This window comes from Streptomyces sp. NRRL WC-3618 (genome assembly GCF_001280005.1).
GTDB lineage: Bacteria > Actinomycetota > Actinomycetes > Streptomycetales > Streptomycetaceae > Streptomyces.
Genome location: NZ_LGDW01000028.1, coordinates 1 through 56,033, shown reverse-complemented (window position 1 = coordinate 56,033; position 56,033 = coordinate 1). Strand labels below are relative to the sequence as shown.

Genomic DNA, 56,033 nt, shown 5'->3' with positions numbered 1-56,033 from the left:
TCGTCCAGTCGGTCCTCGATCTCCTTCTGCGACAGCGGTTCGACGGGCATGACCACGCTCCTTCCCTGTGGTGGGGTGCCCTTCCAGCGTGCCACAGGCGGAGCGTTCCGGCCCAGGTCATGGGGGTTCCCGATGACCATTTCGAAGCCCGGCCGGCGCACGCGTCCGCACCCGTCGCGCCCCGCTCCTCGGCTACCGTCGTCGTATGACCACGCTCCCCATCGGCCGCGCCGCCCGCCCCACCGCCTCCTCGGACAGGACGCACGACGGAATCGGCCCGCTGCTGCGGGCCTGGCGGGAGCGGCGGCGGGTCACCCAGCTCGAACTGGCGCTGCGGGCCGACTCGTCCGCCCGCCACATCAGCTTCGTCGAGACGGGCCGCTCCCGCCCCAGCGAGGAACTGCTCCTGCGGCTGGCGGAGCATCTCGACATCCCGGTCCGGGAGCGCAACGCCCTTCTGCTGTCCGCCGGTTACGCGCCCCGCTACCGCGAGACGCCGCTCGACGACCCGGCACTGGAGTCCCTGCGTGAAGGCGTCGAGCGGCTGATCCAGGGGTACGAGCCCTACCCGGCGTTCGTCGTCGACGCCACGTACGACGTCCTGGCCGCCAACCGCGGCATCCTCATGCTCGTCGAGGGTCTCCCCGAGTCCGTGCTGGCGCCCCCGCTGAACGCGATGCGCCTGACCCTGCACCCGGAGGGCCTCGCCCCACGCATCCGGAACCTCCCCGAGTGGCGCGGGCACCTGCTCGCCCAGATGGAACGCCAGATCGCCCTGCACCGCTCGGCCCCGCTGCGCGCGCTGTACGAGGAGGTCGCCGCGTACCCGGTTCCGGAGGCGAAGGGCGGCCAGGCGGACCCGGCGCCCGACTCCGCGTCCACGTTCGCGCTGCCGATGCGGATCGAGCACGACGGGCAACTGCTCTCCTTCGTCTCGTCGATCTCCACCTTCAACACCCCGATGGACATCACGGTCGCCGAGCTGGCCATCGAGACGCTCCTCCCGGCCGACCCGGCGACGGTCAAGTACCTTCACTCGACGATGAGTTGCTGATCGGTCGGTGGTGAGCTGAGGCGAGTTGACGGCTCGTCAGCGATGGGCCCGCAGTGACACATACTGCAGCGCGGCGAATCCGGCCACGACCGCGGCCTGCAACAACGCCCAGACCGCTCCGGCCGTGCTCGGGGTGATCCACAGCACCACCGCGACGCAGCTGAGGACTGCCCAGACGACGTTGATCTCGATCACGGCTCGCACCGCCAGTACGGCCGGTCGTGCACGCGAGGCCAGCCAGCCGACGGCGCCGGCGAACACGGCGAGGAAGAGGCCGATTTCGAGCAGCAACGCCGAGCCGACGCCGAAGAGGCGGGCGAGCGGTCCGGCCGCCACCAGGTACGCGACCGCGTTCACCCCGGTGACCAGCGCGTCCAGCGCCAGGAAGCGGCGCAGCATCACCGGCGGTTCGGTGGTCCGGGAGGCGAACGTGGCGAACTGGGTTCCGGACATGGCGAATCCCCTCCGTCGAGGTCGTGGTGGTGGTGGTGGTTGTAGTGGTAGTCGTCGAGGTCCAGGTCGAGGTCGTATGCGTAGTCGCACTCGCACTCGCCGTCTCCATCTCAGTCTCAGTCTCAGTCTCAGCGGGACCTGCGACCTGAACCCGGGTTCCGGACCGGAGTGCGCCGCCCCGGAACCCGTTGACACCACTCTTGCTCGCGGCCTCTCCGGGGTCGATTACCTCCCGGGTAATCCACCGTGGCTCGAACCTGTCAAGACGACAGCGGAACATGACACACTGCTCGCGATACTGGCGCGTAGGGGAGGCGTGGCGTGAGTGAGCGGCGGGCTGCGCCCACCGTGGGCCAAGTGGTGCTCGGGAGGCGGCTCCAGGAACTGCGCGAGGCGGCGGGGCTGAAGCGGGAAGAGGCCGCGCGGGTTCTGCGGGTGGCTTCGGCGACCGTACGGCGGATGGAAATGGCCGAGGTCTCCCTCAAGATCCCGTATGTGCACGTGCTGTTGACGGCGTACGGCGTGCCCGAGGACGAAGTGGCCATGTTCGTGGAGCTGGCCGAGGAGGCGAACGAGCCCGGCTGGTGGCAGCGCTTCTCCGACGTCCTGCCCGACTGGTTCAGCCTGCATGTGAGCCTGGAGGGCTCCGCCCGGCTGATCCGGTCCTACGAACCGCACTTCGTGCCTGGCCTGTTGCAGACCCCCGAGTACGCGCGTGCCGTCATGGAGGCGGGGACGATCGGGCACACGGGTCCCGAGGCGGTCGAGCGGCACGTGTCGCTGCGCATGGCCCGGCAGAAGCTCCTCACCCGCGAACACCCGCCCCACCTCTGGGTCATCGTCGACGAGACGGTGCTGCGGCGGCCCGTGAGCATCGACGGCAAGGTCATGCGCGACCAGCTGGACCGGCTCCTCGACGCGTCGGAGAGCGGCCATGTCACCATCCAGGTCGCCGAGTTCAGGGACGGCCCGCATCCGGGTACATCGGCGCCCTTCGAGTTGTTCCGCTTCGCCGAGCCGGAACTGCCCGACATGGTCTACACCGAGTACCTGACGGGTGCGCTCTATCTGGACTCCCGCCGGGAGGTCGCCTCGCATCTGGAGGTGCTGGACCACATGACGGCGGGTGCCGCGTCGGCCCAGCGCACCAAGGAGATCATCGCCGAGTACCGCGACGGCTACTGATCCGCCGATCCACCGCGCCGAACGCACGGACTTGAAGCGCACGGCACTTGAAACGCACGGGACTTGAGGAGCACACACCGTATGACCGCACCCGAGGGCGCGCCCACCCGCGTGGACACCAGCAGACCCCACCCGGCCCGGGTCTACGACTGGTGGCTCGGCGGCAAGGACAACTACCCGGTGGACGAGGAGCTGGCCCGCCGGATCCTCGCCGTGGACGGCACGGTGCTGCGCGGCGCGCGCGCCAACCGCCGGTTCATGCAGCGGGCGACACGGACCGCCGCCGAGGCCGGCATCCGCCAGTTCCTGGACATCGGTACGGGCATCCCCACCGAGCCGAACCTGCACCAGATCGCCCAGAGCGTCGCCCCCGACGCCAAGGTGGTGTACGCGGACAACGACCCGATCGTCCTGCGGCACGCCCAGGCCCTGCTGCGCGGCACGCCCGAGGGCACGACCGAGTACGTGCACGCCGACGCCCGCGACCCGGAGACGATCCTGCGCCTGGCCGCGGAGTCCCTGGACTTCACCCGGCCTGTCGCGCTGTCGCTGGTCGCGCTGACCCACTACCTGGGCGACGAGACCGACGGCGACGATGTGCACGGCCTGCTGAAGACGTACGTCGACGCGCTCGCCCCGGGCAGCTACCTGGTCCTCTCGCAGGTCACCCCGGACCTCAGTCCCGAGGCCATCGCGAAGGCGGCCGAGCACTTCCGGCGCAGCGGCACCCCCTTCTTCCCGCGCCCGCTCGCCGAGTTCCACCGCTTCTTCGACGGTCTCGAACTGCTGGGCCCCGGCATCATCCCCGTCTACGGCTGGCGCCCGGAGCCGGAGGACGTGGCAGCCCAGGCGGAGGGCATCGTGCCGGTGTACGCGGGAGTGGCCCGCAAGCCCTGAAAAGAGCCCCCTGAGGTACCCCGGAAACGCCCCTGCCGCGCCCCTCGGATCGAGGGGCGCGGCAGGGGTGTGAGCGGCGTCAGGCGAGCTTCGCCGACAGGGTGATCGTCGTGCCGGTCAGGGCCTTGCTGACCGGGCAGTTCTCCTTGGCGTTCTCGGCGGCGGCGACGAAGGCGTCCTCGTCGATGCCGGGCACGGTGCCCTCCACGGTGAGGTGGATGCCGGTGATGCCCTCACCCGGCTGGAAGACGACGTCGGCCGAGGTCAGGAGCTTGGTGGCCGGGGTGCCGGCGCCGGCCAGGGCGTGCGAGAACGCCATGGAGAAGCAACTGGAGTGGGCGGCGGCGATCAGCTCCTCCGGGCTCGTCTTGCCGTTCGCGTCCTGGGCGCGGGAGGCCCACGTCACGGGCTGCTCGGCGATGGCGCCGGAGGAGTCGAAGGTGACAACGCCGCTGCCCTCCAGCAGGTTGCCTTCCCAGACGGTGTGTGCAGAGCGCGTGGTAGCCACGGTTCTTCCTTTCGCGTGTGGTCCCGATGCCGGGGTCCGTATCCCCCATCCGATCACACTCCGGCCCACTTCCGGCTCACTGCACGCGAAAGACCGGCCCACGTGCGGTGAACGGCAGCCGAGCGCCGTGCGGAATCAGATAGGCGTGCTCGCGCCGCACCCGCAGGACGTCGCACCAGCCGTCCGTGATCACCAGCATGGGCGCCCCCGGCGGAAAGTCGTCGGCCCGGTGCAACAGGTCGACGCCCGGCTGCAGCACGGTTCCGCCGCGCCCGCGCACCCGGACCCGTCCGGCGATCTCGGCGACGGGCAGATAGCCCGCGTCGTGCGCGGCGGAATCGCAGAACACGACGCGCGCCGCCGGTACGTCGCGTGCGCCGGCGTAGGAGGCGATCGCGCCCAGCGCCTTCCCGAGCAGTGTCCGGTCCATGGATCCGGAGGTGTCGAGTACGACCCCGAAGGTGCAGCGGGCGATCTCCTCGGGCGGGAAGTGCCGCCCCGCGCGCGGGATGTCGGGGGTGGACGACTGGCGGCGCGAGGGGCGAGCATACGACCGTACGGGCTCCGGGCGCGGCACGAACTCGTCGAACCAGCGGGCGAGTTGGGCGTCCCAGGGCAGCGGTGGATGGTTCAGCGCGCGGATCTCCTCCACCAACCCGCCCGGCAGGTACCCGCGTTCGTGCTGCTGGTGCAGGTTCAGTCCCTGGCCGAGGCCGCGCCGGTAGAACTCGTCGAGGTCGACGTAGTCGCGCGGCGAGCCGAGCGGAGCGCCCAGGACGTCACAGGCGCCCTTCCCGCGCAGCGTGGACAGCCGGCGCATCCGGCGCAGGTCCTTCGCGATCCGGTCGTACACCTCCTCCGCCGAGAGGCCCTTCAACTCGGGGTCGTGCAGCAGCCCTTCGGGCGCGTCGCCGACGTCCATCTCGGTCAGCCAGCCGTTGATGACGTAGTCGCAGGCGACGTTGAAGAGATACGGGTCCCGGGTGCCGCAGCGGTCGCCGTGGCGCAGGGCGGCGTGCAGCATCTCGTGGGCGAGGACGAACCGCCATTCCTCGGCCGTGAGTTGACGCAGCGGGTTGATGTAGATCTCGCCCGCCTCCGGGTTCACCGCGGCGACGGAGATCCCATGAGCCTGGGCCAGTTCGAGGTCGGCGACGAGCTTGATGCCGGACGCGATCCCACCGAGCAGCGGATAGGAGGTGACGAACCAGCTCAACGCCGCCTGCCAGGGCCGTCGTTGAGCCGGGTCGTCGGACATCGACTCGCGTCGGCCGCCGGCCACGTCCATGGCCGTCGCCATCGTGCGGGTCAGGGCGTGGGCGAAGGCGAGCTGCCAGTCGGGGACCGACGGGGCCCACTTGTCGTACGGTTCGAGCCACTGGTCGGGTTCGCTGCCCGCCGTACCGCAGCGCTCGAACGCTGCCGGGACGGAGCCCGCGCGTCGCCAGCGGGCGGCGAGCTGCTCCTCGTCGCCGTCGGGGTAGGCGTCCGGCAGGAGTTCGGGGGCGGAGCCGATGGAGAAGCCGAGCAGGAAACGGTTGACGACGACGCAGCGGGCGGTGACGTCGTAGCGGTCGGGCTGGACACGCTTGCCCTTCGCCGCCGGGACATGCCCGAAGCCGAGATGGATGAGGCCGTGCGCGACCGCCCACGCCCATTCCGCGGGTTCGGCCCGCCGGGTGGGGTGGACATGCAGGATCCCGTCGGAGTCCGTGCGCACCAGACCGTCGACGGGTGACCGGACGCATTTCTCGCTGCGGCAGGTGCGGAACTCCATCGAACCGAGTGCCGGGTTGGCGCGCACCAGGGCCAGCCCGGCCTCGAACGCCTCCCTGGCGAGGTCCTTCTTGCGCTTCTCCGGCCCCCGCGCCCGGCTCACCGCCGAGCCTCCACCAGCCGGGGCATGTCCCGCGCCGCTTCGACCAGGAACCAGGCGGGCAGCAGGGGGTTGCCGTCGGCGTCGGCGGCGATGACGCTCTGCGCGACCTCCACCGAGATCTCGGCGAGCTGCACGAGCAGCGACTTGGCGCGGTACGCGGCCTCCCGCCCGTTCGGCGACATGTGCCCCTTGCTGACGGGGAGTTCCTTGACCAGTCGGCCCCGGAACGACTCGGCGAGGTAGTAGAGCAGGTCGCGGTCCTCCACGCGGTGGGGCCAACTCGCGTCGCCCTTGATGATCGCGTCGATGCCGAAGCGGCTGCGCACGATCTTGACGTAGCCGCAGAACGCGGTGGCGTGCGTCGGCGTCAGCGTGCCGTGCGCGATCACCTTGAGGGTCTCCTCGTCGAGCGCGGGCCCGAAGGAGTGCAGGGCGTCGGAGAGCATGTGCCAGGAGCGGGGCGTGGAGAAGGGCTCCTCGGTCTTCGGCGGCTTGGACCAGAGGTGGTCGGGCCGGTCGGTGACGTGGTCCACGACCCATGGGTGGATGTCGTTGTTCGCGGCCCAGACCAGCCAGTCCTTCGGCGAGGCCTCCAGGTGGACGTGGGCGAGGCGGTTGATCAGGGCGGAGGCGATGGGCCGGGCGAGAGCGTTGTCGGTGGCGCGGTTGCCGGCGCCGATCACGATCGAGCCCTTCGGCAGCTCGTAGCTGCCGATGCGGCGTTCGAGGATCAGCGAGTAGAACGCCTTCTGGACGTCCGGTGTGGCCGCGTTCAGCTCGTCCAGGAACAGGCAGTACGGCTCGTCCCGGGCGATGGCCTCCGGCGGGCAGAACACGGACCGCCCGTCCCGGATCTGCGGTACGCCGATCAGGTCCTCCGGCGCCAGCTGGGTACCGAGCAGGCTCACGCAGTCCAGTCCCAGGGACTCGGCGAACTCCCTTACCAGGGAGGACTTTCCGATACCCGGAGCGCCCCAGAGGAACACGGGCCGCACGGTCGCGAGACCGAGCAGCAGCTCCGGAATCCGGGCGGGGGTGACAGTGACGGCAGCCTGCACGCAGGTACTCCAGGGGTTCGTGGACGACGGAGCGCGCGTAGGCGCGAGGTCCGGTACGAACAGTGTGGGTACGCGGACGGACGAGCGCAGCCGGTTTTCCGGCGGCCCCGCGAACGGCAGGGCCTAGGCGACCTGCTGGTCCGTGGGGTCCCTTGGGATCTCGATGGGCACCTGCGGGCCGTTGCACTCACGCAGCCAGCGTCGCAGTACGCGGTGGATGTGCTCGGCGCCGACGAGCTCCTCCCCCTCCGCGACCGCCGGTGACAGCGCGCGGGGCGCCAGCAGGAACGGTCTGCCCTGGGCACCGCCGAGTCCGCCGTGCGAGCCGATCTGTTCCTCGAAGGCGAGCACCTCGCCCTCTGCGGGGTCGTACCAGGAGTTGACCATGATGTCGGCGGTGTGCGGAAAGGAGTGCGTACGGCGCACCGCGCTCGCCGCGCCGGGCCCGAAGTCGGCCAGCGGACCGGGGGGTTCGTCGCCTTGTTCGTCCAGCGCGTCCACCGGGATCTCGGCGCCGTGCGCGCCCAGCACCAGCCCGCCGTGCTCCTCGCTGCCGACGAGGACGAAGCCGACGCCGGGATGGTTGGCGAGGGTGGTCAGCAGCGCGGGATGGCGGGCGTCGATCTCCTCCTTGGTCATCCGGTGGTGCACGTCCGGGAAGGAGATGAGCCCGAGGTTGCCCGAGGCGAGCACCAGCGGTTCGGAGTGGCGGCCCGGGGGTACGTGCCGCCCGCCGTCCTCCTCGACGGGCCGGCGCAGCGCCGCGCGCACGGCGGCCCGCGCCTCGGCCCCGCTGTGGGTGCGCCCCGCCCTGCGCGGCACGGGCAGACCGCAGCCGGCCCGGACCAGATCCCCGAGGCTGAGCCCGTACCGCCCCCGGAAGGTCTCGCCGGGGCTCTGCCCGTGGTCGGAGAGGAGGACGATCCGGTAGGGGCGTGGCGCGTGCTCGGCGACCTGTGCGATCAACGCGGCGCAACGGTCGAGGCGTTGGAGGACCTTCTCCGCGTCCCTGCTGTGCGGCCCGGAGTGGTGGGCGACCTCGTCGTAGGCGACCAGGTCGGCGTAGACGGCGGTGCGTCCGGCGAGCATGTCGCCCATCACGGCGGCGACGACCACGTCCCGCTCCACGACGGTCGCGAAGGCGCGGATGAAGGGGTAGAGACCACCGCGTGCCACGCGCGGACGCCGTTTGCGCACCCTGGCCACCGTCGACTGGCCGATCTCGCGGCCCACTTCGGCGACGAAGGACAAGGCGGTGCGGACGGCGTTGGCGGGGTCGGAGAAGTAGGCGAAGTAGCCCGCGCGGGAACGGTTCTCCCGGCCGCGCCGGCGGCCCGCGATGGACAGCACGAGGGCCTGCTCGTCGGCACCGCCGCTGAAGAGGTTGCCCCGGCTGGCCCCGTCGACGGTGAGCAGACCGCCGTCGCCGGTGTGTTCGACGGCCCGGCGCTGGAGTTCGGCGGCGCTGGTGGGCCGGTTGCAGACCACGACCTCGCCGGTGGTCTTCTCGTACCAGCGGAAGGCCGGGATGTCGTGGTTGGTGCCGTGCAGGATGCCGAGCTGGCTGGCGCCGGTCTGACTGGACCAGTCGGTGCGCCAGGGGGTGAGCCGGTGGCCTGCGCCGAGCCAGCCCGCGACGGTCGGCATCAGCCCCTTCTCCACGGCCCGCACCAGGACGTCGTGACCGACGCCGTCGAGTTGCAGGAACACCACGCCGGGCATCGTCGGACCCTCGAACGGCCGTGCGGTACCGCGTCGGTCGGCGAGCCGGTAGAGGCGCCTCCGGTAGGCGTCGTCGTCCCGTACGGCCAGGGCCGCGCCCGTCGCGGAGGCCACAGCAGACATCACCGCGGCGACCACCACCGCCGTCTCCGGGGCCGCCTCGGGGCGGTCGGCCGGGGTCAGCCGCAGGGCGACGAGCAGCAGGGCGCCGTTGAGGAAGAAGACCAGCAGGCCGAGGACGAGGGCGGGCACGAGCAGCAGCAGCCGGACCAGCACCGGCCAGACCAGGGCCGACAGCAGGCCGAACGCGCCGGCGCCGAAGGCCGCGGTGACGGCGATGCGGGTGGCGCTGTCGCCGTCACCGGAGCGGATCTGGAAGTCGGGCAGGAGGCCGGCGAGCACCAGCATGGTGAGCGTCGACACGGCCCACACCGCGACGCTCCGCCCGATCTGGCCGGCGATCCGCCGCCAGGGCCCCGCACCCACGTCCCGCACACCTCGCGTCCCGGCCCGTCCCCACGTCTGGCCTGCGCCCACCCTGTCACAGTCACAACGGAGGGACGGACTCCGGCGTGCCCTGTTCAGCGGCCGTCGTACCCGGCGGTCGGCATGGACAGGCGGCGGTGGACACGGGCCTTCATCTGGGCGTCGTACGCCGGCTCCGCGCGGCCCACCGTCTCCACCCGCACCCCGCGCCGCGCGCACTCGGCGGTGAACTCGTCGACCGAGGTCAGCGCCTGCTCCAGGACCCGCCGACTGGGCGCCACGAAAAGGTCCAGGCCCGGCTCGACGCCGTCCCAGAGGGCACAGTGGTCGGGGCGCAGACTCCGGACGAGCAGCTCCCGGGTGACGACATAGCCGCGCTCGGCGGCCCAGCGGGCGCACATCGCGTGCTGGCTGCGGGAGTCGACGAGGAACGGCTCCTCGTCGAGCTCCTCGAGCGGTGTCAGGCTGGCGATCGCGGTGACCCGCGGCAGCGGACCGGGCAGGCCGACGGCGGCGTACGCGTGTCCCATGGCGTCCCCCTAAGCTCCGGGCTTCCCCGCTCACCTCGGGGTTTCCCCACTCGCCCCGGGTTTCCCGCCGACCCTACTACTGCCCGTAGTCTTCGGGGAGTCGCACGAGGGAGGCAAAGGGGTGCCGGTGGAGATCACGTGGTGGGGGCACGCCACCTGTACGGTCGAGGACTCGGGCGTACGCGTGCTCACCGATCCCCTGTTCGTGCGCCGGCTCGCCCATCTGCGCCGTCGCCGGGGCGAGTTGCCCCCGCCCGGCGCATGGAGCGCGGACGTGGCGCTCGTCTCCCATCTGCACTCCGATCACCTCCATGTGCCCTCCCTCGCGCGCCTCGCGCCGGGCGTGCGCCTGCTCGTGCCCCGGGGCGCACCGAAGGCGGTGCCGGGTCTGGCGCGCCGGCTGGCGCATCTGCGGATCACGGAGATGGTCGCCGGGGACCGCACGGACGTCGGTGACCTGGTCGTACGGGCCGTGTCCGCCCTGCACGACGGGCGGCGGCTGAATGTCGGACCGCAGCGGGCTCCCGCGCTCGGCTATGTGATCGAGGGCGAGGCGCGGACGTATTTCGCCGGGGACACGGGCCTGTTCGCGTCGATGGCGCGGGAGGTCGGGCCGGTCGACGCGGCGCTGCTGCCGGTGGGCGGCTGGGGCCCGTATCTCGGCGCGGGGCATCTGAACGCGGAGCGGGCCGCCGAGGCGCTGGCCCTGCTGGCACCCGGCAGCGCGGTGCCGGTGCACTACGGCACGTACTGGCCGATCGGGATGGACGCCGTGCGCCCCCATGAGTTCCACGCGCCGGGTGAGGAGTTCGTGCGGCTCGCGGCGGAGCGCGCGCCAGAGGTCGACGTGTACCGGCTGGGACATGGGGAGAGCGTGCGTCTGAAGGTCGCGCGGTGATCGTTTCTCTGGCCGCCGCGGTGTCCTCGGGGCAGGGGTCGGCGGGGCAGGCGATCGGCTATCCGACGCTGTTCCTGCTGGTGATGATCGGGGCGCTGGTGCCGGTGGTGCCGACGGGGGCGCTGGTGAGTTCGGCGGCGGTGGTGGCCTTTCACCAGACCACGCCGCTCGCCATGGTCCTGGTGTTCGCGGTGGCCTCGCTGGCCGCGTTCCTCGGGGATGTGGCGCTGTACTGGCTGGGCGGGCGCGGGATGGGCTCGAAGAACGGCTCGCGCTGGCTGGCCGCGATACGGAACCGGGCGCCCGAGGACCGTCTCGCGCAGGCCCAGGGGAAGCTGAGCGAGCACGGAGTGGCGGTGCTGGTGCTGTCGCGGTTGGTGCCGGCCGGCCGTATCCCGGTGATGCTGGCCTGTCTGATGGCGAAGTGGCCGATACGCCGCTTCGCCCGCGGCGACGTCCCGGCCTGCCTCGCCTGGGCCGCGACGTACCAGTTGATCGGCGTCCTGGGCGGTTCGCTCTTCAACGAGCCCTGGCAGGGCGTGGTGGCGGCGGTCGCGCTGACCCTGACGATCAGCGTGGCGCCGAGTGCGTGGCGACGAATACGGGGGCTCGGCGGAGCGGGCTGAACGCCCGCGTCGGGCAGGGACCCCGCAGGGCGTTCAGGCCGCTCCGTCCGGTGTGTCAGGCCAGTACCCGGGAGCCGCCGACCGGCAGGTCCCACAGGTCCTGACGGGGCAGGCCGGCCTTCTCCCAGGCGGCCCGGACCCGGGTCAGCGGTTCGAGGACCGGCTCGGCGGACAGGACGAAGGTCGCCCAGTGCATGGGCGCCATCCTGCGCGCACCGAGGTCCATGGCGGCCTGGACCGCCTCCTCCGGGTCGCAGTGGACGTCGCTGAGCCACCAGCGCGGGTTGTAGGCGCCGATCGGCAGCAGCGCGAGGTCGATGCCCGGGTAGCGCTGCCCGATGCGCGTGAACCAGTGGCCGTATCCGGTGTCGCCCGCGAAGTAGACGCGCTGCCCGTCCAGGTCGGTGAGCACCCAGCCGCCCCACAGGGTGCGGCAGGTGTCGGTGAGGCCACGCTTGGACCAGTGGTGGGCCGGTACGAAGTCGAAGCGGACGCCGCCCAGTTCGGCCGTCTCCCACCAGTCGAGCTCGGTGACCTGGGTGAACCGGCGGCGCCTGAACCAGCGGCCGAGCCCCGCCGGCACGAACACCGGGGTGTCGCGCGGGAGTCGGCGCAGCGTCGGGGCGTCCAGGTGGTCGTAGTGGTTGTGGCTGATGACGACGGCGTCGACGCGCGGCAGCGCGCTCCAGGCGACGCCCACGGGGGTGATCCGGGCCGGCGTACCGAGGATGCGGCGGGACCAGACCGGGTCGGTGAGGACGGTGAGGCCGCCGATCCTGACCACCCAACTGGCGTGCCCCGCCCAGGAGACGGCGACCGTGCGGGTGTCCACGCGGGGAAGCGGGCTTGGAGCGAAGGGCAGCCGCGGGATGTCCGCGAGGCCTTCCGGGGCCGGTCGTACCGCGCCCTCCCGGGCGAATCGGGCCATGCCGCTGAGGCCGGGCAGCGGGGCGGTCAGCCGGTCGGCGAAGGACCGGGGCCACACCCGGTGCCCGTGCGGCGGCCGCAACACCTCGGTCGTCATGCTGAACCTGTCGCCGGCCCTGTCGCCGGCCCTGTCGCTGAGGCTGGTGCTCGTCGTGGTCGACTCGGACTGTTGCGTCATCGAGGAGGCTCCCGTCGCTGAGCGTCGTCACAGAGACCGTCGAAGATCGATCCCATCAGGGTCAACGCACGTCGCACGTGTGGCAGTTCCAGCGGTTCGGGTGAAATGAGCGACTGCGCGCGTTCCTCGGGCGTGTCGCCGAGCAGCGCCCCCGTGGCCAGCCGGACGCGCAGCGCCGCGAGGTCGTCTCCGAACCGGTGGCCGCCCGGCGCGGGCATCCCGAGCCGGGCGGTGAGGTAGTCCTCCAGTTCCTGGGCGTCACCGACACCGTGGGCGCCGAGCGCGGTCCGCAGGGGGCCGAGATCGACGTACAGATGACGTCCGGATCTCGGCGGCAGGGCCAGACAGCCCGCGGCGACGACCGCGTGGTGCGCGGCGGTCGCCACGCGCGCGTGCAGGCGTACGGAGGCGGTGAGCCGTTCGGTGACGGGCTCGCTCTCGCCGAGCGCGTAGCCGGCCGCGGCGGCGACCGGTTCGGCGATCCGGGCGCCGAGCGCGGTGAGTACGTCGAGCACGCGCGCGCGTAGGGCGTCGCCAGTGGCGTTCGCGGGGAAGCGGGCGAAGGCGGCGGGCCAGCCCGGCGGCAGCAGCGCGCCGCCCAGGTCGGTGACGACGGTGACCCGGTCGGGCAGCATCTCGGCCGGGCTGAGCAGCACGGTGTCCTGCGGCCGGTGCAGGGTGTCGCGCCAGGTCTCGTCGCTGACCAGGTGGAGTCCCTCCCCGGCGGCGGCCTCCACGGTCTCGTGCAGGAGTTCGGGCGGCGCGACGGTGGCCGTGGGGTCGTCCGCCACGGACAGCACGAGCAGCCGGGGATCACCGCCCTCGGCGCGCACCCTCCGTACGGTCTCCAGCAGGGCGTACGGGTCCGGCACGCCCCCGCACTCGGCCGGCGTGCCCACGTGGAACACGGACCCGCCCAGCGCCCGTACCTGGGGCGCCCACCAGGCCGCGCAGGGCCGGGGCACCAGGACGTCGCCGCCGATCGCGGCGGTCAGCGCGTGCAGCAGGGCCGGGGCGCCGGGCGCGGCGACCACCTGGTCGGGCTCGGCGGACAGCCCGCGCCGGGCCCAGTAGCCGCGGGCCGCGTCGCGGAGGGCGGGGCCGCCGCCGATCGGCTGGGCGTCGGGGCGGCCGGCCGCGGCGGCGAGCACGGCGGCGAGTTCGGGCAGGACGGGGAGCGCGTCGACGGGGAACGGCGGGCCGTAGCGGACGGGGCCGTGCCCCTGGGGATCCGTCCGCCGCATGCGTACCTCCGCGCGGTTGCTGGTGCGGTGCCTGTTGGTGGCTGTGCCGGCTTTGCTGGCCGTGGTGCCTGTGGTGTCGAGTACCCACGGTCACAGGGACCCATGGGGGCCGGCTCGGATCACTTTCCGCGGTATACGGGCAGCAGCAGGGTCAGCGGCGCGCGGACGTCCCCCTGCGGCGCACCCGGTGTACGGCTGCCCCGGCCGCGCCCGCGATCAGCACTCCCCCGGCGACCAGAGCGGGCACCGAGTCGGTGAAGGCCCCGCCCTGCCCGGCGTGCACCCCGCGCTGCACCGGGGCGGGCGTGGGCACGGGGGCGGGCGTGGGCTCCTGTGTGGGGGTGTGTGTGGGACAGGAGGACAGGTCCTGGAAGTCGCCGCCCTGCCAGTCGCCGCCGTGGGAGTCGGCGGCGCAGTTGCCGGTACCGGTACTGGTGGCCGGGCCGGTGCCGGCGCCAATGCCGGGACCGGTTGCGGCGCCGGTGCCGGTGCCGGGACCGGTGCCGTCGCGGGTCACCGTGAACGCCGCCTTCCACGCCTTGCCCTCGGCCCCGGCCTGCCCGGGACACGTACCGTCGGCGGACCATTCGGAGACCGGGGAGTCCGCGTTCTGGTCGCCCTCGATGCTTCCGGCGGGCGCGATCTTCGCGGTGCCGCTGTAGGCGGGGCCGGTCACCTGGTCGTCGTTGCCGGGGACCTGCTGGAGCTGGACGGTGCCCTGTTCGAAGCCCTGAGAGTGCGCGTCGATGGTCGCGGGCGGGGCCTGGCCGGTCGCCTCGCAGGCCACGGAGACGGTGACGGTGCCGCCGGGGCCGACGGTGCCCGGGCTGACCTCCCCGGCGGCGTCCGCGGACGCGGCCGGGGCGGCGGTGCCCAGGGCGGCACCGGCCAGGGCGACGGCGGACAGGAGGCGGGCGGTGCGGCGCATGGCTGGGCTCCTTCGAGCGGCGGCTGCGGAGCACGCCGGGTGGTGCCCCGCACCCCATGACAGCCCGCCCGGCGGCGGGGCGCGCGCGGCCGGGCACCATTCGCGGGACGGGCACACCCGAGCGGGTGACGACGACCGTGGCCGCCCGTCCCGCGCGCCCGTCCTCCGTCCCTGGCCCGGGCGCCGCTGCGACGCGGTTCGACAGGGACTCAGTGCGACAGGGACTCAGTGCGACAGAGACTCAGTGCGACAGGGAGAGAAGCTCCCGCTCCAGACCGCGCCCGCGCCGGGCGACCACATGTGCGGCGACCTCGGAGAGTTTGCGGTTCGTGCCCTGCGAGACACGGCGCAGTACACCGAAGGCGTCGTCCGCGTCGCAGCCCAGGACGTGCATGACGATGCCGCACGCCTGGTCGACGACGGGCCGGGTGCGCAGGGCCGTGCCGAGCTGCTCCAGCTCGGTCAGCGCGGCCCGGTAGGAGCGGTCGTGGACCAGCGAGGTGGCCGCGAGGTCGCCGAGGGCCCGTACGGGACCGTGCTGGGCGTCGTACAGGCTGCCGGGGCGGAAACTGTAGAGGCTGAGGGTGACGGTGAGCCCGGGGCGCCGGAAGGGCAGCGTGACGCTGGAGCGCAGCCCCGAGTCGAGCGCCACGGCACGGTAGCGGGGCCAGCGGCGCTCGCTGAGCAGGTCGGCGCAGGCGACGGGCGCCCCGCGTTCGAGGGCGGCCGGGAGGGGTCCGTCGCCGGAGCGGAGCTGGACGGCGACGAGTCCGGCGAGGTCGGGATGGGTGACGGCCGCCGATCGTTCCGCCCCCGCTTCCGACGCCGCTTCCGGACCCGCCGAGGCGCCAGTCTCGACCAGCATGCTGCTGGCCCCGCAGCAGTCGGCGGTGCAGCGGACGGCCTGTTCGGCAAGTTCCGACAGTCTGCGCCCGGGGGCGGTCAGTTCCGTCGAGTCCGTTGCCCAGCGCCCGAGTTGAGTGCGCTCCGGAATCGCGTCCACCTCCTTCTTCCCGCGCCTGCCCGCTCGACCGGCGGGAAAACGAGTTAGGTTCACCCCATGCCGCAGACTGAGGAATTCGGTGAAGAACTTGAGGGTTTCGTGCGCCGGGTGGCCGAGTTGAAAGCAGCCAGATCCGTACCGAGCGGTGATCTGCCGACCGTCCTCGACGCGGCGATCTTCGAACTCGACCATGTGGCCGACCAGTTGTGGCCCTGGTACGAACAGCTGTCGTCGACCGTCCCCGTTGCAGCCGTAGGCCAACGGGACCGCCAGGAGCAGCAGTTGCTGCGGATGATCTTCCAACAGCTGCCGATACCCGTGGCGTTGACGGATCGCGACACGGTGGTGCGTCGGCTGAACTCCGCGGCGACCGTGTTCACCGGCGCCCGCCCCGGTTACACGACGGGCCGCCCGCTGGCCGGCCTGCTCGGGCCCGCCGACCGGGCCGCGCTCCGTTCCCAGGTCGCGGCGGTCGCCCGGGGCGACGGCGACCGCAGCCTCACCGTCAGGTTCCAGCAGCGACCGAGCCTGCCCGTGCACACCACCCTCACCGCGCTCAGGCCGAACGGCGAACCCCGTCCCACGGTCCTGGTGGTGCTCCAGCCCACCGACCTGCGACTGCCGCCGAACCCGCCCGAGCAGCGCAGGAACCCGGCGCCCGCCCTGCCCGACCTCTCCGAGGCGACCCGGCACGCGGCCCTGCGGGACCTCCTGGACGCCATGACATCGGCCCTGCTGACCACCCCGTCCCGCGACGGACGCACGGTGGCGGAGCGGGCGGCCGGAGTGCTGCACGACCGGTTCGCGGACTGGGTGATCGCCGACACGGGCAGCGGTCGTCCGGTCCGTACGACCGTGCTGGGGCCGTCCGGGGCGGACACCGACGCCGTCGCGGCGCAGGATCCCACCGACTGCCCGCTGGTCGTCGAGGCGGCGCGGGGTGGCTCCACCGCGCCGCGCGTTCGCCTGGACCAGGACCCGGACGCCTTCGGGCGCGACGCGACCGGCGCCCCGGTCCTGGTCCAGGCGAACGTGACGTCCCTGCTGTGTGTACCGCTGGCCCGCGACGGCGTCGTACTCGGTGTGCTCACCTTGTTCCGCAGTGGGGCCCGGCCGGCGTTCTCGATGGCGGAGGCACAGGCACTGGACATGATGTCCCATCACATCGCGCTGGCCGTAGACGAGTTGCCTACGCGGCGTCTTTCATGACCTGGTCCCGCAGCCGGTCGCAGGAGCGGCTGATCAGGCGGGAGACGTGCATCTGGGAGATGCCGAGCTGCTCGGCGATGCGGCTCTGGGTCATGTCGCCGAAGAACCGCATGTAGAGGATGGCGCGTTCACGTTCGGGCAGGGCCCGCAGTCGCGGTTTGACGGCCTCGCGGTCGATGACGGTGTCGAGGGCCGGGTCGGCGGCGCCGAGGGCGTCGCTGAGCGAGTATCCGTCCTCGCTGCCGGGCAGTTCGGCGTCGAGGGAGAGAGCGGTGAAGCTCTCCAGCGCCTCCAGGCCGGCCTTGACGTCCTCCTCGGTCATGTTGGCGTGCTCGGCGATCTCGGCGACGGTGGGCCTGCGGCCCGAGATGGTCTGCGACAGGTCCTGGGCGGCGAACCGTACACGGTTGCGCAGGTCCTGGACCCGGCGCGGTACGTGCAGGGTCCACATGTGGTCACGGAAGTGGCGCTTGATCTCCCCGGTGACCGTGGGGACGGCGTAACTCTCGAAGGCGTTGCCGAGTTCGGGGTCGTAGCGGTCGACGGCCTTGACGAGGCCGAGCGCGGCGACCTGGCGCAGGTCGTCCATGCTCTCGCCCCGGCTCCGGAAGCGGCCCGCGAGCCGGTCCGCCATGGGCAGCCAGGCTTCGACGATCTTCGCCCGCAATGTGTCGCGCTGCTGGCCCGGCGGAAGTGCGGCAAGCCTGCGGAACGCTTCGGCGGTGTCGGGGGCGTCGTCGTGGGGGTGTCGCTTCGGACTCGTGTGAGTTCGCATGGTGCGTCGCAACTCCCTTGGAGTGCTTGAGGTGGACGGGTTCCCGTGGGAGGGCGCCCAGTCCGGACAGACACACCCGGGTCGGTGATCCACCGCTCCCACGGACGTGCCTCCTGTCCGAAGCACTGTGGTGCGCCTGCCCTGCCCTGTGCGCGCCAAACAGGTTTTCCGCCGGGCCTTGTGGTGACTCGGCGGGTGACACCCGTAAACCTCCTCCATCAGGGGTTCTCATGAGCACGAAGGTTGCCGACCATGTCCTGCAGCGGCTACGCGAGTGGGGGGTCGAGGAGGTCTTCGGCTATCCGGGCGACGGCATCAACGGTCTGCTCGCCGCCTGGGGCCGGGCCGAGAACCGGCCCCGCTTCATCCAGTCACGGCACGAGGAGATGTCCGCGTTCGAAGCGGTCGGTTACGCCAAGTTCAGCGGCCGTCTCGGAGTGTGCGTGGCCACCTCGGGGCCCGGCGCGATCCACCTCCTGAATGGCCTGTACGACGCCAAGCTGGACCATGTGCCGGTGCTGGCGGTCGTCGGCCAGACGCACCGCACGGCGATGGGCGGGTCGTACCAGCAGGAGGTCGATCTGCACTCCCTGTTCAAGGACGTGGCCTCGGACTTCGTGGAAACGGTCACCGTGCCCGAGCAGTTGCCGAACGTCCTGGACCGGGCGATCCGCACCGCGTACGCGCGCCGCGCACCCACGGCGGTCATCATCCCCGGCGACGTCCAGGAGCTCGAATACTCCGCGCCCACCCACGAGTTCAAGATGGTGCCCTCCAGCCTCGACCGCAGCGCGTGGACGGCGATCCCCTCCCAGGAGTCCCTGGAACGGGCCGCCGAGATCCTCAACTCCGGTGACAAGCCCGCGATTCTCATCGGGCAGGGCGCGGCCGGCGCGCAGGCGGAGGTCGAGCGGATCGCGGAGGTCCTCGGCGCGGGCGTCGCCAAGGCGCTCCTCGGCAAGGACGCGCTGAGCGACGAACTCCCGTACGTCACCGGCTCGATCGGCCTGCTCGGCACGCGCCCCTCGTACGAGTTGATGCGCGACTGCGACACCCTGCTGACGATCGGTTCCTCCTTCCCGTACTCCCAGTTCCTGCCGGAGTACGGCAAGGCGCGCGCCGTGCAGATCGACATCGACCCCCACATGGTGGGGATGCGCTACCCGTACGAGGTGAACCTCGTCGGCGACGCCAGGGCGACGCTCGAGCGGCTGATCCCGCTGCTGGACACGGCGGACCGGGGGCGCGAGTGGTACGACACGGTGTGCGCGAACGTGGCGCGGTGGCGGGATGTGCTGGACCGGCGGGCCGCGCTGTCGGCCGATCCGATCAACCCGGAGTACGTGGCGCGGGTCCTGGATCCGCTCCTGCCGGACAACGCGATCGTCACCTCCGACTCCGGCTCGACGGCGAACTGGTACGCCCGGCATCTGACGATGCGATCCGGGATGCGCGGCTCCCTCTCCGGGACCCTGGCGACGATGGGGTGTGCGGTGCCGTACGCGATCGGCGCGAAGTTCGCCCGTCCGGACCGGCCGGTGATCGCGCTGGCGGGGGACGGGGCGATGCAGATGAACGGGCTGGCGGAGATGATCACCGCGGCGAAGTACCGGGACCGCTGGGAGGACCCGCGTCTCGTGGTGGGCGTGTGGAACAACAACGATCTCAACCAGGTGACCTGGGAGATGCGCGCGCTGGAGGGCGCCCCCTCCTTCCTGCCGTCCCAGGAGCTCCCGGACATCCCGTACGCGGACTTCGCCCGTTCCCTGGGTCTTACCGGGGTACGGGTGGAGCGGCCCGAGGACGTCGAGGCGGGCTGGCGCGCGGGCCTGGAGGCCGACGGCCCGGCGGTGATCGAGTTCCGCACCGACCCTGCCGTCCCGCCGGTGCCCCCGCACGCGACCTGGGAGCAGATGGAGGCGACGGCCGAGTCCATCCTGAAGGGCGACGCCGACCGGGGCGGGATGGTCCGCCAGGGCTTCAAGGCGAAGGTACAGGAGTTCCTGCCGGGCCGGGAGCGCCGGGGCGCCAAGCGTGTTGAACGGCACTGAAGAGTTCAGTTGGGCACGAAACAGTCCAGTGGTCAGTTCAGTAGCGCGGGGAACTGTTCAGTGCCGTACCTACTCGACTGGTGGGTACAGCGCTCGGCCGAACTCCTCCGCATAGCCACTGCCCGCCGGCTTCAAAGATGAACAGGGCATCTACGTGCCGACCCGCCACCTCGCCTTCACCGCGAGCCTGGGGCGCCTCTACCGTGACACAGCCGAGGCCATACGCTCGAACAGTCACAGTGTCGCTCTGCGCGCGGCATACGATGCACTCGATTGCCTGGAAGGAATACGATGGAATGCGTTCGACAAAGCGACGAATTCCAGCAAAGTCCGTAAAGTCTTGGAGAGACTGCGCGAGACTGCCTTCATCAGTCGCCAAGGTGACGCTTCCCCTGTGCGAGCGTGCAGCAGGAGCCTTGGAGGAGGTTCGGGACGGCTTCATCACCAGAAGTCGCCATTACTCAACCTATGGACTGGTCAAAATATCAGGAAAGGGAGGTTTGTAAAAATTTTCCTGGGACAAGGTCGTCCAGATGCACTTGATGGACATGTTGGCAAATTGTGAGCACCTCCAAGTGAAGCTCTCCAAGCGCCGCTAAGGAGTTTCAGATCATTAACATTAATCTTGAATGAGGGTCCGTCAGCTTGCTGACGGACCCCTTTCTGGTCGTTCAGAGCGGAGATTTCTCTTTGCGGGCAGGTCGATGGCCCGGCTGTCGCGCCGAGTGGGCGCCGGGTTCCACGGCTCCGGGATGGTGCTGCTCGTGGGGGCGGGACGCTGCTGGTCAGTCAGGGTTCGGGAGGGCATCGAGCCGGGCGAGGGCACTGGTGATCACGTTGGTGAAGGGCCAGTGCTTTGCCAGGCGGAGGATGCGGCGACGGTCGGTCATGACGAGCTGGGCGGCGGCGGAGAACAGCCGCAGACGCAGACGGCGGGGCTCCCACTGGCGGGCGGCGCTGGTTCGGCATCCAGGCCAGCAGGTCCAGCGCGATCTGGACGATCTCCAGCCAGACCTGGTTCTCTGCGGTGTCGTGCAGGGGCAGACATCCGATGCCGTTGATGGTCCGCTGAGGCGGGGAAGGCGGTCGCTTCGTTGTAGCGGATGCGTTTGGTGAGGCAGTGGTGGAGGCAGCCGATCATGCGGTTGAAAAGGTTGCGCAGACCCGTGGCGCGTGCGGCACGGATGCGGTCCTCGGCGCGGGCGCGCTGGCGGTGCCGCAGCTCCCAAAGCGGCGATAGGCGTGTTCTTGGTGTTGGTGGCGAATCAGGTCAGCCGCTTCCCGTCGGCGTCGGTGAAGCGGAGTTGGGCACCGGGGTGCGGGCGTTCCTTACGGACGATCAGCCGCGTGCCTGTGGGCCAGCCCTTGAGGCGGTCGCCGTCGAGTTCGGCGACCCAGGCGCCATCTCGGATCTCGACGGCCGGCTCGACGGCCGGCGTCCACGTGCTGGCCGGGACTTACGCGGGTTGGTCGCTGGGGAAGAAGACCTTCTCGACCTGGTCGTGTTGGGTGTGCAGCTCCCAGTACAGCGGCGCGATCTCTTCCGGTGCGGTGGCGCCCGGCTGGCGGCCGATCCACGCGCCGATCGCTATGTGGCCGACCTGTACTCCTCGGGGAGCGGCGGCGGCGTGCAGTCCGTGGGCCCAGTTTCGCAGCCACGCCGCGGCCGGGGCGACGTTGCCGAACATGTCGTGACCGAGCTCCGGGCGCACGGACGAGGCGCCGGTGGTGAACAGGATCGTGCCCGAGCCTCGGGCGAGCATCTCCGGAAGCACCTGGTTAACCGCCGCCACGGCGCCGTGCACGTAGAAGTCGAGCTGGCTCTGCACGTTGTCGTGGGTCAGCTCGGTGGAGGAAGCCATCGGCAGTGCCGGGTTGGACGGCGAGTACTCAAGGACGTCGATCTGCCCGAATCGCTGCTTGACCGCCGCGAGGCCGGAGACGATCGATGGCCGGTCGAGTACGTCGGCGGCGAAGGCCGCCGCTTCGATGCCCTGGTCGGTCAGTTCGGCCACGACCGGGTCCAGCTTGGCCGGGGTACGCGACAGCAGCGCGACCTGGTGGCCTTCCTTGCCGAAGGTCTGGGCGATGGCGAGCCCCATTCCGGGACCGGCACCCATGATGGCGATGGTAGGCATGACTTCTCCTTCGATGAGAACAGCGTGGTGAACAGCGGGATTCGGTCGGAACCGAGTCCCGCTCGAGTTGGTGGGCGGAAGAGGTACAGGCGGGGCGCCGCGTACAGCTGCGCGGCGGCGGCGTGCAGGGCCGGTCAGTTGCTGATCCGCAGCTCCTGCCGCGCGTATCGCAGGTCATCGGCCTGAGCGAGCATGAACTGCGCGAGGTCGGCCCGGGAGATGCGCGAGCCGACCCGGTCCCCGGTTCCGGTCCCGGTGCGCACCTTGACCCTTCCCGATCCGGGCTTGTCGTTGGGCGCGGTGACGACCACGATGGTCCAGTCTCGATCCGAGCCGCGAATGGCCTCGCCCACCTCGACCGACTCGTTGACCATGGAGCGGGTGGCGGGCAGCAGCCCGAACAGGGCGAAGCTCGTGCTGCGCAACGCGCGCAGCAGGGGGTTGCGGGGAATCGAGATGCTCGGCCCCCAGCTGAAGACGAGCCTGCGGACGCCGTGTGCGCCCATCGCGGCCAGGATGTCGCCCGTTCCCGACGCGAGGGGCAGATCCCTAGGACCGCCGAAGATCTTGGGGCTCAGAGCGGCGAGGACGGCGTCGGCGCCGCGGACGGCCTCGGCGACGGCCGCCTCGTCGGTCAGATCGCCCTGCGCGACCCGCAGCCGTTCGTGGCGCAGGGTGAGCTTCGCCGGATTTCGCATCAACGCCACCACGTCGTGCCCGGCGGCGAGTGCCTGCTCGGCCAGGTGCGTGCCGGTGCGGCCGCTGGCGCCGAAGATGGTCAGTTTCATCAAGTCTCCCGAGCCCGGTCCGAGCCGAATCGCCTCACAATATGAGGGTGTCCTCATCTTGCGAGGCGAGCGTAGCACTGGAAGTCGAGGTACCCCTCAAGTTGGTAGGCTGTGGGTATGCCCCCTGAACTCGCACCAGCCGCGACTTCGGCCTCCGCTCCCGCCCGGCCGCTGCGCCGAGACGCTCAGCGCAATCGCGACTCGCTGCTGGCCGCCGCCCGGGCCGTGTTCGCCGAACACGGGATGCAGGCGTCGCTGGAGCAGGTCGCCAAGCGTGCCGGGGTGGCCATTGGCACGCTCTACAACCACTTCCCCGCCCGGCTGGCCCTGGTGCAGGAGGTCTTCGCCGGCAAGCTCGCAATCTGGGTCGCCGCCGCCGAGCAGGCCCTGAGCATGGACGACGCGTGGGAAGGGCTGTGTCTGTTCCTGGAAACCATGTGCGAACTCCAGGCCCGCGACCGGGGCTTCAACGACTTCGCCTCGATCCGGCTGCCCGAGAACGCCTGCCTGGCCGGCCAGCAGACCCGGATCCATGACCTCGGCGTGCGCATCGTCGAACGGGCGCGAGAGCAGGGCCGCCTACGATCCGACCTGGTACCCGAGGACCTCGCCTTCGTCATCTGGTCCCACAGCCGGATCATCGAGGCGACCGACGGGATCGCCCCGCACGCATGGCGCCGCCACCTGTACCTGATGCTCGACGGCTTCCGCGCCGAGCGCGCCCACCCACTCCCCGAACCGCCCCTGACCCCCGAACAGCTCTACCGCGCCATGCTCCGCCTCGGCGGCGCCGACAACGGCACCGACTGACTACCCGGACCGCCGAGCCGGACCGTCATGCCGGAGGCCGCCACCGCCGCCCAGCCTTTGCCTGATCCGCCTCCCCGTTACCCGGCTGCGATCCACCGCGCCATCGGCAGGGCTTCCGGTCTCACAAACGGTCCTTTGCGCGATCAAGATCAATCACGGGCCGCCAGACCCCCGCCGATCCCGGATTCGTCCTCAGAACCCGTTCTCACGCAAGAGCGGGACGGACCCCCTTCTGAGACTTGCATTGTGCGAAAAGCCGGGCCCATGACGGACCCTCAACAGGCTTCCCCAACCGACCGGTCGGACGCGGACGATGTCGAACAGCACGCCTGTAACGACACGCTGAGTTACTTGTCACTTGGCGACAGCTTCGGGAGAACAGGGCCGAGTGAAGCTCTGAAGCAAGATCAAGTCCTTAGCGCTAACGGCTGTTCCGTTGCCCCAAGGCCGAGGCAGGCACCGTACAATTTGGACCCGAACGATTGCGTTGCCCCATGCCTTCACAGGCTGCCCGAAGGAGTGTGCCCGTGCCCGGCCATCGTTCCATCACCGAAGCCGAGAAACTGGCAGAGGCCAAGCTTGGCGGTATCCCTCTACGGCATGACCAGATGGCCGTCGTCGCCAATATCTATCGCGCCGCCTCGGCGGTGCGGCAGCACCTGGAGAATTCCGTGTTGCGCGGTGTCGACCTGACGTGGACCGCCTTCGTGGTTCTCTGGGTCATCTGGGTCTGGGGTGAGCCGGAAACGCGGCACGTGGCAGAAGAGGCCGGGATCTCCAAGGGCACGCTCACGGGGGTTGCCCGGACGCTGGAAAGACGTGGGCTTGTACAGAGAGCCGATCACCCCACCGACGGCAGGCTGGTGCTGCTCAGCCTGACAGATCAAGGTGCGGAGCTGATGCGGCGCGTCTTTCCGGCGTTCAACGAGGAGGAAGCCTTTGTCACGGGACAGCTCAGCGATGAGCAGTGCGGCATCGTCGCTGCCGGGCTGCGTCAGGTGGTGCTGCAGGTGGAGGAGCACGGTGAGACACGCCGTCAGGCTCTCCTGGACGGTGCGGCCCCCGCGCCACGTCGTAGTGGCCGCCGCCGCAAGGCGTGAGCCCACTCAGAGCGTTGTGGCCAACCGAACTGCAGCTTGAGGAGCTGCGGTTCTTCCATAATCGACGTGTTCTCGTCGGTGGGTCCGGGCAGCACCGGGGCGGGTGGTCTTCTCGTCCTGGAGGTGGTCGCTGCCGTCGGTGATCGCGTTGATGGAACAGCGTGAAGTGCGGGCTAGTTGAAGTGCTGGACGGGGCGGCGGCGCGGCTGCGCGAGGCCGAGGAACAGGCCGCCGAGGCCCGTCGCGGCGGGAGTTCGCCCGGATCGGGCGGGAGGAGCTGATGGACGAGCTTGCCGCGACGGGTGCGCAGGCGGCCACCTGTGCCGGGGCGGTTGCCGATGTGCCGCAGGAGCCGGACAGCGAGGCCAAGGTGCCCTCGGGCGTGGGGGCTATGACGAGCGGCCGTCGCAGTGGCACGTGGGCCTGGAAGGACGGTCGTTGTGTGGCATGTACCGGCAGATTTTCGAGACGGTTGTGGCCGCCGACGGCCGGGTGGACGTGTCCGCGATCGCGGACACCCGGGGGCTGGGACGGGAAAAGCTCGCGTGGAACGGGTGCGTCATCGCGCCTATGCCCTGCATGCGAAGTGCTGGCTGGAGCGGGAGAGGTGCCTGTTCAGGCCGGCTGCGGGCCCGGGCGGCGGCCCGGCCGGAGATCGGGCCAGTGCCGGCGCTCGCCGGCGATCCGGCGGGTGAGGGTGATCAGGCCGGCCCACCAGACCATCTGCTCGTGATGGTCCGGGCGGCGTTCGTGGTCGCGGTTGAGACGCCGGGCCCGTAAGAACTGGCCCAGGGTGCGTTCCACGACCCAGCGGCGGGCCAGGACGGTGAAGCCGTGTGTCCCGTGCGGGCGTTGAACGACCTCGACCCTCACGCCGTGCCGGGCGAAGGCATCGGCCAGGGGCTGCCCTTGATAGACACTGTCGACCCAGACGACTTTCAGCAGCCGGCCAGGCTCGTCCATGTAGCGGTCCAGGAGCGCGGGCGCGGGCTTGGAGTCGTGGACGTCGGCCGGGGTCACGATGACTTCCAGCAGATCACCGCAGGTATCGGTCAGGATCGAGCGCTTGCGGCCGTCGCGCTTCTTGTTCCCGTCGAAGCCGCGTGACATCACGACGATGTCCGCGCCGTCGACGGACTGCGCATCGATGATCCCGGCGGTCGGCTCCGCGCTGCGGCCCCTCGCCACCCGGTTGGCGCGGCGCAGCCACTGGTACAACTCCCGGACGTATCCGTGCGCACGCCAGCGGCGGAAGAAGTCGTACACCGCCCGCCACCAGGGGAAATCTCGTGGAACGGCACACCACTTCGCGCCATTGTCGACCACGTAGCGCACCAAATCGATCACACACAGTCACGAAGTTGCGGCTCAGTTGGCGGTGTCAAGGCCCAGGGGAAGAGGGATCTTGTACGTACTCGGTGCCGTACGGATGAGTCGGCCGTTGCGCGCCCAGCAGCAGAGCCGCGCGCTGAAGCCGCTCAGCACACGCCCGGTGGCGATGAGGCCGAGATGCCCTGCGATGGCGCGGGCGGGCATGGCCTGGTTGGAGTTCTCCGCCAAGATTCGGCAGACCTGTCCCCAGCGGCCGGAAGCGGCCCGGTCTGGGGCATGTGCGGTGGGGAGAGCCGGTGGATGCAAGGTGATCAGACGCGGGTGCCAATGTGTCCTACCAGGTCAAGGCGTCCGCTCGGAGTTGCGGCCGCAGCCGTCCCAGCGACGCCAACGACCGTGTCGTGCGCGGCCTCCAGGGCCACGGTGACGCCGGCCCGGTCGGGATCGCAGCCAGGCACTGTCTCCACTGCGGTCACCATCATCGAGCGCAGAGCCTGGTAGATCGTCAGAAGTGCCCACATCTCCTGAGTGAGGCGCACCGGGTCCTTCGACCGCAGAACGCGCCCTTTGAGCATGGTGTGACGCAGCGCCAGATAGGCGGTCTCAATCTCCAGCGCTCGTGACAAAGACCGACCAGGCGGTCTGCTGGGTCAGCGTGGTGGTCGCTCAGCGTGGTGAGCAGACGATAGGTTCCGCTTCGTCGCCGTCGGCGGTACGGGAGTGGATCTCGGCCTCGATCACCCTCAGTCGGACGCCGCCGATCCGGGTGAGGAAGGACCCGTCGGACAGCAGCGCAAGCACCGGTGGACGCCGGGTGCTGGTGGCACGGATCAGCAACCCACGTGCGCGCGCCGGGCCCGTTCCGCAGCGTCCGGCCCGTTGGCGTCACTGGACCCATGGGCGGTAACCGGTCGGACCCGGCGGCACCGTCGGTCTCCGCGGGAAACTGTGCCGCGGCGGGCGCGGCGCCGTCCAGCGCGGCCTGCCACCGGTCGAACGTCGCGGCTTCCTCCTCGGAGGGCCGATAGGCCGCGTCTCGGTCCGGTTCACGGGATGAAGTCACGCAGGTAAAGCGCTCATGACGAAAACGTTGACGGAAGCATGGGCTCCGCTTATCTTCTGATCGCATTTACGAACCACGTTCGATATTACGGACGCGGTCGCAATTACGGACAGGGACGGTCCCGCATGCCGAAGATGTCACAGCAGCCCCCCGCCAGACGCGGCAGGTCCCTGATCCTGTGCGTGCTCGCCGTACTGATCGCCATGGTGTCGGCGACGACCCCGACAGCCGCCGCCGACGGCCAGCCGTACACCAACCCGATCAAGACGCAAAAGGGCGCCGACCCGTGGCTCCAGTACTACAACGGCAACTACTACCTGGTCACCACCTCGTTCACCGGTGTGCTGACCATGCGGAAGTCGCCGACCCTGGCGGGACTCTCCACGGCCGCCAGCGTCCAGATATGGAGTGACACCACCTCCACCCGCAACACCAACATCTGGGCGCCGGAGATCCACTTCTTCAACAACCACTGGTACCTGTACTACTCCGCGGGACAGAGCGGTGTGGCCTGCTGCGACTCCCAGCGCACCCATGTCCTGGAGAGCGCGGGCACCGACCCGATGGGCCCGTACACCTACAAGAACCAGCTCAGCGGCTCCAACCTCACCCCCGGCGGCTGGCTCATCGACGCCACCGTCCTCGAGAACAACAACAACCTGTACCTGATCGGCAGCGGCTTCATCAACGGCAGCAAGCAGAGCCTGGTCATCGCGCCGATGAGCAACCCGTACACGCTGGCCAGCAACACCTTCACCATCATCTCCAGCCCCACCGCGAGCTGGGAGACCTCGGGCGGCGCGGTCAACGAAGGCCCCGAGCCGCTCTACCACGACGGCCGCACCTTCCTCACCTTCTCCGCCAGCTTCTGCGAAACCCCGGACTACAAGCTGGGCCAGCTGGAACTGACCGGCACCGACCCGCTGAACCCCGCCTCCTGGACGAAGAAGTCCACGCCGGTCTTCCAGCGCGATGACGCGGCAGGTGTCTACGGCCCCGGCCACAACGGCTTCTTCACCTCGCCGGACGGCACCGAGAACTGGATCGTCTACCACGCCAACGACTCCGCGACCGGCGGCTGCGGCAACGGCCGTACGACGCGGGCGCAGAAGTTCACCTGGAACGCGGACGGCACGCCGAACTTCGGCACCCCGGTGGCGCTCGGCACGACGCTGCCCGGTCCCTCGGGCGAGACCGCGGCGACCCCGACCGCGTACACCCTGGTGAACCGCAACAGCGGCAAGTGCCTGGACGTCCAGGACGGCAACACCGCGGACGGCACCAACATCTTCCAGTGGAGCTGCACCGGCGGCGCCAACCAGAAGTGGCGCGTCGAGGACCTCGCCAACGACACCAGCCGGCTGGTCAACGTCGCCACCGGCAAGGTCATGGACACCGCGAGCTGCGCGAAGGCCGACGGCACGAACATCCAGCAGTGGTCCTGGCTGAACAACAACTGCCAGAAGTACCGGCTGGTCTACACGGCCACCGGCGACTACGTGCGGATCGTGAACGAGAACAGCGGCAAGGTCGCCGACGTCGCCAACTGCGGCACCACGAACGGGACGAACGTACGGCTGTGGACCTGGCTGAACAACAACTGCCAGCAGTGGCGCCTCGTCCCCACGACCTGACCTCCCTCCGCATCCCCGCATCCCCGCATCCCCGCATCCCCGCATCCGCAATCTGGAGCAACCCTTGAGACGCAACGCCGTACGGCTGCTCATGGCCGTCCTCTTCGCCCTGGTGGGCTGTCTCGCCGGACCCGGCACCATGGCCCACGCCGCCGTCCCCGCCTCCCCCGGCGTGACCTACACCAACCCGATCGCCGCACAACGCGCCGACCCGCAGATCTTCAAGCACACCGACGGCTACTACTACTTCACCGCGACCGTGCCCGAGTACGACCGCATCGTGCTGCGCCGGGCGACCACCATCCAGGGCCTGTCGACGGCACCCGAGACCACGATCTGGACCAAGCACGCCAGCGGTGTGATGGCCAACCACATCTGGGCACCGGAGATCCACTACATCAACGGCAAGTGGTACGTGTACTTCGCCGCTGGCTCCACCAGTGACCAGTGGGCGATCCGGATGTACGTCCTGGAGGGCACCGGAGCCAACCCGCTCACCGCGACCTGGGCCGAGAAGGGCCAGATCAAGACGACGTGGGAGAGCTTCTCCCTCGACGCCACCACCTTCGTCGTGGGCGGGGTCCGCTACCTCGCCTGGGCCCAGCGCAACCCGGCCGAGAACAACAACACCAGCCTGTTCATCGCCAAGATGGCCGACCCCTGGACGCTCACCGGCACGCCGGCAGAGATCTCCCAGCCGACGCTGTCCTGGGAGACGGTCGGCTACAAGGTCAACGAGGGGCCGGCGGTGATCGAGCACGGCGGCAAGGTCTTCATGACCTACTCGGCCAGCGCCACCGACTCCAACTACTGCCTGGGCATGCTCACCGCCTCGTCGACGGCCGACCTGACCGACCCCGCGTCCTGGACCAAGGGTGCGCAGCCGGTGTTCAAGACGAGCGACGCGACCTCGCAGTACGGGCCGGGTCACAACTCCTTCACCGTCTCCGAGGACGGCAAGTCCGACATCCTCGTTTACCACGACCGCAGCTACAAGGACATCACCGGCGACCCGCTGAACGACCCCAACCGCCGTACCCGCGTCCAGAAGGTGTACTGGAAGGCCGACGGCACCCCCGACTTCGGCATCCCGGTCGCCGACGGGGTCACCCCGCAGCGCTTCTCGTCGTACAACTTCGCGGACCGCTTCATCCGCCACTTCGACTACCGGGGCCGGATCGACGCCAACGTCAGCCCGCTCGCGGACTCGCAGTTCCGCGTGGTCACCGGCCTGACCGGCAGCGGCACCGTGTCCCTGGAGTCGACCAACTTCCCCGGCTACTACCTGCGGAGCAACGCGAGCTTCGAGGTCCGGCTGGAGAAGAACGACGGCACGGCGCAGTTCGCGTCCGACGCCACCTTCTACCAGCGGGCGGGTCTGTCCGACTCGGCCGGCGTCTCCTACGAGTCGTACGGCTCGCCCGGCCGCTACGTCCGCCACTTCAACTACCTGCTGTACGTCCAGACGCCGAGCACGGCCACGGACCGGGCGGACGCCACGTTCTACGCCCAGTAACACCTGCGGACGGCTCTCACCGGGGCCGCGGACCGGTGTCGAAGGCAGCCCCGATGGGGCGCTCCTCGACCGGGACGCGGCCCTGGGGAGAGCCGTCGGCGTGTTGGGGGCGCGCGAAGGCCGCCACGCCCAGGGTGGTGCCGCGGGCCTTGAGGGGAAGGGCGAGCACGCGGGTGGCCGCGTCGGTAGTCGGCGCGTTCTCGGCCAGGCACCGCAGGCTGACGGGTTCCAGTTCGTCGTACGCGGTGTCCTTGGCCGCGGTGTGGTCGGTGCGGTGAGCTACCCGGCAGAGGGTGGGGTGGGTGCTGCCGTGTCGTGGTTCCTCCCCGCTCAGGACGGGTTCGAAGATGTCCACGATGACGGCCTCGGCGAATTCGGGGACCACGAGTTCCGCCAGTTCTCCGGCCGTCTGCCGGATGTCCAGGGTTCTTCCGATACTGCCGCTCGCCCGGCTGAGCAGAGCGAGACGCTGCCGTGCGACATAGCGGTCGGTGATGTCGAGGCCGGCCTCACAGACTCCGATCGGCCGGCCTTCCTCGTCCTGAAGCCGGAAGTAGGAGCACGACCAGACGCGTTCGTGATGGGGGGCCAGGAAAGTGGCGCTCCGGTACCGCACGTCGACCGCGGGTGAGCCGGTGCAGGCCACGCACTGGACGGTGACCGGCCGGTCAGCCTCCTCCAGCACCTCGCCCTGCGGCAGAATGTCCTTCAGGAACCTTCCGGCGACCTCCTCGAGCGAGATTCCGAACTGCTTCTCGATCGCGGCGTTGATCCAGCGCACCCGGGCGTCCGTGTCGTAGATCACCAGCTGGACGGGCGATTCCCGGTCGAGTCCGTCAAGCATGGCCCGTCCGAGGGCCTCCCAGTGCGCCAGCTCGGAATCCACTGCCACCAGCAGCCACCCGCTCGCCCCCACCCCGAGGGCGAGCGGGGTAAGAGACAAGGACACCGACACCGGGCGGCCGTCACCCCGGCGGACCGGCCGAGGGCCGAGCGACCATGCCGTACCACCGTCACCAGCGGCTGAGGAGATGCCGGCTCCCGTTTCGGTATCGGCCAGGACGGCGTCGGCGGACCGGCCGAGGACTTCTTCGGACGCCAGACCGAACAGCTCCTCGGCTTCCCTGCTCCACCCGGTGAACCGCAGGTGCCGGTCCAGCACCGCGGTCGCGCCGCCGGGCGTCGGCATGCCCGAGGAAGGCGTGCCGTGCGGCCGGACTCCCTGGTCATGCCCTGTGAAAATGCTCCTCATCGCCGCTCCTGAGGTTGGTGCAGGAGAGCTTCGGCTCATTCAATGTACCGTCGGACGCCCCCGGTGACGCCTGCGCGCGATGGGCCGCGAGAAGTCGGCGCAGGGCGTCGACACTCTCCTCGGTGCGGCCCGGTGCGCCGGACGTGACCTGGTGGAATACCAGGCCGTCCAGGGCCGCGAAGACGATCTCTGCCATGTCCTGCGACACGTCGAAGCAGGCCAGTGCCTCGCGGACGGCGTCGCGGTATGCGTCGTAGAGCACGTCCACGTGGTGCCGCAGCTCCGGCCGCCTGCTCGCTTCGAGCTTCAGCTCGTACTGGAACGCCTGGACGTCGGGGTCGGCCGCGATGAAGTCGGCCAGGGTCGCGGCGAAGTCCTCCAGTCTTCCGCTGGCGGGCACCAGCGAGGACGTCTCGATGCTGCGTGTGACGCACCACCGCAGCGCCTCTTCGAGGAGGGCGTCGCGCGAACCGAAGTGGTGGGCGACCAGCCCGTGCGTGACGCCGGCTTCGGCGGCGACGGCACGGTAGGTCAGCTTCCGCAGGCCGCCCCGGGCCACCACCCTGACGGCCGCTTCCAGGAGCGCCTCCCGCCCTTCGCCGTAACCGGGCCGTGCGTCCTGCCCGGCCTCGCAGTCCGTCTCTGCCGCGGCGTTCACTCGCCCCTCCCTTCCGTCTGCCGTCCCCGAAACTCAATCTATCCTATTGACAAGTTATCCAGATGGATAGATTCTCACTGCAGCGCACGCCCTCTACCCACTGGAGTTCCCATGGCCATCCCCGAAGGATTGGGCACCACGCCGTTCGCTCCCCGCTACGCGGACCGGGTCGAGGAGTGGATCGACGTCTACGGCAACGCCGTACCGCTGGCCATCGGTGATCCGGCCGAGGAGTACGAGGCCATCCGCACCGCCGTCGGGGCCTCCGAGTACTCGATGCTCTACAAGTGGCATGTCGAAGGTGAGAATGCCGTCGCCACCGTCGACGCCGTCTTCTCGCGCGGCGTCAGGGGGCTGGGCGCCGGACGCATCGCCTACGGGGTCGTGGTCGACGCCGACGGGATGATGCTGGACGACGTGACCGTGGCCGTCCTCGCGCCCGACCACGTCGTCGTCACCGGCGGCAACCCCGCCACCCTGCAGTCGCTGGTCGCTCACGCACCCGCCGGGACCACGGTCGCCGAACGCCGCGACGAGTCCGCCGTCCTGACCCTGCAGGGCCCGCGCAGCCGCGACGTCCTCCAGCGCCTCACCCACGTCGACGTGTCAGGCGCCGTCTTCCCCTACTACACCTTCCTGCGCGACGCCCTCGTCGCGGGCATCCCCGCGCAGGTGAGCCGGCTCGGTTTCACCGCCGAGCTCGGCTACGAGATCCAGGTCCCGCGGGAGCAGGCGCTCGCTCTGTGGGACGCGGTCTTCGAGGCCGGTGGGGACCTGGGGATCAGGGCCTTCGGCGCGATCGCCCTGATGGCCTGCCGCACCGAGGCCGGGATGATCATGGGGGAGCTGGAGTACGACCACACGGTCACCCCGTTCGAGTGCCGGATGGGCTGGGCGCTGGACTTCGACAAGGGCCCCTTCCAGGGGAGGGACGCGCTGCTGGCCAAGAAGGACAGCGTGACCGGCCGTGTCGTCAGCGTCGTCGTGGATGCCTCGCCGGAGGCCGCCGAGGGCGCCCGGCTGGAGCTGGACGGCCGTGACATCGGCTACGTGACGATGGCGGTGCCCTCCCCCGTCCTCGACGGCGCCACCCTCGGTCTGGCCCGGGTGCACCGCGACGCCGTGAAGTCCGGCACCGCGCTGATCGCCGTCGCTGCCGACGGCTCGAAGGCCGACGCCACGGTCCGGCCCACACCCGTGTACGACCCCGAGCGCGCCCGCGTGCGGGTCTGACCCGACGGAGATCCCGACGTGCAACGCTACATTCTCACGCTCCGCTGCCCCGACCAGCCGGGCATCGTCCACGCACTCGCCGCGGGCGTCGCGGAGGCCAAGGGCAACATCCTGGAGAGCGCCCAGTTCTCCGATCCCGGTACCGGCATCTTCACCATCCGTGTGAGCCTGGAGACACCCGGCGCCGACACCGAGAGCCTGCGGGACGAACTCAGCCTGCGGCTGGCCCGTTTCGACCCGGTTCTGACCGTCCGGCCCGAGGAGCAGCGCCGCCGGGTGCTGCTGATGGTGTCGAAGTTCGACCACTGCCTGGTCGACCTGCTCTACCGCTGGGGTTTGGGTGAACTGCCCGTCGACATCCCGCTGATCGTCTCCAACCACCCCGACCTGGCGCCGGTCGCGAAGCGGTACGGCATCCCCTTCGTCCACGTTCCCGTCACCCGCGACACCAAGCCGGAGGCGGAGGCCGAGCTGCTGCGGCTGGTGGCCGAGCACCAGGTCGACTTCGTGGTGCTCGCCCGCTACATGCAGGTCCTCTCCGACGACCTGTGCGGCAAGCTGTCCGGCCGGATCATCAACATCCATCACTCGTTCCTGCCGGGCTTCAAGGGCGCCAAGCCCTACCACCAGGCCCACGAGCGGGGCGTCAAACTCATCGGCGCCACCGCCCACCTCGTCACCGCCGACCTGGACGAGGGCCCGATCATCGAGCAGGACGTCGTCCGCGTCGGGCACCGCCACACCGCGCCCGAACTGGTCGCGATCGGCCGGGACGTCGAGCGGATCGTGCTGGCCCGCGCGGTCCGGCTGCACGCGGAGGACCGCGTCGTCCTCACCGGCTCCCGCACTGTCGTCTTCTCCTGACAGCCGCACCGAGAGGCTTGTGTGACATGACCACCGCGACGCTGCTCGACGGGAAGGCCGCGGCAGCCGAGACCAAACGTGAACTCTCCGAGCGGGTGAAGGCGCTGAAGAGCCGGGGCATCGCCCCCGGGCTGGGCACCATCCTGGTCGGCGACGACCCGGCCAGCCGCTCCTACGTCGGCGGCAAACACCGCGACTGCGCCCAGGTCGGCATCGCGTCGATCCGGGTGGAGCTGCCCGCCACGGCGACCCACGCCGAGGTCGAGGCCGCCGTGCTCAAGCTCAACGCCGATCCGGCCTGCACCGGCTTCATCGTCCAGCTGCCGCTGCCGGCCCACATCGACACCCACGCCGTGCTGGAGCTCATCGACCCGGCCAAGGACGCCGACGGACTCCACCCCGCCAACCTGGGCCGACTCGTGCTGGGCATTCCGGGGCCGCTGCCCTGCACCCCGCGCGGCATCATCGACCTGCTGCGGCGCAACCGCGTGCCCATCACCGGACAGCAGTTCTGCGTCATCGGCTGCGGTATCACCGTGGGCCGCCCGCTCGGCCTGATGCTCACCCGCAGCACCGAGCACGCCACGGTGACCCTGTGTCACGAGGCCACCCAGGACACCGCGGCCCACACTCGCGTCGCCGACGTGGTGGTGGCCGCGGCCGGCGTGGCCCATCTGGTCAAGCCCGACTGGATCAAGCCGGGCGCCACCGTCCTGTCCGTGGGCATCACCCGGACCGTCGAGGGCATCCTCGGAGACGTCCACCCCGACGTCGACCAGGTCGCGGGCTCCCTCGCACCGCCGGTCGGCGGAGTGGGACCGATGACCCGTGCCATGCTGCTGACCAACATCGTCGAGGCGGCGGAGCGCGGCTGACTTCGCGTAGGGGGTGGGGGCTGGACCGCAAGGCCCTGCCGCCACGCCGTTGCGTGCGGCTGGAGAGCCCTCACGCACGCCTACACGCGACCGGAGTAGTCGGTGTAACACTCCACCGGGTCCCCCTCGTAGCTCCACGGCCAAGGCGTCACCAGTCCGCCGACCGCGGAGAAGACCGGGCCGGCATCGCCGCTGCGGCCCGCCCGGATCAGGGCGTAGGCGAGCGTTCCCAGGTCCGCGACGGCAGCCGCGTGACGCAGGTGCCCGGGTTGCGGCCAGTGGGCCGTGGCCTGGTCCAGCAGCCGTGCGGTGTGCGGCTGCGACCAGTACTGGCTCACGCCCAGCGCCTGGATTCCTCCGCTGCTCCTTTCGCGGTGGTGCTGCCGCACAGCCGCGGTCAGGGGCAGGCATGCCGTCGGCGCGTCCCACGGCATGACCGCGATGGCGTCGTCGAGGAAGTCCCGCAGCGCGGCCTGGCTGCCCTGCTCCTCCGGGGAGAGGTAGCCCAGGATCTGCAGGTGCGCCTCCCGGTGCCATGGATCTCGCGCGTGTATCTCGTGCCAGACGAACGAGAGTTCGGAGCTCGGCCGCTTCAGGAGCCGCAGCGCAGCCAGCGCACCCACCCACGGGGTCGGATCGGCCGGGCGGGCATCGGCGGCGACGCGGCAGAGCGCCAGGGCTCCACGCGGATCGGTCGCCAGTTCAGCCCAGGTGGCCAGCAGCAGGGCATCCGGGTCGCGGGGCCGGCGTTCGCGCCAGCCCCGGGCCAGCGCGGGTGCGGCCTGCGCGAGGACGCCGACACGGTGGCAGCGGCGGTCCCAGTCGTCACCGGTGGCCCGCAGGAGCCGCTCCACCTGGGCGATGGCGAGGTCCTGCGGTCCGGGGCCGCGGGCGGCGGTGATGCCTTTCAGTACCCGGCCCAGCACAACGTCGTCGAGTTCGGGGGCGAGGCGGGGTGCCTGTCGTCTGTGGCCGAAGAGAGCCATGTCTTTTTCAGTGTCTGTTGTGGGCGGCCTGGACCAGCGCGTCGAACAGGCCCTGCTGGGCCGGGTCCTGGTCCGCGGTGTCCTCGGGGTGCCACTGCACTGCCGTGAACCACCCCGGGTGTCCAGGGAGTTCGAGCCCCTCCACCGTGCCGTCGGCGGCCCGCGCGGTGACCTTGAGCCCGGCACCAACGTGGTCGACGCGCTGGTGGTGATAACAGGAGGCCTCCGTCTTCTCTGCGCGGGTGGCCTGTTCGAGCAGGGTGCCTCGCTCGATCGCGACCGGGTGCACGATGTGCCGGTGTTCGCGGTCCGCGCCGCCCATGTCCTGTTCCAGGCTGCCGCCGAGGGCGACGTTCACCACCTGCAGCCCGCGGCAGATCGCGAGCATGGGCAGGCCCGAGTCCAGGGCCCGCCGGGCGACTTCGAGGTCGAACACGTCCTGGAGGTCGTCGACGTCATAGACGCTGTCATGGGTGTCGGCGGCTCCGTAGCGGTGCGGGGCCAGGTCTCCGCCGCCCGGGAGCAACACGCCGTCGAAGCGGGCGAGGCGCTCGGCCACGTCGGCTCCGGCCGGGTCGGCGGGGTGGATGCTCACCGGCTCGCCCCCGGCCCGCCACACGGCCTCGACCAGCGCGCGGGCGTTCACCTCGGCGGCGTAGCGGAGCGCGGACGTGGTGGCGGCGAACCGGGCCGGAATCGCGATCAGGGGTCGCGTGCGCGTACGGGTCACAGCTGGATCCAGGTGGTCTTCAGCTCGGTGTACTTCTCCATGGCGTGGGCGGACTTGTCGCGGCCGTTGCCCGACTGCTTCATACCGCCGAAGGGGACGGTCAGGTCGCCCTCCTCGTAGCAGTTGACCCAGACCGTGCCGGCCTTCAGCGCGCGGGAGACCTTGTGGGCGGTGGACAGGTCGGAGGTCCACAGCCCCGCGGCGAGGCCGTACTCGGTGGCGTTGGCCAGCCGTACCGCCTCGTCGAGGTCGTCGAAGGCGAGGACGGACAGGACGGGGCCGAAGATCTCCTCGCGCGCCAGCCGCATGCCGGGGTCGACCCGGTCGAACACGGTGGGCCGCAGGTAGCTGCCGCCGGTCTCGGCCAGCGCCCGGCCCCCGCCCACGCGCAGCCTGGCACCCTCGTCCAGGCCGGAGGCGACATGCTCCAGGACCCTGCCGAGGTGGCTGTCGCCGACCAGTGCGCCCATCTCGGTCGCCGGATCGAGCGGGTCGCCCACCCGCAGCTCGCGCGCCCTCGCCACGACGGCCTCCGTGACCTGTTCGGCGATGGACGAGTGGACCAGCAGCCGGGAGGGCGCGGTGCACATCTCACCCTGGTTGAAGAAGATGCCCCAGGCCGCCGTTGCCGCCGCCTTCTCCAGGTCCGGGGCGTCGGGCAGCACGATGTTCGGTGACTTGCCGCCGAGTTCGAGCCAGACGCGCTTGAGGTTGGAGTCGGCGGCGTAGCGCAGGAAGTGGCGGCCGACGGCGGTGGAGCCGGTGAAGGCCAGGACATCGACGTCGGGGTGGAGGCCGAGCGCCCGCCCGGCCACCGGCCCGTCACCGGTGACGACGTTGAGGACGCCCGGCGGCAGTCCGGCGTCGGTGGCGACGCGGCCGAGCAGGAGGGCGGACAGCGGAGAGGACTCCGACGGCTTCAGGACGACCGTGCAGCCGGCGGCGAGCGCGGGAGCGACTTTCCAACTCGCCAACGTGAGCGGAAAGTTCCACGGCACGACGGCGCCGACAACGCCCGTCGGCTCCCGGGTGACGAGAGCGAGCGAGTCCGGTGCGGTGTGGGGAGACTCGTCGGTGAGTTTGTCGGCGAGCTGCCCGTACCAGCGGAAGGTGTTGATCGCGGCGCGCAGCTCGATGGCGTACGCGTCCGTGATCGGTTTGCCCATCTCCAGGCTCACGGTCAGCGCCAGTTCCTCGCGCCGCTCCTCCAGCAGCTCGGCGATCCGCAGCAGGACCCGGCCGCGCTCGGCGGGCGCCAGGTGCGGCCACGGCCCTGTGTCGAAGGCGCGGCGCGCCGCCGCGACGGCGAGATCGACCTCCGCCTCCCGCGCGTCGGCGACCCGGACCAGGGTCTGACCGTCGCGAGGGGAGATCACGGCGAACGATCCACCGTCACCGGCTTCGTCCTTGCCGTCGATGTGGTGCTGCGTGGGCAGGCCGAGTTCCTTGGCGCGGCGCAGCAGTTCTTCATGGGTGGCGTTCAGCACGCGCTCTCCATCTCCGTTTCATCCATGTCATTCGATGACAGACGACTCACACGTTCGACAAAGGCCCGATACGGCCGGGGCGCGGGCTCCGGCCGTATCGGTGAGGGATCGTGGTGTTCAGTCGCTGATCTCTGCTCTGGGCCGCGTCAGCCGGGCGGCGGCGACGCCGAGGATCAGCACCACCGGAACGGTGACCTGGAGCCATATGGCCGTGGTCTGGTCGCCGCCGATGAGCGTCGTGAAGTTGGCGATGATGAGCCAGATGGCACCCGCGATGCCGAGCGCGCCCAGTACGGGGGCGATCAGGGTGTTCCAGGGGCGGGTGTCGGCGCGTGAGCGGCGGAAGTACACGATGACCGAGACCGAGGTCAGGAAGTACAGCAGCATGATGCCCAGGACGGCGACTCCGCTGAACCAGGAGAAGAGGGTCAGCACCGGGTCCTTGCCCAGGACCGCGAAGGGCATCACGAGCAGCACCGCTATCACGGTCTGCACGGTGCCCGCCACCCAGGGCGAGTGACGCCGGTTGATGGCGGTCAGGCCCTGCGGCAGGAGCCCTTCGCGGCCGAGAGAGAACATGTAGCGGTTGGCGGAGTTGTGGAAGGCCAGGAGGCCGGCGAACAGTGAAGTGGCCAGCAGGATCGGCAGTACGTCGTTGACCCAGCCGCCGAACTGGGCGGCGATCGGCGCGAAGACGAAGGCCGCGGCGTCGCCGCTCTCCAGTGCCTTGCCCGCGTCGGCCGTGGCATGGGAGGCGCCGTGCGCGGAGACCAGCATCCACGAGGTGACGGCGAAGAAGCCGGTGACCACCACGACGGACAGGTAGGTGGCCCGGGGAACGGTCTTGCGGGGTTCACGGGCCTCCTCGCCGTAGATGGCGGTGGCCTCGAAGCCGAACATCGACGCCACGGCGAACATCAGCGCCACGCCGGGAGCGCCCTGGAGCGCGGCGGACGGCGAGAAGCTGTCCGCGAGGCCGAGCCCCTCGGGGCCACCGCCCTTGAAGAGCATCACGAGGGCGAAGACGATCAGGACGCTGAACTCCGCCAGCACGAAGACGGCGAGGATCTTCGCCCCCATCTCGATGCCCGAGGCACCGAGCACCTGGACGATCACCATCGTGACCAGGGCCCAGACCCACCACGCCACGTGGGCACCGGTGTAGCGCTCGACAAGGCCGCTCATGATGCTTCCGTACAGCCCGTACATACAGGCTTGCACGACACAGTAGGAGAAGAGCGCGACCGCGGCGCTGCCGGAGCCGGTCGAACGGCCGAGGCCCTTGCCGATGTAGGCGTAGAAGGCGCCGGCGTCCACGACGTGGCGGCCCATGGCGACGAAGCCGACCGAGAACAGCAGGACGACGAAGCCGGCCGCGAGATAGGCGGCCGGAGCGCCCGCGCCGTTACCGATGGCGATGGCGATCGGCACGGCGCCGGCGATGCCGGTCAGCGGCCCCTGGGCGGAGAGAACGAAGAAGAGGATGCCGAGGACACCGAGAGAGTTGGGCTTGAGTCTGCCTGCCATGGATGCATCATCAGCAGTCTGCGTGACGACCGCGGTCTGACTGTCCACTCGAATCACCTGCCGGGGACGGGGAGGGGCGGATTTTGTTTTGGGCCAAACGAGTTGCCCCATGGTGGGCCGGAACTATCCGTTTGACAAGGGGTGTGGGGAGATCCTTTGCGCGGCGGCGGAGTTCTTACACGGTGGAAACCCGGGGACTCGCGGCACGTGCGACGGATTACGCGGTCATCCTCTCCACGCGCCGCATGACGTCCCGGCAGAAGGTTCCGATGCCGTTGGGGTCGTCGATGAACTGGTTCGGCTTGATGCAGAAGGTGGTGAAGCCCTGCTCCAGCTGCTCGGGAACGGAGGCCAGGGCGGCGCCGAGGTTGGCCGGTGAGTGGTCGTCGGGGAACACGGCCTGGGTGCCGCCGATCATCTCCAGGTCGGCGATGTCGCGTCCTGCTCCGGCCATGGCGTCCCCGAGCTGCCGCATGTCTTCGGGTGTGGGCCGTCCGAGCGGATGGAAGCCGTGCCCGTACCGCACCAGCCGCCGCAACAGCGGGCCGTGCATGCCCTGTCCTCCGAACCACAGCCGCGGGCCGTCAGGACGGTACGCCTTGGGCTCGAAGTAGACGTCCTGGAAGGGATAGTGCTCGCCGTCGTGGGAGATCGGGGACGGCCCCCAGGCCTTCGCCCAGACCTGAAGGTGCTCGTCCAGCAGCCTCCCCCGCTTGCCGAAAGGCACGCCCAGGGCCGCGTACTCGTCCCTGCTCCAGCTCACCGTGGGCTGCACCACGAGACGGCCCTCGCTGAGCATGTCCAGCGTGCCGAGTTCGCGGGCGAGCAGCAGAGGGTGGCGCAGGGGTGCGAGGACGGCCGCGGCGGCCAGCCGGAGGCGGGAGGTGACGGAGGCGATGGAGGCGAGCAGGAGCAGGGAGTTCGGCCAGGGGGTATAGGGGTCCTGGTTGCCCGGGAGGGCGTAGTCGCGGGGGTTTCCCATGACACCGGCGGCCCCGGCGTCCGGTCCGAGCACGATGTGTTCGCTGACCATGACCGCGTCGAAGCCGGCCTCCTCGGCCTCGCGGGCCCACCGTACGGCGGTGGGCAGGTCCGCCCGGCCGCCGGTCAGCGTCCAGTTCTCGCTCAGGACGAGCAGCATGCGGGGAGGGGTGGGTGCAGGCACGGGTGGATGTCCTTCACTCGTGGGGATCGGGTCTACTCGTGCACCGTGATGGCCTGGAGCGGACATACGTCGGCGGCTTCGTACAGCTCCTCGGCGCTCTCCTCGTCCACGTCGGCCTCGTAGACGTCGGCCGCCCGCGACCGCAGGGACAGGCGTCCCTCGTCGTCCAGCGCGAACAGGTCGGGGGCCGCGTACACGCACTGGCCGTGGTCCTGGCACTTCTTGAGGTCGACTTCGACCTTCATGACGGCTCCTGTCTCTCCCGGTTCTCGGAGAGGTCGGTGGATCAGAGGAAACGGACGGGGAGGTGGGTGATCGTGCGCAGGAACTCGGTGTGGGCGTAGGCGGGTTCACCCGCCGGCACGACACCGGAGAACCGGTTGACGATCGAGCTGAAGACGATGTCCGCCTCGGCGCGTGCCAGGACCTGCCCGGCGCAGCCGTGCATGCCGGAACCGAAGGCCAGGTGCTGGCTGACGGCGACCGGGCGGGTGTGATCGAAGGTGTCGGGGTCGGCGAAGACCTCCGGGTCGCGGTTGGCCGAGGCGATGAGCAGGGCCAGCGCCTCTCCGGCCGGCACCGTGATGTCGCCGACGACCGTGTCCTGCGTGGTCAGGCGCACCACCATCGACTCGGGCGTGTCGATCCGCAGGATCTCGTTGATGATGCCCGGCCGTGCCTCCGGCTCGTCCCGGTAGGCGGCGAACAGCCCGGGCTGCCGTGTCATCAGCCAGATGCCGTGGTTGATGAGGTGCTTGACGTCGAGGTGGCCCACGGCGAAGAACAGCAGGATGGTGTGGACGACTTCTTCCTCGGTCATCCTGCCCTCGTCCTGCGCGGTGATGAAGGCGTCGATCAGGCCCTCGCCGGGGTGGGCTCGTTTGTCGGCCACGAGCCGGCGGATGTGCTCGGCGTACCAGACGAGCGCCTCCGTGGTGGCGCGGGCCTCGTCGTCGTTGCAGCCGGGGCCGAGGCTCAGCCCGATCTCGTAGGTCTTGCGCTGGATGGTGTCCATCTCGGTCGGCTCGATGCCGAAGATATGACAGATGGTGTCGAAGGTGCACTTCAGGGAGAGGCCGTCGGCCGCGTCCAGGGTGCCGTCACCCTTCTCCACCTCGTCGAGCACGGCCTCCACGGAGGCACGCATCACCTTCGACCACTCCTCGACCGCCTTGGGGGTGAACCAGCGGTTGGTGATCCGCCGCAGCCGCGTGTGGTCGGGGGCGTCCTTGCCCAGCATGGTGTGGTGGAGCGGGGTGGCCGGCCCGAAGTCGAGCTGTTGCACGCTCAGGGTGGGGTTGCGGATCAGCCGGGCGACGTCCTCGTAGCGGGAGACGACGTACAGGCCGACCGGATGCCTGTAGACAGGGTGCTCCTGCCGCAGCCGCGCGTAGTACGGGTACGGGTCCGCACGGAAACCGGGGTCACGGAAGGGCAGCAGATCCTCGGCGGCGGACGCGGGTCCGGCCGTGGTGACGGTCATGTCGTGACACTCCTCGTATCGGGCGCGAGGCGGAGGGAGCTGGGAGGAAAAGAGGAAGGGCGACCAGTGGGCCCTACACCACCGAGAATTATCCACACGGATAATTTCGTCAATGCTTCGCGCGCACGTAATCAACTCTTTACGCCGCCGGAAACAGGCGAGTCCCCGTCGCTGAGCGACGGGGACTCGTCCTGACCTGCCGTTATGGCAGGGACTACCGCATGGGTGACTACTCTGCGCCGCCACGCTGCCGCATCAGCAGTGACCGCAGCTCCTTCAGCGCGGCCTCGGTGACGTCCGGCTCATCAAGGACCAGCTGGTGCAGTACGAGACCCTCCAGAGCGGCGAAGACGAGCCGGGTCAGGGCAGGGCTGGTGCCTTCGGGCAGGCTGCGGGACAGTTCCCTCTCCGTGGCCTCGAAGTACTCGTCGTACAGCGCGCGGATCTGCGGCAGCAGCTCGGGCCTGCGCCGGGACTCGAGCATGAGCTCGTACTGGAACGTCTGCATGGCCGGCTCGCGGGTGACCATGTCCGCCACTCCCGCCGCGAAGTCGGCGATGTCGCCCGTGCCGGGTTCCAAGGAGCTGCTGCTCGTGCTGCTGCGCACCGCGTGTTCGAGGGCTGCCTCGATCAGCGCGTCCCGTGAACCGAAGTGGTGCACCACGAGCCCGTGCGTGACACCCGCCTCGTCCGCGACGGAGCGATAGGTGAGCTTGCGCAGCCCTCCTCGGGCCACGACGCGCACAGCGGCGTTGAGCAGGGCCTCGCGGCCGGTCCCGTAGTCCACGCGCTTGCGGGGCCTGGCGGGGGGCTGCTGGGAGGAATCGCTCATGAGCGCGACCCTACCCGCGCGTCGGGACCAGCAGACCACCCAGGGGTGTCATCGCTTCGGCGGACGGATGCCGCGGAACTCCCAGTCGCCGCCGAGCGCGGTGGACAGTACCTCCTCCGATTCGGTGGGCTGGGCGCCGATGTCGGCGCGGACCGGGGTGGGACCGGTGACGATGTGGTTGGTGAGGCGGCCCAAGCCCTCGACCTCGACCTCGACGATGTCGCCGGGCTCGACGGGGCGGGAGTTGGCGGGGGTGCCGGACAGGAGGACGTCGCCCGGGTAGAGGGTGATGGTGCGGGCGATGTCGGCGACGAGATAGTGCATGTCCCACTTCATCTCGTCGGTCGAACCGTCCTGGACCACCTTTCCATTGACATAGGTGCGCAGGCTCTTGCCGTGGAAGTCCCAGTCGGTGACCAGGCCGGGGCCGAGCGGGCAGAGGGTGTCGGAGCCCTTGACGCGGAGCATGGAGCCGGCGTCGGTGTCACGGAAGTCGTGGAGGCCGTAGTCGTTGGCGACGGTGTAGCCGGCGATGTACTCGCCCGCTTCGGCCGGGGAGATGTTGCGCGCGGTCCTTCCGATGACGATGGCCACCTCGCCCTCGTAGTTGAGCCACTTGCAGCCCTCGGGGCGGACGATGGCGCCCTTGTGCGAGTTGAGGGCCGAGGTCGGCTTGTGGAAGTAGGTGGGAGTGTCAGGGAGGTCGATATCGAACTCGTCGACACGGCTGCGGTGGTTGAGATGGACCGCGATGACCTTGGAAGGCACGACCGGGGGGAGGTGCTGGGCGTCCTCGGTCTTGACGCGGCGGCCGTCCGCGGCGACGAGTTCGTCACCGTCGACGGTGACCTGGACGGCGGCTCCGTCGAGGAGGATGCGGCGGTATTCAGGCATGGCAGTACTCCTAGATACGGCTGTGAGGGTTGTGCGCGGAGGGGGAGGCGGGCAGGCCGGCGCCGGTCCAGCCGTCGGCCGGGCGGTCGAACCAGAGGTGGACCTGGCCGGTGCCGATGGAGTTCTCGTACTCGCCGTACTGGCGGGCCTTGGCGACGCAGGCCTGTTCCCCGAGGGCGCCGGCCAGCATCAGGTAGTGGAAGAACTTCGCCTCGGGCCTGTACTTCGAGAACTCCGGCATGGTGTCGAGGACCTTGTCGTGGCGGCCCTCCTTGAACCAGGCGATCCGCTCGTAGTCGGCCTCGCGCGCCTCGGGCGTGAAGATGTGCACCGGGTCGCTCGACTCGTGGTCGCGCAGCTCGCGCAGCGGCCAGAAGGTGTGCGACAGCGCACCGGAGGCGATGACCAGGACCCGGCGGCCCGGGGTGGCGGCAATCCCGTCGGCCAGCGCGCGGCCCAGCCGCAGGTGGTCCTCCATGTCCCCGGTCTGGCACACACCGATGGTCACCCACCGCTTGTCCGGCAGCCCCTCCCCCAGGAACTTCCAGAGGTTGGTGGTGGCGTAGTAGATCGGCAGGTACTCGTCCTCGATCGCGGTGATCCAGGTCCCGTGCTTGTCGGCGAACTTCTCGATGTTGTGGGCCAGTTCAGGATCACCGGGGAAGTCGTACGGCATCCGGCACATGCCACGCGGCAGTTCCTCGGAGGTGAACAGACCGGCGCGGCGCTGCTGGGCCGTGACGACGAACTCGACGGTGGTCGCCCAGTGGGAGTCCAGGACGACGACGGTGTCGTATTCGTTGGCGGTGTCGCGCTCGAAGACGTCCTTGCGGAGCTGGTGCAGGCCGGTGACGAGGGTGATCTCCTTGCCCCCGTTCAGCTCAAGCCGGGTCTCCTCGGGCAGCACGATGGTGGGGACGTGGGCGAGGAGGCCCGCCCCGACGATCTCACCCATGGTTCTTCCATCCGTTCGGCGAGGTCACGGTGTTCTTGAGGTCGCAGTAGAAGTCGAAGCTCCAGGTGCCGCCCTCGCGGCCGACGCCCGAGTGACGGGAGCCGCCGAACGGCGCCTGCAGGTCGCGGACGAAGAAGCAGTTGGTCCAGACCGTGCCTGCGACCAGCTGGGCGGTGACGCGTTCGGCGCGCTCGGGGTCACCCGTGGCGAGCGTGGCGGCCAGCCCGAAGCGGGTGTCGTTGGCGAGGCGGACGGCTTCGTCTTCGGTGGCGAAGGTCTGCAGGGTCAGGACCGGGCCGAAGACCTCCTCCTGCACGACCTCCGAGTCCTGGGCGACGTCGGTCAGGAGGGTCGGCGCGTAGTACTGGCCGTCCTTGCGGTGGCCGCCGATGACCGCGCGGGCACCGGCCGCCACGGCACGCTGCACGAAGCCGTCGATCTTCTCCAGCTGGAGCGGGTGGATGTTCGGCCCGATGTCGGTAGCCTCGCCGCGCGGGTCGCCCTGGGTGAGCTGCCCGGCCTTCTCTACGAAGCGGCGGGTGAACTCCTCGGCGACCGACTCCTCGACCAGGAAGCGCGTCGCAGCCAGGCACACCTGGCCGGCGTTGTCATACTGCTCCACCGCCAGGTCGACGGCCAGGTCCAGGTCCGCGTCGGCGAACACCAACAGCGGCGACTTGCCACCCAGTTCGAGACTCAAGGGCGTGAGGTTCGCGGCCGCCGACTCCGCGATCCGCTTGGCCGTGGGCACGGAGCCGGTGAAGCTGATCCGGCGCACGTCGGGATGCGAGGTCAGCGCGTCGCCGATCTCGGAGCCGTAGCCCTGGACGACGTTGAGGACGCCTGCCGGGAGCCCGGCCTCGGCGGCGATGTCGGCCAGCAGGGAGGCAGTCAGCGGGGTCCACTCGGCGGGCTTGAGGATCACCGTGTTGCCGGCCGCGAGAGCCGGGGCGACCTTCCAAGTGGCCAGCATCAACGGGGCGTTCCACGGTGTGATCAGCACGGAGGGGCCCGCTGGGTCCCAGCTGACGTGGTTGGTGTGCCCGCGCGTCTCGAAGTCCTCGTGCTCCAGTTTCAGCAGCCAGTCCGCGAAGAAGCGGAAGTTGTGGGCGACGCGGGGCATGACGCCCCGGCGGTGGGAGCGCAGAAGGGCTCCGTTGTCGGTGGTCTCGACGATGGAGAGCTCTTCGATCCGCTTCTCGACCCCGTCGGCGATGGCGTGCAGGATGCGTGCGCGTTCCGCGCGGGAGGTGGCCGCCCAGGCGGGGAACGCGGCCTTCGCGGCGGCCACGGCGGCGGCTGCCTCCATGGCCGTGCCTCGGGAGATGCCGCCGATCGTGCTGCCGTCGATGGGCGAGACGTCCGGGAACGTCTGTGCCGAGGCGACGCGCTCGCCGCCGATCCAGTGCCGGGTGTCGATGGCGACCCCGGCAACGGTGATGGTGTGTTCGCTCATGCTCTGCTCCTCCGGTCTCACGAGGTGGTGGGGTCTACTCGGCGCCGGAGGTGCCGGATTCCAGCAGTCGGCCACCGTCCCAGACGACGCCGACCTGGCGGTAGTAGGCGGCGATCGGCTCGCGGATCTCCAGGCGGGCCAGTTCTTCGGTGGGCGCCTCGAACAGCTCCAGCTCGGCGTCGCCGCGCCAGGCCTGTCCCCCCTCGAAGGATGCGGCGCCCGACTCGATCAGCTCGTCCAGAGCGAGGCCCTTGCCCTTCTCGATGGAGGGCAGCCAGCGGTGGTGGGCCATCGGGTGGGCGTTGACGAAGCCGTTCGTCTGCGACGGCTCGCGCAGGGTGACCACGGTCTGGGCCAGGCGCCGGTCGGCGGCGGCGAGCGTGGCGCCGAAACGGGCCCCCGCCTCGATGCGCGGCGCGGGGCCGTAGGGGTGCGGGCGGGTCTGGTGGATCGAGCCGAGCTTCTTCGGGTAGCCCTGGTACAGCCCGCGCGCGATGGCGAAGTCCTTGTCGACCCAGATGTAGACGCATCGCGAGTACGTCTGGCCGCGGTACTTGCAGCGGACGACCGCGAACGCCTCCTTGTACTGGGAGAGCACGGGATCGAGCAGCTCCTCGCCGGACGCCGAGCAGGACTGCCAGTCGGCCCAGATCAGCGCCACCGCGCCCGGGTCCTCGTCGGCGAGCTCCAGTGGCTCGGGAAGCAGTTCACGCACGCGCGCCGGGTCGGTGCGGTACTCGACGGTGAGCAGGTCCCCGGAGTACAGCCAGGGCGGTGAGGGGACCAGCGACGAGGCACCGCTCGCCGTCTTGGGGAAGAAGAATCCACGGACGGTGTTCATGATCAGCGAAGTCCTTTGGCGGTGAGGGCGGGCTGCTCGAGCAGTTCGGCGCGGTATCGGGAGGCGGCGGCCACCGCGGCCGGACCGCCGAGGGCGACGACACCGGCCAGCCGGTCGCCGGTGTGGTAGCCGACGACGACATCACCGTCGAGGTCGCCGTCCAGGACCCGTACGTCCTCCTTGCCGAGTACCGGTGCGCCGAAGGACTGGAGGCGGAAGTCGTGCTGGTCGCTCCAGAAAGTGGGCAGCGGCGCGAACGGGGACAGGCCGTGGCTGGTGCCGGCCAGCTGGGCGACGAGGGTCTTCGCGGCGTGCTTGGCGGTGTCCGTGGGGATGCACCAGTGCTCCACACGTCGCGGTACGCCGTCGTAGCGGGCGTTGGGGAAGCGGGCGACGTCGCCGACGGCCACCACGTCGGGCCGTCCGCCGGCGCGCAGGTGCTCGTCTGTGAGCACGCCGTCGCTCAGGTCGAGGCCGTTGCCGTCCAGCCACTCGGTGTTGGCGACCGACCCGACCGACTCGACCACCACGTCGGCGGGAAGGACGGTGCCGTCACCGAGGGCCACCCCGGTGACGTGGTCGTCGCCGGTGAAGCCGGTCACGCCTGTGCCGAGGGCGAAGCGCACGCCGCGCTCTTCGTGACGCTTCAGCAGGGCCCTGGCGAGGAGCTCGCCGAGGGGGCCGACCATCGGCAGGGGCAGCGGGTCGACGACCGTCACCTCCTGGGCGCCCAGAGCGAGGGCGGTGGCGGCGACCTCGCAGCCGATGAATCCGCCTCCGACGACGACCACGCGGGTTCCGGGCCTGGTCAGGGCCTGTCGCAGGCCCTGCGCGTCGTCGATGGTGCGGACCGTGTGCCGGCCCGCGAGCGGGCCGGGGCAGCGCAGGCGCCGGGGCCGCATTCCGGTGGCGACGACCAGACCGTCGTACGAGAGTGCCTCGCCGCCGTCGAACTCGACGATGTTCTCCGCGAGCCTGGTGGCGACGATCTTGGTGCCCAGCCGCCATTCCGCGTCGGCCACACTCGCCCGAAGACGGAAGGCGAGTGACTCGAAGGGTGCCTTGCCGGCCAGGACCTCCTTGGACAGGGGCGGCCGGTTATAGGGCATGTGCGGCTCGTCACCGACGAGCGTGATGGTTTCGGTCCAGCCGGCGGCCCGCAACTGCTCGGCCGCGCGCAGGCCAGCCATGGAGGCGCCGGCCACGACGATGCGTGCACTCCGCGAAGTCATGGTCAGTCCTCTATACGGATGGCCTGGAGCGGACACACGTCGGCGGCTTCCTCGACCTCTTCGCGCAGCGCGTCGTCGGGGTCGGGGACGTAGGCCAGGTGGCCGCTGTCGTCCATGGAGAACACATCGGGGGCGGCGAAGACGCACTGGCCGTGGTCCTGGCACTTGTTCATGTCGACGACGACCTTCATGGCCGGTCCTCCTGAAAGTGAGGGCGTCGGAGCGGGGGGTCAAGGGAGGAAGAGGGGCCCGACCACTGTCGGCCGGGCCCCGGCCAAGGGTCCGGCGACTGACCGAGCCCTTACTCATTTGGCTTCAAACAACATAGGAAGCCACCCGGCCCTGGTCAATACCTATCCATGCGGATAATTTTTTCCCTGCCCCCTCTTGCGGGGCCCCCGAAGCTCTCATACCGTTTGGCATCAAACAAGCTGCCCCGTGCGCCGCGCCCCCCACCCGTACCGGCCCTCTGACTCCCCTCACCATCCACACCCCTAGCGCCCGAGGAGACATCGGTGAGCGCAGACCCAACCTCCAGCCTCCGTCAGCGCATGCAGCGGCTCGCCGCCGACGGCATCGACGTGGTGCGCGTGACCTATCCCGACCTGATCGGCACCGACCGAGCGCGCGACGTGCTGCTGGATCACCTGCCGTCGGCCTGCGACCACGGCCTGGCCTTCTGCCGGGCCGTGTACCACACCAGCCCCCAGGGTGACGTGGTCCCCGTCTCCGGCGGTCTCGACGCCGGCCTGCCCGACATCACCGTGCGACCGGACCTGGACACCCTGGTCCCCCTCCCCTGGGAACCCGGCGTCGCCTCCTGCCTCGCCGACGTCACCGACCCGGCCACCGGCCTGCCCGCGCCCGAGTCGCCCCGCGATCTGCTGCGCACCGTCATCGACCGATGTGCCGAACACGGCCTGCGTCCGGTGGTCGGCCCCGAACTCGAGTACTTCCTCTGCGAGGAGGACCCGGCCTCCCCGAGCGGCTGGAAGCGTTACTCGGGCGCCACCGGCGTCGCCTACACCGCCGGTCTGCGCGGCGACGGCGACAATCACCTGCTCCGCACGCTGCGTCTGTTGCGGGACATGAACATCGGCGTGACCAGCGGAAACCACGAGTTCGACGGCGGCCAGTTCGAGATCAACCTCACCCACTCCGACGCCCGGTCCGCCGCGGACCGCGCCTTCCGCTTCAAGTCCGCGATCAAGGAACTGGCCCGGAAGGAGGGAAAACTCGCCACCTTCATGGCCAAGCCGTTCAACGACGCCGGAGGCTCCGGTTTCCACCTCCACCTGTCATGCGACAGCTCCGACGAGGAAGGCGCCGGTAACGCCTTCGACGATCCCGCCGGAGCGTACGGGCTGTCCGCCACCGCACGCCACGCCGTCGCCGGCATCCTCGCCCACGCCCCGGCCCTGGCCGCACTGGCCAACCCGACCGTGAACTCCTACCGGCGTTTCGGCCCGGACACCCTCGCCCCCTGGCTGATCGACTGGGGCCTGGACAACCGCAGCGCCATGATCCGTATCCCGCCCGAGCGCGGCTCCGGTGCCCGGTTCGAACTGCGCCTCGGTGACGCCAGCGCCAACCCGTATCTGCTGATCGCGGGCACGGTCGCCGCCGCACTGCTCGGGGTTCTGACCGGCGAGGAGCCCCCCGCCCCCCTGGAGGGGTACGGCTACGACACCGCCAAGGCAGCCATGCTGCCCATGAGCCTGCCGGCCGCGCTGGACGCCCTGGAAGCGGACACGGAGCTGACCGACATCCTCGGCAAGGACTTCACCGCCTCGTTCCTCTCCTACAAGCGCAACGAGATCGAACGCTTCCAACGGCACGTCACCGACTGGGAGTTCACCGAGTACGCCTACCACCTGTGACACTGGGAGCCATGCGATGACGACCGAGAGCCCGACCGCCGCCGTGAACGAACCGATGCCACTGGCAGACGTCAACCTCGCCGACCTGGACAACTTCACCGACGGCATCACCCCATGGCGCATGTTCCACACCCTGCGCCACCAGGACCCGGTGCACTGGCAGCCCGAGGACGCCCCCAACTCCGGCTTCTGGGCCGTGACCCGCCACGCCGACATCGCCCGCGTCGACCGTGACGCCGAGACCTTCACCTCCACGAAGTTCGTCAACCTCGAAGAAGTCGACGATGACCAGATCAAGACCCGCGCCTCCATCCTGGAGCTGGACGGTGTCCGCCACCGCGCGCTGCGCAGTCTGCTCCAGCGTCAGTTCGGCGCGAGCGTCATCAACAGCTACACCGACTTCCTGCGTGGCCTGACCGCCACCACGCTGGACGCGGCGCTGGCCAAGGGGACCTTCGACTTCGTCAAGGAAGTCTCCGCCGACTTCCCCATCAACGTCCTCGCCCGCCTCCTCGACGTACCGCCCGAGGACAACCAGCAGCTCATCGACTGGGGCAACCGCATCATCGGCAACACCGACCCCGACTACGCCGACGTCCTGCTGGACAGCGCGGAGAGCGAGCAGTACCGGCACCTGCCCTTCCGCTCACCCGCCTCGCTGGAGGTCTTCGAGTACGGCCGTGAGCTGGCCCGGCAGCGGCGCGGCGGCGACGGCACCGACCTGGTGTCGAAGCTGGTGAACACCATCCCGAAGGACGGTGTGCCGCTCTCGCCACAGGACTTCGACAACTACTTCCTGCTCCTCGTCGTGGCCGGCAACGAGACCACCCGCCACACCATCACCCACTCCATGCTGGCCCTCCTCCAGCACCCCGACCAGCTGGCCCGCCTCAAGGACGACCCGTCCCTGATTCCCGTCGCGGTGGAGGAGTTCCTGCGCTGGGCCTCCCCCGTCTACCACTTCCGCCGCACCGCCACCCAGGACGTCGAACTCGGCGGCAAGCGGATCAAGGAGGGCGACAAGGTCGTCATGTGGTACGCCTCCGGCAACCGTGACGAGGCGGCCTTCGCCAACCCGTACGACTTGGATGTCACCCGCGCCGACAACGACCACGTCACCTTCGGCAAGGGCAGCCCACACCTGTGCCTGGGAAACCTGCTCGCCCGCACCGAGATCCGCATCATGTTCGAGGAGCTGATCCCCCGCCTCGCCGACATCCGCCTCGTCGGCGACGTCCCGCGCGTCCGCTCCAACTTCGTCAACGGCATCAAGAAACTACCCGTCGAAGTCACCCTCGCCTGATCGCGGCGGCCCATCCGCACGGCGGCTCACGAAGGTGGGCACGCCCTCGGAGTCCTGGGGGCAGCCCCTCATGTTTGTTGTCAAACGATCTCCGTCTCGAGGATTGCAACGATGACCATTCCCCGCATGCAGCTCGTCCTCAGCGAGAACTGGACCATGACGGGCGGTCGGGCGGATCTGCCGACCGTGGTCCGCTGGGCCCGCGAAGCCGAGGACGCCGGGTTCGACTCCGTCATGATCAGCGAGCACATCGTGCTCGGCCCCGACGCAGGCGCCAACGGCGTGATGGGCAACCCGCGCGACTACGCCTTGCCCGGCAACCAGGACCCGTACACCCCTTGGCCCAACTCGCTCATCCTGCTCAGTGCGATCGCCGCTGTCACCGACCGCTTGCGCCTGGCCGCGTCGGCGGTTATCGCCCCCCTGCGGCACCCCCTGCTCCTCGCTCGCGAGCTCGGCACCCTCGATCTCCTCTCCGAGGGACGCCTGATGGTGCTCCCGAACGTCAGTTGGAGCCGCGACGAGTATGCGGCACTCGGCGTCCCGTTCACCCGGCGCGGCAAGCTCCTCGACGAGCACCTGGAGATCTGGGCGAAACTGTGGGGCCCCTCTCCGGTGTCGCACGAGAGCGAGTACTACAGCTTCCAGGACGTCTACTTCGAGCCCAAGGCCCACCACCTGGACGGCCCTCGGCTGTGCTTCGGCGGCGCAGGCATGCACGACGCGATGGTCCGGAGGATCGTCCGGTACGGCCACGCCTTCAACCCGCTGGGGAAGGTGAAGCCCGAAGAGATGCAGACACTCAAGGAGGCGATGGCCGCCGCAGGACGCGACGTCGCCGACCTGGAGATGATTGGCGGCACCCGCGCCGTCTTCCCCGACGACAGCTCGTGCGCCGACCTCGCGCAGGCCCTGGACCCGATTCCCGAGCAGATGGCACAGGGCTTCACGACCTTCTGCATCAAGCCCTCGCAATTCACCGACGACCCGGACGGAGTCGGCGAGTTCTGCCGCGAGGTGATGCGCCGCGTGGGGACGCTGACCGCCTGAGGCGAGCGCACACCGTCACACCGACCGCTGCGCTCGACTGGCTGCCGGCAGACACCACCTGAGGCCGCGGGACAACGTCGTGGGTCCGGTCCCGGGCCGGACCCACGCAATGAACCCAATGAACTGAATGAACCGAATGAGCAACCGGAGGATCATCGCATGACCACCGCCGACGAAGCCGCCGACGGCCGGACCCCAGCCCCGGCCAGATCCACCGCACCAGGCCCCTACGACCTCCCCGACATTTCAGGCCTGGTCGTAGGCGTCCTCGGGGGCACCGGCCCGCAGGGGCGCGGCCTTGCCTACCGGTTCGCCTGCTCGGGCCAGCAGGTCATCATCGGCTCGCGCAGCGCCGAGAGGGCCGCGTCCACTGCGACGGCCATCGGACACGGCGTACGCGGTGCCGACAACATCATCACCGCGCGGGAAAGCGACCTGGTGATCGTCGCCACTCCCTGGGAAGGACACGCTGAGCTGTTGACCGCGCTCCGCGAAGAACTCGCGGGCAAGATCGTGATCGACTGCGTCAACCCGCTCGGCTTCGACAAGAAGGGCGCCTACGCCCTCAGGCCGGAGGAGGGAAGCGCCGCCCAGCAAGCCGCCATCCTGCTCCCGAACTCCCGTGTGACCGCCGCGTTCCACCATCTCTCCGCCGTCACCCTCGAGGACCGGCACATCGAGAAGATCGACACCGACGTGCTCGTCCTGGGCGAGGAACGCGCCGCCACCGACATCGTTCAGGCACTGGCCTCCCGTCTCCCGGGCGCGCGCGGTGTCTTCGGCGGACGACTGCGCAACGCCCATCAGGTGGAGTCTCTGGTGGCCAACCTGATCTCGGTCAATCGCCGCTACAAGGCCCACGCCGGCCTGCGCGTCACCGACGTCTGAGTGGCAGCCCGGGGGAATCGGCGAGGTACGCGCGCCGGTTCTCACAGCCACCGGCCGGCGCTGGGGGTTCAACGACGCCTTCCTGTTCTCCGGGGCCTTCCCGTACGTCCGGCCCCACAGGCGTATCGGCAGACGAACTCCAGGCTCTGCGCCGACCTGCGGCAAGGTCGAGATCGTTGTCGAACTCGTGGTGAGCGAAGTGGTCATCGACGCCACCGGTTACGGGCAGCCCGTCGGCCGAGGTGTGCGTGTGCTCGCCGAGGTGCTGACGGTAGTTCCGCGACCGTCGCACCATCGGATGCGAAGTGTCACGGTCGGGGTGTTCGTGCTGGTGGGTGGGGTGATCATCGGGGCGAGATCGTCCGTCACCGCTGGACCTCGGTGTTCGCCAGGACGAGGAGGGCTCGCAGGAGGGTGGTCCGTGGCGGGTGTCCATACGGACCTTGGTGAGGCAGCGCCACGATTTCAGGTTCGCGAAGCCGTGCTCGACGGCGGCGCGTTCGCGGTTGAGCAGGCGGTTCGCTTCTCTCTCCGCGTCAGTGAGCTGGTGGTTGCGGGTGGCCTTTCGGCCGGTGACGATCACCGGGTGGTCGTCGGGGTCGTCGTCCAGGCGGACGAACCCGAGATCGGCCAGGGCTCCGAGACCGGCCTCGCGCAGGTGTCCGGTGATCTTGTTGTGGCGGGCGGTGGTGATCTCGCTGGACCGGCCCGGCTTCGCCGCCGAGATCCAGGTCACGTTGCCCTGCTCGTCGGTCGGCGCGAGAAACAGCAGGCCATGGGACTTGTGTTTGCCGCTGTAGTTCTTCCGGTTGTCCTTCCCGGGGTGCGGCGCCGAGTACGGATGAGGGTGCCGTCCATCAGGACCACGACCCCGCCGGCACGGGCGATCTTCTTCAGCGCGCGGTCCAGGCGCGGTGCACGGCGGACAGCAGCCGGATCACTTCCATCACCCAGCGGCGCACGGTGGAGGCGCAGACCGCGTTGCCGCCGGCCATGTCGCCAAGACGCTGGTCGTGACGGAGCACGGCGAGCACGATGACCGCCTGGGGCCCGGAACTGACCTTGCCGCCAACGGGTGTTCAGCCGATTGCGTTCCTGGCCTATCAGGCCGCCGACGAGATCGAGGGTCCGCTTCGACACCAGAAGCCGAACCTGATAGACAGCATGCTGAGCCCAAGGCCCCGGGGAGAATCCGGAACGTCCGCTTTTGATCATGGGATGCCGTGAAGGGTGAGGACGTCCTCCGGGCGGGTGAGAGCGCGTCGCCCGTTGGCGATGTTGGCCCAGCCGGCTCGGTGGAGGGTTGCCCGGGCGAGGTCGCGGAGGGAGCTCATGACGGCAGGTGTGCGGTGGCGGCGGACCTGGCTGGCGTCCTCGGCGAAGGTGACGTCCTTGACCCAGTGGATCTTGTTTTCGATAATCCAGTGTCCCCTGCTCCAGGCGGCCAGCTCGGCCGGGGAGGCTTCGTGGGCTTCGAGGTCGGTGACCGCGTAGACGCTCTTGGTCGACCACTTCCGGGTGTCGATCCGGCGTCGCTTGCGACGGATCCGCATGGCCTGCCGGGCATGCGGGAACAGGAGGCCGTCGACGGTGACGACCTGCAGTTCGCGGATCTCTTCACGTCCATGGCCCCGGTCGCGGCAGCGGTCCATGACTGGGGCCTGCTTCCAGGCAAGGCGGCTCAACTGGCTTGACAGTTTAGGCTGGTTGGACTTCACGGAGAGTAGGTAGGGGGCCTTGCGCTGTTCAACGAGGTAGGTGGCATGGGCCCGCTGGGCGTGGAGGGCGTCGACCGTGACCACGGCATCGTTGAGGTCCTGGTCGTCGATGGTGTCCAACAGCGGGGCGATCTCGTATCTCGTTGGTTTCGTGCCGATCTCATGCAGGGCCGTGGTCAGCGCGTCATCGTGACGGACAGCGGTCAGCACGAATACCCGGCTGTCATCAGCGCGGACGGCTCCGCGCAGGCACTTGCCGTCGACCGCGAACGCCCGCCGACGCCGGCGCTGATCCGGGCTGCGTGCGGAGGTCCGGTGGGCGCGGCGCTGCTCGCGCTCCGGAATGCCGTCCGGGCCCAGCGGCCCTACCACGGACGGTGCGAGAGAGGTGAGTCGGGCGAATCCGGCCGCTGTGAGAGCGCCGGGGTCGACCCGGGCGAAGACGTCCCGCAAGGTCCGCTCTCCCGGCGCCCGGAAGCGGCCGGCGAACGGATCGAAGGGACAGCCCAGCCGGGCCAGTACCGCCTGATCGCAGCGGTGGGCCCACTCGGCTATCGCGACCAGGGAGTGGTGGCCGGCCGCCGTCATCACGCACACCCCGTCGCCAGGAGCGTGGGTAGGTGGTAGCGCACCCCACGTGGATCCCGGGGATCGGGCACCCGGGCCAGCGCCTGCAGCAAACCTGTGGGAGGCACCTTCCTGGCCGGGACAATGGACGAGGAGGGTGCCTCG

General features: G+C 70.1%; 54 protein-coding genes and 3 pseudogenes (1 of these 57 running past the window's edge). 18 read left to right on the top strand and 39 right to left on the bottom strand.

The annotated features are described in order from the left end of the window. On the bottom strand, positions 1-50 hold the 5' end (the start) of the coding sequence (locus ADL01_RS04605; protein ID WP_053740581.1) for a 4a-hydroxytetrahydrobiopterin dehydratase. Its footprint begins 256 nt before the window's first position; 50 of the gene's 306 nt are visible here — the first part of the coding sequence; the start codon lies at positions 48-50; its stop codon lies beyond the left edge, outside the window. 155 nt (positions 51-205) lie between these two features. On the opposite strand from ADL01_RS04605, the gene ADL01_RS04600 reads away from it, so the two are divergent. Beyond that, positions 206-1,054, top strand: coding sequence for a helix-turn-helix domain-containing protein (locus tag ADL01_RS04600; RefSeq protein ID WP_053740580.1), 849 nt, complete (start codon positions 206-208; stop codon positions 1,052-1,054). Positions 1,055-1,090: 36 nt separating this feature from the next. Here ADL01_RS04600 and ADL01_RS04595 read toward each other — a convergent pair whose 3' ends face one another. Continuing rightward, positions 1,091-1,507, bottom strand: a complete 417-nt coding sequence (locus ADL01_RS04595) for a hypothetical protein (protein ID WP_053740579.1) — start codon at positions 1,505-1,507, stop codon at positions 1,091-1,093. Positions 1,508-1,828: 321 nt separating this feature from the next. On the opposite strand from ADL01_RS04595, the gene ADL01_RS04590 reads away from it, so the two are divergent. Beyond that, the gene (locus tag ADL01_RS04590) at positions 1,829-2,692 is read left to right on the top strand and encodes a helix-turn-helix domain-containing protein (protein ID WP_078960323.1); all 864 of its coding nucleotides are present in this window, start codon (positions 1,829-1,831) and stop codon (positions 2,690-2,692) included. A gap of 81 nt (positions 2,693-2,773) precedes the next feature. Continuing rightward, positions 2,774-3,589 carry an SAM-dependent methyltransferase gene (locus ADL01_RS04585; RefSeq protein ID WP_053740577.1) on the top strand — a complete coding sequence of 272 codons (816 nt, stop codon included), beginning with the start codon at positions 2,774-2,776 and terminating at the stop codon, positions 3,587-3,589. Between the two features lie 79 nt (positions 3,590-3,668). Here the strand turns inward: ADL01_RS04585 and ADL01_RS04580 are convergent, their stop codons facing one another. From ADL01_RS04580 to ADL01_RS04560, 5 genes are all read right to left on the bottom strand, one after another. Next, a complete protein-coding gene (locus tag ADL01_RS04580) occupies positions 3,669-4,097 on the bottom strand; it encodes an OsmC family protein (RefSeq protein ID WP_053740576.1) in 429 nt (142 codons plus the stop codon). A gap of 76 nt (positions 4,098-4,173) precedes the next feature. Continuing rightward, positions 4,174-5,976 carry a DUF2201 family putative metallopeptidase gene (locus ADL01_RS04575; protein WP_053740575.1) on the bottom strand — a complete coding sequence of 601 codons (1,803 nt, stop codon included), beginning with the start codon at positions 5,974-5,976 and terminating at the stop codon, positions 4,174-4,176. After that, entirely contained in the window at positions 5,973-7,034 is a 1,062-nt protein-coding gene (locus tag ADL01_RS04570; protein ID WP_053740574.1) for an ATP-binding protein, read from the bottom strand. Before ADL01_RS04570 ends, ADL01_RS04575 begins: the two co-directional genes overlap by 4 nt. 123 nt (positions 7,035-7,157) lie before the next feature. Beyond that, complete coding sequence (locus tag ADL01_RS04565; protein ID WP_267889896.1) at positions 7,158-9,242, bottom strand: alkaline phosphatase family protein; 2,085 nt, start codon at positions 9,240-9,242, stop codon at positions 7,158-7,160. 95 nt (positions 9,243-9,337) lie between these two features. Next, positions 9,338-9,772: a hypothetical protein gene (locus ADL01_RS04560; protein ID WP_053740573.1), complete on the bottom strand. Its 435-nt coding sequence runs from the start codon at positions 9,770-9,772 to the stop codon at positions 9,338-9,340. Positions 9,773-9,893: 121 nt separating this feature from the next. On the opposite strand from ADL01_RS04560, the gene ADL01_RS04555 reads away from it, so the two are divergent. Next, entirely contained in the window at positions 9,894-10,670 is a 777-nt protein-coding gene (locus ADL01_RS04555; protein ID WP_053740572.1) for an MBL fold metallo-hydrolase, read from the top strand. Continuing rightward, a complete protein-coding gene (locus tag ADL01_RS04550) occupies positions 10,670-11,296 on the top strand; it encodes a VTT domain-containing protein (RefSeq protein WP_053740643.1) in 627 nt (208 codons plus the stop codon). The genes ADL01_RS04555 and ADL01_RS04550 overlap by 1 nt, the downstream gene beginning before the upstream one ends. Positions 11,297-11,351: 55 nt before the next feature. On the opposite strand, the gene ADL01_RS04545 is transcribed toward ADL01_RS04550, so the two are convergent. The 4 genes from ADL01_RS04545 to ADL01_RS04530 all read right to left on the bottom strand — a co-directional run bounded on the left by ADL01_RS04545 (position 11,352) and on the right by ADL01_RS04530 (position 15,576). Then, entirely contained in the window at positions 11,352-12,401 is a 1,050-nt protein-coding gene (locus ADL01_RS04545) for an MBL fold metallo-hydrolase (protein ID WP_053740571.1), read from the bottom strand. Further along, complete coding sequence (locus tag ADL01_RS04540; RefSeq protein ID WP_053740570.1) at positions 12,398-13,645, bottom strand: aminotransferase class I/II-fold pyridoxal phosphate-dependent enzyme; 1,248 nt, start codon at positions 13,643-13,645, stop codon at positions 12,398-12,400. Before ADL01_RS04540 ends, ADL01_RS04545 begins: the two co-directional genes overlap by 4 nt. Before the next feature lie 151 nt (positions 13,646-13,796). After that, positions 13,797-14,573, bottom strand: coding sequence for a hypothetical protein (locus tag ADL01_RS04535; RefSeq protein ID WP_053740569.1), 777 nt, complete (start codon positions 14,571-14,573; stop codon positions 13,797-13,799). Between the two features lie 241 nt (positions 14,574-14,814). Then, complete coding sequence (locus ADL01_RS04530) at positions 14,815-15,576, bottom strand: GAF and ANTAR domain-containing protein (protein ID WP_324614572.1); 762 nt, start codon at positions 15,574-15,576, stop codon at positions 14,815-14,817. Positions 15,577-15,633: 57 nt separating this feature from the next. Between ADL01_RS04530 and ADL01_RS04525 the strand changes: the two genes are divergently transcribed. Next, entirely contained in the window at positions 15,634-16,785 is a 1,152-nt protein-coding gene (locus ADL01_RS04525) for a GAF domain-containing protein (RefSeq protein WP_053740568.1), read from the top strand. On the opposite strand, the gene ADL01_RS04520 is transcribed toward ADL01_RS04525, so the two are convergent. Further along, complete coding sequence (locus tag ADL01_RS04520; RefSeq protein ID WP_053740567.1) at positions 16,766-17,560, bottom strand: RNA polymerase sigma factor SigF; 795 nt, start codon at positions 17,558-17,560, stop codon at positions 16,766-16,768. The two genes, ADL01_RS04525 and ADL01_RS04520, sit on opposite strands and share 20 nt — an antisense overlap. A gap of 230 nt (positions 17,561-17,790) precedes the next feature. Here ADL01_RS04520 and ADL01_RS04515 point away from each other — a divergent pair, with 230 nt between their 5' ends. Further along, the gene (locus tag ADL01_RS04515; RefSeq protein WP_053740566.1) at positions 17,791-19,611 is read left to right on the top strand and encodes a thiamine pyrophosphate-requiring protein; all 1,821 of its coding nucleotides are present in this window, start codon (positions 17,791-17,793) and stop codon (positions 19,609-19,611) included. 785 nt (positions 19,612-20,396) lie between these two features. On the opposite strand, the pseudogene ADL01_RS41375 reads toward ADL01_RS04515, so the two are convergent. The 4 genes and pseudogenes from ADL01_RS41375 to ADL01_RS04505 all read right to left on the bottom strand — a co-directional run. Next, positions 20,397-20,655, bottom strand: a pseudogene (locus ADL01_RS41375) (transposase); the annotation flags it as partial. Positions 20,656-20,764: 109 nt separating this feature from the next. Next, a pseudogene (locus ADL01_RS41370) lies at positions 20,765-21,065 on the bottom strand (IS1380 family transposase); the annotation flags it as partial. A 3-nt stretch (positions 21,066-21,068) separates the two neighbouring features. Further along, a complete protein-coding gene (locus tag ADL01_RS04510; RefSeq protein WP_053740565.1) occupies positions 21,069-21,749 on the bottom strand; it encodes an SDR family NAD(P)-dependent oxidoreductase in 681 nt (226 codons plus the stop codon). Between the two features lie 134 nt (positions 21,750-21,883). Further along, positions 21,884-22,537 (bottom strand): NAD(P)-dependent oxidoreductase, encoded by a 654-nt coding sequence (locus ADL01_RS04505; RefSeq protein ID WP_053740564.1) that lies wholly within the window; start codon positions 22,535-22,537, stop codon positions 21,884-21,886. Positions 22,538-22,654: 117 nt separating this feature from the next. Between ADL01_RS04505 and ADL01_RS04500 the strand changes: the two genes are divergently transcribed. Both ADL01_RS04500 and ADL01_RS04495 read left to right on the top strand, forming a co-directional pair. Beyond that, positions 22,655-23,347 carry a TetR/AcrR family transcriptional regulator gene (locus tag ADL01_RS04500; RefSeq protein ID WP_053740563.1) on the top strand — a complete coding sequence of 231 codons (693 nt, stop codon included), beginning with the start codon at positions 22,655-22,657 and terminating at the stop codon, positions 23,345-23,347. A 527-nt stretch (positions 23,348-23,874) separates the two neighbouring features. Continuing rightward, positions 23,875-24,447 carry a MarR family winged helix-turn-helix transcriptional regulator gene (locus ADL01_RS04495; protein WP_053740562.1) on the top strand — a complete coding sequence of 191 codons (573 nt, stop codon included), beginning with the start codon at positions 23,875-23,877 and terminating at the stop codon, positions 24,445-24,447. A gap of 615 nt (positions 24,448-25,062) precedes the next feature. Here the strand turns inward: ADL01_RS04495 and ADL01_RS04490 are convergent. The 4 genes from ADL01_RS04490 to ADL01_RS47145 all read right to left on the bottom strand — a co-directional run bounded on the left by ADL01_RS04490 (position 25,063) and on the right by ADL01_RS47145 (position 26,580). Continuing rightward, entirely contained in the window at positions 25,063-25,782 is a 720-nt protein-coding gene (locus ADL01_RS04490) for an IS5 family transposase (RefSeq protein ID WP_159049451.1), read from the bottom strand. A 33-nt stretch (positions 25,783-25,815) separates the two neighbouring features. Then, positions 25,816-26,007, bottom strand: a complete 192-nt coding sequence (locus ADL01_RS43430) for a hypothetical protein (RefSeq protein ID WP_053740560.1) — start codon at positions 26,005-26,007, stop codon at positions 25,816-25,818. A gap of 83 nt (positions 26,008-26,090) precedes the next feature. Then, positions 26,091-26,405, bottom strand: coding sequence for a hypothetical protein (locus tag ADL01_RS43425; RefSeq protein ID WP_159049450.1), 315 nt, complete (start codon positions 26,403-26,405; stop codon positions 26,091-26,093). A 40-nt stretch (positions 26,406-26,445) separates the two neighbouring features. After that, entirely contained in the window at positions 26,446-26,580 is a 135-nt protein-coding gene (locus ADL01_RS47145; protein ID WP_267889895.1) for a hypothetical protein, read from the bottom strand. Between the two features lie 465 nt (positions 26,581-27,045). Between ADL01_RS47145 and ADL01_RS04475 the strand changes: the two genes are divergently transcribed. Both ADL01_RS04475 and ADL01_RS04470 read left to right on the top strand, forming a co-directional pair. Continuing rightward, a complete protein-coding gene (locus tag ADL01_RS04475; RefSeq protein ID WP_420719682.1) occupies positions 27,046-28,476 on the top strand; it encodes a family 43 glycosylhydrolase in 1,431 nt (476 codons plus the stop codon). Between the two features lie 91 nt (positions 28,477-28,567). After that, positions 28,568-29,992: a family 43 glycosylhydrolase gene (locus ADL01_RS04470; RefSeq protein ID WP_053740640.1), complete on the top strand. Its 1,425-nt coding sequence runs from the start codon at positions 28,568-28,570 to the stop codon at positions 29,990-29,992. Between the two features lie 16 nt (positions 29,993-30,008). Here the strand turns inward: ADL01_RS04470 and ADL01_RS04465 are convergent, their stop codons facing one another. Beyond that, positions 30,009-31,244 (bottom strand): PAS domain-containing protein, encoded by a 1,236-nt coding sequence (locus ADL01_RS04465; protein WP_159049449.1) that lies wholly within the window; start codon positions 31,242-31,244, stop codon positions 30,009-30,011. Beyond that, entirely contained in the window at positions 31,219-31,902 is a 684-nt protein-coding gene (locus ADL01_RS04460; RefSeq protein ID WP_053740557.1) for a TetR/AcrR family transcriptional regulator, read from the bottom strand. Before ADL01_RS04460 ends, ADL01_RS04465 begins: the two co-directional genes overlap by 26 nt. 111 nt (positions 31,903-32,013) lie before the next feature. Between ADL01_RS04460 and ADL01_RS04455 the strand changes: the two genes are divergently transcribed. From ADL01_RS04455 to ADL01_RS04445, 3 genes are read left to right on the top strand one after another with little or no spacing between them, the layout of a single operon-like run. Beyond that, positions 32,014-33,135 (top strand): aminomethyltransferase family protein, encoded by a 1,122-nt coding sequence (locus ADL01_RS04455; RefSeq protein ID WP_053740556.1) that lies wholly within the window; start codon positions 32,014-32,016, stop codon positions 33,133-33,135. A gap of 18 nt (positions 33,136-33,153) precedes the next feature. Further along, positions 33,154-33,999 (top strand): formyltetrahydrofolate deformylase, encoded by an 846-nt coding sequence (gene purU, locus ADL01_RS04450; RefSeq protein ID WP_053740555.1) that lies wholly within the window; start codon positions 33,154-33,156, stop codon positions 33,997-33,999. A gap of 26 nt (positions 34,000-34,025) precedes the next feature. Then, entirely contained in the window at positions 34,026-34,874 is an 849-nt protein-coding gene (locus tag ADL01_RS04445) for a bifunctional methylenetetrahydrofolate dehydrogenase/methenyltetrahydrofolate cyclohydrolase (protein WP_053740554.1), read from the top strand. A gap of 80 nt (positions 34,875-34,954) precedes the next feature. Here the strand turns inward: ADL01_RS04445 and ADL01_RS04440 are convergent, their stop codons facing one another. From ADL01_RS04440 to ADL01_RS04375, 14 genes are all read right to left on the bottom strand, one after another. Continuing rightward, positions 34,955-35,860: a hypothetical protein gene (locus ADL01_RS04440; RefSeq protein WP_053740553.1), complete on the bottom strand. Its 906-nt coding sequence runs from the start codon at positions 35,858-35,860 to the stop codon at positions 34,955-34,957. 7 nt (positions 35,861-35,867) lie between these two features. After that, entirely contained in the window at positions 35,868-36,590 is a 723-nt protein-coding gene (locus tag ADL01_RS04435; protein ID WP_053740552.1) for a gamma-glutamyl-gamma-aminobutyrate hydrolase family protein, read from the bottom strand. Next, complete coding sequence (locus ADL01_RS04430) at positions 36,587-38,077, bottom strand: aldehyde dehydrogenase (protein WP_053740551.1); 1,491 nt, start codon at positions 38,075-38,077, stop codon at positions 36,587-36,589. Before ADL01_RS04430 ends, ADL01_RS04435 begins: the two co-directional genes overlap by 4 nt. A gap of 117 nt (positions 38,078-38,194) precedes the next feature. Next, positions 38,195-39,652, bottom strand: coding sequence for an APC family permease (locus ADL01_RS04425; protein ID WP_053740550.1), 1,458 nt, complete (start codon positions 39,650-39,652; stop codon positions 38,195-38,197). 169 nt (positions 39,653-39,821) lie between these two features. Then, the gene (locus ADL01_RS04420; protein WP_053740549.1) at positions 39,822-40,745 is read right to left on the bottom strand and encodes a TIGR03619 family F420-dependent LLM class oxidoreductase; all 924 of its coding nucleotides are present in this window, start codon (positions 40,743-40,745) and stop codon (positions 39,822-39,824) included. A gap of 56 nt (positions 40,746-40,801) precedes the next feature. Continuing rightward, positions 40,802-41,014 carry a ferredoxin gene (locus ADL01_RS04415; RefSeq protein WP_053740548.1) on the bottom strand — a complete coding sequence of 71 codons (213 nt, stop codon included), beginning with the start codon at positions 41,012-41,014 and terminating at the stop codon, positions 40,802-40,804. A 41-nt stretch (positions 41,015-41,055) separates the two neighbouring features. Next, complete coding sequence (locus tag ADL01_RS04410; RefSeq protein ID WP_053740547.1) at positions 41,056-42,252, bottom strand: cytochrome P450; 1,197 nt, start codon at positions 42,250-42,252, stop codon at positions 41,056-41,058. Positions 42,253-42,481: 229 nt separating this feature from the next. Next, positions 42,482-43,084, bottom strand: a complete 603-nt coding sequence (locus ADL01_RS04405; RefSeq protein WP_053740546.1) for a TetR/AcrR family transcriptional regulator — start codon at positions 43,082-43,084, stop codon at positions 42,482-42,484. Positions 43,085-43,132: 48 nt separating this feature from the next. Continuing rightward, positions 43,133-43,978, bottom strand: a complete 846-nt coding sequence (locus ADL01_RS04400) for a fumarylacetoacetate hydrolase family protein (RefSeq protein WP_053740545.1) — start codon at positions 43,976-43,978, stop codon at positions 43,133-43,135. A 10-nt stretch (positions 43,979-43,988) separates the two neighbouring features. Continuing rightward, entirely contained in the window at positions 43,989-44,933 is a 945-nt protein-coding gene (locus tag ADL01_RS04395) for a 3,4-dihydroxyphenylacetate 2,3-dioxygenase (protein WP_053740544.1), read from the bottom strand. Then, entirely contained in the window at positions 44,926-46,389 is a 1,464-nt protein-coding gene (locus tag ADL01_RS04390; protein ID WP_053740543.1) for an aldehyde dehydrogenase, read from the bottom strand. Before ADL01_RS04390 ends, ADL01_RS04395 begins: the two co-directional genes overlap by 8 nt. Positions 46,390-46,423: 34 nt before the next feature. Then, positions 46,424-47,230 carry an acetoacetate decarboxylase family protein gene (locus ADL01_RS04385; RefSeq protein WP_053740542.1) on the bottom strand — a complete coding sequence of 269 codons (807 nt, stop codon included), beginning with the start codon at positions 47,228-47,230 and terminating at the stop codon, positions 46,424-46,426. Between the two features lie 2 nt (positions 47,231-47,232). Continuing rightward, complete coding sequence (locus ADL01_RS04380; RefSeq protein WP_053740541.1) at positions 47,233-48,462, bottom strand: NAD(P)/FAD-dependent oxidoreductase; 1,230 nt, start codon at positions 48,460-48,462, stop codon at positions 47,233-47,235. Positions 48,463-48,464: 2 nt separating this feature from the next. Further along, positions 48,465-48,653: a ferredoxin gene (locus ADL01_RS04375; protein WP_053740540.1), complete on the bottom strand. Its 189-nt coding sequence runs from the start codon at positions 48,651-48,653 to the stop codon at positions 48,465-48,467. Between the two features lie 360 nt (positions 48,654-49,013). On the opposite strand from ADL01_RS04375, the gene ADL01_RS04370 reads away from it, so the two are divergent. From ADL01_RS04370 to npdG, 4 genes are all read left to right on the top strand, one after another. Then, positions 49,014-50,342: a glutamine synthetase family protein gene (locus tag ADL01_RS04370; protein ID WP_199834754.1), complete on the top strand. Its 1,329-nt coding sequence runs from the start codon at positions 49,014-49,016 to the stop codon at positions 50,340-50,342. Positions 50,343-50,358: 16 nt separating this feature from the next. Beyond that, positions 50,359-51,645, top strand: coding sequence for a cytochrome P450 (locus tag ADL01_RS04365; protein ID WP_053740538.1), 1,287 nt, complete (start codon positions 50,359-50,361; stop codon positions 51,643-51,645). Positions 51,646-51,756: 111 nt separating this feature from the next. Continuing rightward, positions 51,757-52,695, top strand: a complete 939-nt coding sequence (locus tag ADL01_RS04360; RefSeq protein ID WP_078960318.1) for a TIGR03619 family F420-dependent LLM class oxidoreductase — start codon at positions 51,757-51,759, stop codon at positions 52,693-52,695. A 159-nt stretch (positions 52,696-52,854) separates the two neighbouring features. Then, positions 52,855-53,583: an NADPH-dependent F420 reductase gene (gene npdG / locus ADL01_RS04355; protein ID WP_053740537.1), complete on the top strand. Its 729-nt coding sequence runs from the start codon at positions 52,855-52,857 to the stop codon at positions 53,581-53,583. On the opposite strand, the pseudogene ADL01_RS45750 reads toward npdG, so the two are convergent. From ADL01_RS45750 to ADL01_RS04345, 3 genes and pseudogenes are all read right to left on the bottom strand, one after another. Continuing rightward, a pseudogene (locus ADL01_RS45750) lies at positions 53,570-54,358 on the bottom strand (transposase family protein); the annotation flags it as partial. The gene npdG and the pseudogene ADL01_RS45750 overlap by 14 nt on opposite strands. 118 nt (positions 54,359-54,476) lie before the next feature. Next, positions 54,477-54,608, bottom strand: coding sequence for a hypothetical protein (locus ADL01_RS47140; RefSeq protein ID WP_267889894.1), 132 nt, complete (start codon positions 54,606-54,608; stop codon positions 54,477-54,479). A 186-nt stretch (positions 54,609-54,794) separates the two neighbouring features. Further along, positions 54,795-55,889 carry an ISAs1 family transposase gene (locus ADL01_RS04345; protein ID WP_053740536.1) on the bottom strand — a complete coding sequence of 365 codons (1,095 nt, stop codon included), beginning with the start codon at positions 55,887-55,889 and terminating at the stop codon, positions 54,795-54,797. Between the last annotated feature and the right edge of the window lie 144 nt (positions 55,890-56,033).

Excerpts from the sequence above, each read along its gene's own strand:
- ADL01_RS04440 (WP_053740553.1), bottom strand. The coding sequence starts at position 35,860 with ATGGCTCTCTTCGGCCACAGACGACAGGCACCCCGCCTCGCCCCCGAA.
- ADL01_RS04455 (WP_053740556.1), top strand. The coding sequence starts at position 32,014 with ATGGCCATCCCCGAAGGATTGGGCACCACGCCGTTCGCTCCCCGCTAC.
- ADL01_RS04520 (WP_053740567.1), bottom strand. The coding sequence starts at position 17,560 with ATGCGAACTCACACGAGTCCGAAGCGACACCCCCACGACGACGCCCCC.
- ADL01_RS04375 (WP_053740540.1), bottom strand. The coding sequence starts at position 48,653 with ATGAAGGTCGTCGTCGACATGAACAAGTGCCAGGACCACGGCCAGTGC.
- ADL01_RS04410 (WP_053740547.1), bottom strand. The coding sequence starts at position 42,252 with ATGACCGTCACCACGGCCGGACCCGCGTCCGCCGCCGAGGATCTGCTG.
- ADL01_RS04420 (WP_053740549.1), bottom strand. The coding sequence starts at position 40,745 with ATGCTGCTCGTCCTGAGCGAGAACTGGACGCTGACCGGCGGCCGGGCG.
- ADL01_RS04475 (WP_420719682.1), top strand. The coding sequence starts at position 27,046 with ATGGTGTCGGCGACGACCCCGACAGCCGCCGCCGACGGCCAGCCGTAC.
- ADL01_RS04365 (WP_053740538.1), top strand. The coding sequence starts at position 50,359 with ATGACGACCGAGAGCCCGACCGCCGCCGTGAACGAACCGATGCCACTG.
- ADL01_RS04535 (WP_053740569.1), bottom strand. The coding sequence starts at position 14,573 with ATGCGCCGCACCGCCCGCCTCCTGTCCGCCGTCGCCCTGGCCGGTGCC.
- ADL01_RS04445 (WP_053740554.1), top strand. The coding sequence starts at position 34,026 with ATGACCACCGCGACGCTGCTCGACGGGAAGGCCGCGGCAGCCGAGACC.
- ADL01_RS04390 (WP_053740543.1), bottom strand. The coding sequence starts at position 46,389 with ATGAGCGAACACACCATCACCGTTGCCGGGGTCGCCATCGACACCCGG.
- ADL01_RS04370 (WP_199834754.1), top strand. The coding sequence starts at position 49,014 with ATGCAGCGGCTCGCCGCCGACGGCATCGACGTGGTGCGCGTGACCTAT.
- ADL01_RS04400 (WP_053740545.1), bottom strand. The coding sequence starts at position 43,978 with ATGCCTGAATACCGCCGCATCCTCCTCGACGGAGCCGCCGTCCAGGTC.
- ADL01_RS04540 (WP_053740570.1), bottom strand. The coding sequence starts at position 13,645 with ATGCGGCGGACGGATCCCCAGGGGCACGGCCCCGTCCGCTACGGCCCG.
- ADL01_RS04515 (WP_053740566.1), top strand. The coding sequence starts at position 17,791 with ATGAGCACGAAGGTTGCCGACCATGTCCTGCAGCGGCTACGCGAGTGG.
- ADL01_RS04465 (WP_159049449.1), bottom strand. The coding sequence starts at position 31,244 with ATGAGGAGCATTTTCACAGGGCATGACCAGGGAGTCCGGCCGCACGGC.
- ADL01_RS04585 (WP_053740577.1), top strand. The coding sequence starts at position 2,774 with ATGACCGCACCCGAGGGCGCGCCCACCCGCGTGGACACCAGCAGACCC.
- ADL01_RS04385 (WP_053740542.1), bottom strand. The coding sequence starts at position 47,230 with ATGAACACCGTCCGTGGATTCTTCTTCCCCAAGACGGCGAGCGGTGCC.
- ADL01_RS04510 (WP_053740565.1), bottom strand. The coding sequence starts at position 21,749 with ATGCCTACCATCGCCATCATGGGTGCCGGTCCCGGAATGGGGCTCGCC.
- ADL01_RS04345 (WP_053740536.1), bottom strand. The coding sequence starts at position 55,889 with ATGACGGCGGCCGGCCACCACTCCCTGGTCGCGATAGCCGAGTGGGCC.
- ADL01_RS04505 (WP_053740564.1), bottom strand. The coding sequence starts at position 22,537 with ATGAAACTGACCATCTTCGGCGCCAGCGGCCGCACCGGCACGCACCTG.
- ADL01_RS04470 (WP_053740640.1), top strand. The coding sequence starts at position 28,568 with ATGGCCGTCCTCTTCGCCCTGGTGGGCTGTCTCGCCGGACCCGGCACC.
- ADL01_RS04595 (WP_053740579.1), bottom strand. The coding sequence starts at position 1,507 with ATGTCCGGAACCCAGTTCGCCACGTTCGCCTCCCGGACCACCGAACCG.
- ADL01_RS04360 (WP_078960318.1), top strand. The coding sequence starts at position 51,757 with ATGACCATTCCCCGCATGCAGCTCGTCCTCAGCGAGAACTGGACCATG.
- ADL01_RS04395 (WP_053740544.1), bottom strand. The coding sequence starts at position 44,933 with ATGGGTGAGATCGTCGGGGCGGGCCTCCTCGCCCACGTCCCCACCATC.
- ADL01_RS04500 (WP_053740563.1), top strand. The coding sequence starts at position 22,655 with ATGCCCCCTGAACTCGCACCAGCCGCGACTTCGGCCTCCGCTCCCGCC.
- ADL01_RS04380 (WP_053740541.1), bottom strand. The coding sequence starts at position 48,462 with ATGACTTCGCGGAGTGCACGCATCGTCGTGGCCGGCGCCTCCATGGCT.
- ADL01_RS04545 (WP_053740571.1), bottom strand. The coding sequence starts at position 12,401 with ATGACGCAACAGTCCGAGTCGACCACGACGAGCACCAGCCTCAGCGAC.
- ADL01_RS04600 (WP_053740580.1), top strand. The coding sequence starts at position 206 with ATGACCACGCTCCCCATCGGCCGCGCCGCCCGCCCCACCGCCTCCTCG.
- npdG (WP_053740537.1), top strand. The coding sequence starts at position 52,855 with ATGACCACCGCCGACGAAGCCGCCGACGGCCGGACCCCAGCCCCGGCC.
- ADL01_RS04405 (WP_053740546.1), bottom strand. The coding sequence starts at position 43,084 with ATGAGCGATTCCTCCCAGCAGCCCCCCGCCAGGCCCCGCAAGCGCGTG.
- ADL01_RS04560 (WP_053740573.1), bottom strand. The coding sequence starts at position 9,772 with ATGGGACACGCGTACGCCGCCGTCGGCCTGCCCGGTCCGCTGCCGCGG.
- ADL01_RS04525 (WP_053740568.1), top strand. The coding sequence starts at position 15,634 with ATGCCGCAGACTGAGGAATTCGGTGAAGAACTTGAGGGTTTCGTGCGC.
- ADL01_RS04415 (WP_053740548.1), bottom strand. The coding sequence starts at position 41,014 with ATGAAGGTCGAAGTCGACCTCAAGAAGTGCCAGGACCACGGCCAGTGC.